At 72.3% G+C, this 57,044-nt stretch carries 53 protein-coding genes and 2 pseudogenes (1 of these 55 running past the window's edge); 16 read left to right on the forward strand and 39 right to left on the reverse strand.

The window, feature by feature from the left end:
• Both Vau01_RS00260 and Vau01_RS00265 read left to right on the forward strand, forming a co-directional pair.
• Positions 1-1,209: pseudogene (locus tag Vau01_RS00260) on the forward strand (hypothetical protein); the annotation flags it as partial.
• Positions 1,196-1,483 (forward strand): hypothetical protein, encoded by a 288-nt coding sequence (locus tag Vau01_RS00265; protein ID WP_203985544.1) that lies wholly within the window; start codon positions 1,196-1,198, stop codon positions 1,481-1,483. The pseudogene Vau01_RS00260 and the gene Vau01_RS00265, both read left to right, overlap by 14 nt.
• 5 nt (positions 1,484-1,488) lie before the next feature.
• Here the strand turns inward: Vau01_RS00265 and Vau01_RS00270 are convergent, their stop codons facing one another.
• From Vau01_RS00270 to Vau01_RS00320, 11 genes are all read right to left on the reverse strand, one after another.
• Positions 1,489-1,977 carry a hypothetical protein gene (locus Vau01_RS00270; RefSeq protein WP_203985547.1) on the reverse strand — a complete coding sequence of 163 codons (489 nt, stop codon included), beginning with the start codon at positions 1,975-1,977 and terminating at the stop codon, positions 1,489-1,491.
• Between the two features lie 8 nt (positions 1,978-1,985).
• The gene (locus Vau01_RS00275) at positions 1,986-2,348 is read right to left on the reverse strand and encodes a response regulator (RefSeq protein WP_203985550.1); all 363 of its coding nucleotides are present in this window, start codon (positions 2,346-2,348) and stop codon (positions 1,986-1,988) included.
• Positions 2,345-2,830 carry a chemotaxis protein CheX gene (locus Vau01_RS00280; RefSeq protein WP_203985553.1) on the reverse strand — a complete coding sequence of 162 codons (486 nt, stop codon included), beginning with the start codon at positions 2,828-2,830 and terminating at the stop codon, positions 2,345-2,347. Before Vau01_RS00280 ends, Vau01_RS00275 begins: the two co-directional genes overlap by 4 nt.
• The gene (locus Vau01_RS00285) at positions 2,827-3,213 is read right to left on the reverse strand and encodes a response regulator (protein WP_203985556.1); all 387 of its coding nucleotides are present in this window, start codon (positions 3,211-3,213) and stop codon (positions 2,827-2,829) included. Before Vau01_RS00285 ends, Vau01_RS00280 begins: the two co-directional genes overlap by 4 nt.
• Before the next feature lie 4 nt (positions 3,214-3,217).
• Complete coding sequence (locus Vau01_RS00290) at positions 3,218-4,081, reverse strand: CheR family methyltransferase (RefSeq protein WP_203985559.1); 864 nt, start codon at positions 4,079-4,081, stop codon at positions 3,218-3,220.
• On the reverse strand, positions 4,078-5,319 hold the full coding sequence (locus Vau01_RS00295) for a protein-glutamate methylesterase/protein-glutamine glutaminase (protein WP_203985562.1): 1,242 nt from the start codon (positions 5,317-5,319) through the stop codon (positions 4,078-4,080). Before Vau01_RS00295 ends, Vau01_RS00290 begins: the two co-directional genes overlap by 4 nt.
• A gap of 115 nt (positions 5,320-5,434) precedes the next feature.
• Positions 5,435-6,364: a hypothetical protein gene (locus Vau01_RS00300; RefSeq protein ID WP_239151181.1), complete on the reverse strand. Its 930-nt coding sequence runs from the start codon at positions 6,362-6,364 to the stop codon at positions 5,435-5,437.
• 156 nt (positions 6,365-6,520) lie between these two features.
• Positions 6,521-6,979: a chemotaxis protein CheW gene (locus Vau01_RS00305; protein WP_203985567.1), complete on the reverse strand. Its 459-nt coding sequence runs from the start codon at positions 6,977-6,979 to the stop codon at positions 6,521-6,523.
• A gap of 6 nt (positions 6,980-6,985) precedes the next feature.
• A complete protein-coding gene (locus tag Vau01_RS00310) occupies positions 6,986-9,559 on the reverse strand; it encodes a chemotaxis protein CheW (RefSeq protein ID WP_203985569.1) in 2,574 nt (857 codons plus the stop codon).
• A 90-nt stretch (positions 9,560-9,649) separates the two neighbouring features.
• Positions 9,650-10,336: a sortase gene (locus tag Vau01_RS00315; RefSeq protein WP_203985572.1), complete on the reverse strand. Its 687-nt coding sequence runs from the start codon at positions 10,334-10,336 to the stop codon at positions 9,650-9,652.
• Positions 10,337-10,393: 57 nt separating this feature from the next.
• Positions 10,394-10,864, reverse strand: a complete 471-nt coding sequence (locus Vau01_RS00320) for a phosphatase domain-containing protein (protein ID WP_203985575.1) — start codon at positions 10,862-10,864, stop codon at positions 10,394-10,396.
• Between the two features lie 94 nt (positions 10,865-10,958).
• On the opposite strand from Vau01_RS00320, the gene Vau01_RS00325 reads away from it, so the two are divergent.
• Complete coding sequence (locus tag Vau01_RS00325) at positions 10,959-11,642, forward strand: phosphoribosyltransferase (RefSeq protein WP_203985578.1); 684 nt, start codon at positions 10,959-10,961, stop codon at positions 11,640-11,642.
• Positions 11,643-11,707: 65 nt separating this feature from the next.
• On the forward strand, positions 11,708-12,454 hold the full coding sequence (locus Vau01_RS00330) for an ATP-binding protein (RefSeq protein ID WP_203985581.1): 747 nt from the start codon (positions 11,708-11,710) through the stop codon (positions 12,452-12,454).
• Between the two features lies 1 nt (position 12,455).
• Here Vau01_RS00330 and Vau01_RS00335 read toward each other — a convergent pair whose 3' ends face one another.
• Positions 12,456-13,958 carry a S8 family serine peptidase gene (locus tag Vau01_RS00335; RefSeq protein ID WP_308440424.1) on the reverse strand — a complete coding sequence of 501 codons (1,503 nt, stop codon included), beginning with the start codon at positions 13,956-13,958 and terminating at the stop codon, positions 12,456-12,458.
• A 49-nt stretch (positions 13,959-14,007) separates the two neighbouring features.
• Positions 14,008-14,769 carry an endonuclease/exonuclease/phosphatase family protein gene (locus Vau01_RS00340; RefSeq protein ID WP_203985587.1) on the reverse strand — a complete coding sequence of 254 codons (762 nt, stop codon included), beginning with the start codon at positions 14,767-14,769 and terminating at the stop codon, positions 14,008-14,010.
• Positions 14,770-14,811: 42 nt separating this feature from the next.
• Between Vau01_RS00340 and Vau01_RS00345 the strand changes: the two genes are divergently transcribed.
• Both Vau01_RS00345 and Vau01_RS00350 read left to right on the forward strand, forming a co-directional pair.
• On the forward strand, positions 14,812-15,195 hold the full coding sequence (locus Vau01_RS00345) for a hypothetical protein (protein ID WP_203985590.1): 384 nt from the start codon (positions 14,812-14,814) through the stop codon (positions 15,193-15,195).
• 5 nt (positions 15,196-15,200) lie between these two features.
• Positions 15,201-15,512, forward strand: coding sequence for a DUF3817 domain-containing protein (locus Vau01_RS00350; RefSeq protein WP_203985594.1), 312 nt, complete (start codon positions 15,201-15,203; stop codon positions 15,510-15,512).
• Here the strand turns inward: Vau01_RS00350 and Vau01_RS65130 are convergent.
• Both Vau01_RS65130 and Vau01_RS00360 read right to left on the reverse strand, forming a co-directional pair.
• Positions 15,509-16,120 (reverse strand): Clp protease N-terminal domain-containing protein, encoded by a 612-nt coding sequence (locus Vau01_RS65130; protein WP_203985597.1) that lies wholly within the window; start codon positions 16,118-16,120, stop codon positions 15,509-15,511. The two genes, Vau01_RS00350 and Vau01_RS65130, sit on opposite strands and share 4 nt — an antisense overlap.
• Positions 16,120-16,335, reverse strand: coding sequence for a helix-turn-helix domain-containing protein (locus Vau01_RS00360; protein ID WP_203985600.1), 216 nt, complete (start codon positions 16,333-16,335; stop codon positions 16,120-16,122). The genes Vau01_RS65130 and Vau01_RS00360 overlap by 1 nt, the downstream gene beginning before the upstream one ends.
• A gap of 89 nt (positions 16,336-16,424) precedes the next feature.
• Here Vau01_RS00360 and Vau01_RS00365 point away from each other — a divergent pair, with 89 nt between their 5' ends.
• Positions 16,425-16,958, forward strand: coding sequence for a hemerythrin domain-containing protein (locus Vau01_RS00365; protein ID WP_203985603.1), 534 nt, complete (start codon positions 16,425-16,427; stop codon positions 16,956-16,958).
• A gap of 4 nt (positions 16,959-16,962) precedes the next feature.
• Here the strand turns inward: Vau01_RS00365 and Vau01_RS00370 are convergent, their stop codons facing one another.
• Entirely contained in the window at positions 16,963-18,165 is a 1,203-nt protein-coding gene (locus Vau01_RS00370; protein ID WP_203985606.1) for a GAF domain-containing sensor histidine kinase, read from the reverse strand.
• A 21-nt stretch (positions 18,166-18,186) separates the two neighbouring features.
• Positions 18,187-20,205 carry a sensor histidine kinase gene (locus Vau01_RS00375; protein ID WP_203985609.1) on the reverse strand — a complete coding sequence of 673 codons (2,019 nt, stop codon included), beginning with the start codon at positions 20,203-20,205 and terminating at the stop codon, positions 18,187-18,189.
• A 131-nt stretch (positions 20,206-20,336) separates the two neighbouring features.
• Between Vau01_RS00375 and Vau01_RS00380 the strand changes: the two genes are divergently transcribed.
• Positions 20,337-21,320: an ATP-dependent DNA ligase gene (locus Vau01_RS00380; RefSeq protein ID WP_239151184.1), complete on the forward strand. Its 984-nt coding sequence runs from the start codon at positions 20,337-20,339 to the stop codon at positions 21,318-21,320.
• On the opposite strand, the gene Vau01_RS00385 is transcribed toward Vau01_RS00380, so the two are convergent.
• The 17 genes from Vau01_RS00385 to Vau01_RS00465 all read right to left on the reverse strand — a co-directional run bounded on the left by Vau01_RS00385 (position 21,313) and on the right by Vau01_RS00465 (position 40,519).
• Positions 21,313-23,145, reverse strand: a complete 1,833-nt coding sequence (locus Vau01_RS00385) for an elongation factor G (protein WP_203985612.1) — start codon at positions 23,143-23,145, stop codon at positions 21,313-21,315. The genes Vau01_RS00380 and Vau01_RS00385 overlap by 8 nt on opposite strands.
• A gap of 150 nt (positions 23,146-23,295) precedes the next feature.
• On the reverse strand, positions 23,296-24,015 hold the full coding sequence (locus Vau01_RS00390) for a YqjF family protein (protein ID WP_203985615.1): 720 nt from the start codon (positions 24,013-24,015) through the stop codon (positions 23,296-23,298).
• 217 nt (positions 24,016-24,232) lie between these two features.
• Entirely contained in the window at positions 24,233-25,180 is a 948-nt protein-coding gene (locus tag Vau01_RS00395) for an ARPP-1 family domain-containing protein (protein WP_203985619.1), read from the reverse strand.
• Positions 25,177-26,592: a vWA domain-containing protein gene (locus tag Vau01_RS00400; RefSeq protein WP_203985621.1), complete on the reverse strand. Its 1,416-nt coding sequence runs from the start codon at positions 26,590-26,592 to the stop codon at positions 25,177-25,179. The genes Vau01_RS00395 and Vau01_RS00400 overlap by 4 nt, the downstream gene beginning before the upstream one ends.
• A gap of 77 nt (positions 26,593-26,669) precedes the next feature.
• The gene (fabG, locus tag Vau01_RS00405; protein WP_203985624.1) at positions 26,670-27,455 is read right to left on the reverse strand and encodes a 3-oxoacyl-ACP reductase FabG; all 786 of its coding nucleotides are present in this window, start codon (positions 27,453-27,455) and stop codon (positions 26,670-26,672) included.
• 75 nt (positions 27,456-27,530) lie between these two features.
• Entirely contained in the window at positions 27,531-28,739 is a 1,209-nt protein-coding gene (locus Vau01_RS00410) for a sugar ABC transporter substrate-binding protein (protein WP_203985627.1), read from the reverse strand.
• Between the two features lie 19 nt (positions 28,740-28,758).
• Positions 28,759-29,340, reverse strand: coding sequence for a GTP-binding protein (locus tag Vau01_RS00415; protein WP_203985630.1), 582 nt, complete (start codon positions 29,338-29,340; stop codon positions 28,759-28,761).
• Positions 29,318-29,830 (reverse strand): DUF742 domain-containing protein, encoded by a 513-nt coding sequence (locus Vau01_RS00420; RefSeq protein WP_203985633.1) that lies wholly within the window; start codon positions 29,828-29,830, stop codon positions 29,318-29,320. The genes Vau01_RS00415 and Vau01_RS00420 overlap by 23 nt, the downstream gene beginning before the upstream one ends.
• A gap of 78 nt (positions 29,831-29,908) precedes the next feature.
• Positions 29,909-30,334: a roadblock/LC7 domain-containing protein gene (locus Vau01_RS00425; RefSeq protein WP_203929734.1), complete on the reverse strand. Its 426-nt coding sequence runs from the start codon at positions 30,332-30,334 to the stop codon at positions 29,909-29,911.
• Entirely contained in the window at positions 30,331-33,858 is a 3,528-nt protein-coding gene (locus Vau01_RS00430) for a sensor histidine kinase (protein WP_203985636.1), read from the reverse strand. Before Vau01_RS00430 ends, Vau01_RS00425 begins: the two co-directional genes overlap by 4 nt.
• A complete protein-coding gene (locus Vau01_RS00435) occupies positions 33,855-35,030 on the reverse strand; it encodes a hypothetical protein (protein WP_203985639.1) in 1,176 nt (391 codons plus the stop codon). Before Vau01_RS00435 ends, Vau01_RS00430 begins: the two co-directional genes overlap by 4 nt.
• Positions 35,031-35,456: 426 nt before the next feature.
• The gene (locus tag Vau01_RS00440; RefSeq protein ID WP_203985642.1) at positions 35,457-36,683 is read right to left on the reverse strand and encodes a sensor histidine kinase; all 1,227 of its coding nucleotides are present in this window, start codon (positions 36,681-36,683) and stop codon (positions 35,457-35,459) included.
• On the reverse strand, positions 36,680-37,375 hold the full coding sequence (locus Vau01_RS00445) for a response regulator transcription factor (RefSeq protein WP_203985645.1): 696 nt from the start codon (positions 37,373-37,375) through the stop codon (positions 36,680-36,682). The genes Vau01_RS00440 and Vau01_RS00445 overlap by 4 nt, the downstream gene beginning before the upstream one ends.
• Before the next feature lie 12 nt (positions 37,376-37,387).
• Positions 37,388-38,368, reverse strand: coding sequence for a VWA domain-containing protein (locus Vau01_RS00450; protein ID WP_203985648.1), 981 nt, complete (start codon positions 38,366-38,368; stop codon positions 37,388-37,390).
• Positions 38,365-39,294 carry a DUF58 domain-containing protein gene (locus tag Vau01_RS00455; RefSeq protein WP_203985652.1) on the reverse strand — a complete coding sequence of 310 codons (930 nt, stop codon included), beginning with the start codon at positions 39,292-39,294 and terminating at the stop codon, positions 38,365-38,367. Before Vau01_RS00455 ends, Vau01_RS00450 begins: the two co-directional genes overlap by 4 nt.
• Positions 39,291-40,316 (reverse strand): AAA family ATPase, encoded by a 1,026-nt coding sequence (locus Vau01_RS00460; protein WP_239151185.1) that lies wholly within the window; start codon positions 40,314-40,316, stop codon positions 39,291-39,293. The genes Vau01_RS00455 and Vau01_RS00460 overlap by 4 nt, the downstream gene beginning before the upstream one ends.
• Positions 40,313-40,519 carry a hypothetical protein gene (locus tag Vau01_RS00465; RefSeq protein WP_203985654.1) on the reverse strand — a complete coding sequence of 69 codons (207 nt, stop codon included), beginning with the start codon at positions 40,517-40,519 and terminating at the stop codon, positions 40,313-40,315. The genes Vau01_RS00460 and Vau01_RS00465 overlap by 4 nt, the downstream gene beginning before the upstream one ends.
• Positions 40,520-40,637: 118 nt before the next feature.
• Here Vau01_RS00465 and Vau01_RS00470 point away from each other — a divergent pair, with 118 nt between their 5' ends.
• On the forward strand, positions 40,638-41,570 hold the full coding sequence (locus tag Vau01_RS00470; protein ID WP_203985657.1) for an acetamidase/formamidase family protein: 933 nt from the start codon (positions 40,638-40,640) through the stop codon (positions 41,568-41,570).
• A 4-nt stretch (positions 41,571-41,574) separates the two neighbouring features.
• Here Vau01_RS00470 and soxR read toward each other — a convergent pair whose 3' ends face one another.
• A complete protein-coding gene (gene soxR, locus Vau01_RS00475) occupies positions 41,575-42,009 on the reverse strand; it encodes a redox-sensitive transcriptional activator SoxR (RefSeq protein ID WP_239151186.1) in 435 nt (144 codons plus the stop codon).
• 25 nt (positions 42,010-42,034) lie between these two features.
• Here soxR and Vau01_RS00480 point away from each other — a divergent pair, with 25 nt between their 5' ends.
• The 4 genes from Vau01_RS00480 to Vau01_RS00495 are packed head-to-tail and all read left to right on the forward strand — an operon-like array spanning position 42,035 to position 45,375.
• A complete protein-coding gene (locus Vau01_RS00480) occupies positions 42,035-42,649 on the forward strand; it encodes a 5-oxoprolinase subunit B family protein (protein ID WP_203985660.1) in 615 nt (204 codons plus the stop codon).
• Positions 42,646-43,503: a 5-oxoprolinase subunit C family protein gene (locus tag Vau01_RS00485; RefSeq protein ID WP_203985663.1), complete on the forward strand. Its 858-nt coding sequence runs from the start codon at positions 42,646-42,648 to the stop codon at positions 43,501-43,503. The genes Vau01_RS00480 and Vau01_RS00485 overlap by 4 nt, the downstream gene beginning before the upstream one ends.
• Positions 43,494-44,252, forward strand: coding sequence for a LamB/YcsF family protein (locus Vau01_RS00490; RefSeq protein WP_203985665.1), 759 nt, complete (start codon positions 43,494-43,496; stop codon positions 44,250-44,252). Before Vau01_RS00485 ends, Vau01_RS00490 begins: the two co-directional genes overlap by 10 nt.
• Before the next feature lie 46 nt (positions 44,253-44,298).
• Entirely contained in the window at positions 44,299-45,375 is a 1,077-nt protein-coding gene (locus tag Vau01_RS00495) for a WD40 repeat domain-containing protein (protein WP_239151191.1), read from the forward strand.
• 23 nt (positions 45,376-45,398) lie between these two features.
• Here the strand turns inward: Vau01_RS00495 and zwf are convergent, their stop codons facing one another.
• Together zwf and Vau01_RS00505 are read right to left on the reverse strand one after the other, a co-directional pair.
• A complete protein-coding gene (zwf, locus tag Vau01_RS00500) occupies positions 45,399-46,880 on the reverse strand; it encodes a glucose-6-phosphate dehydrogenase (RefSeq protein WP_203985671.1) in 1,482 nt (493 codons plus the stop codon).
• Positions 46,877-48,304: a dihydrolipoyl dehydrogenase family protein gene (locus Vau01_RS00505; protein WP_203985674.1), complete on the reverse strand. Its 1,428-nt coding sequence runs from the start codon at positions 48,302-48,304 to the stop codon at positions 46,877-46,879. Before Vau01_RS00505 ends, zwf begins: the two co-directional genes overlap by 4 nt.
• 64 nt (positions 48,305-48,368) lie before the next feature.
• Between Vau01_RS00505 and fdh the strand changes: the two are divergent.
• The 3 genes and pseudogenes from fdh to nrfD form a co-directional block, all read left to right on the forward strand.
• Positions 48,369-51,578: pseudogene (gene fdh / locus Vau01_RS00515) on the forward strand (formate dehydrogenase); the annotation flags it as partial.
• 3 nt (positions 51,579-51,581) lie between these two features.
• The gene (locus Vau01_RS00520; protein WP_203985683.1) at positions 51,582-52,397 is read left to right on the forward strand and encodes a 4Fe-4S dicluster domain-containing protein; all 816 of its coding nucleotides are present in this window, start codon (positions 51,582-51,584) and stop codon (positions 52,395-52,397) included.
• Entirely contained in the window at positions 52,394-53,350 is a 957-nt protein-coding gene (nrfD, locus tag Vau01_RS00525; RefSeq protein ID WP_203985686.1) for an NrfD/PsrC family molybdoenzyme membrane anchor subunit, read from the forward strand. The genes Vau01_RS00520 and nrfD overlap by 4 nt, the downstream gene beginning before the upstream one ends.
• A 1-nt stretch (position 53,351) precedes the next feature.
• On the opposite strand, the gene Vau01_RS00530 is transcribed toward nrfD, so the two are convergent.
• Positions 53,352-54,638, reverse strand: coding sequence for a hypothetical protein (locus tag Vau01_RS00530; RefSeq protein ID WP_203985689.1), 1,287 nt, complete (start codon positions 54,636-54,638; stop codon positions 53,352-53,354).
• A gap of 430 nt (positions 54,639-55,068) precedes the next feature.
• A protein-coding gene (gene metE, locus Vau01_RS00535) for a 5-methyltetrahydropteroyltriglutamate--homocysteine S-methyltransferase (RefSeq protein WP_203985692.1) crosses the window boundary here: on the reverse strand, positions 55,069-57,044 show its 3' portion. Its footprint extends 157 nt past the window's final position; 1,976 of the gene's 2,133 nt are visible here — the last part of the coding sequence; its start codon lies off the right edge, out of view — the gene reads right to left on this strand; the stop codon is at positions 55,069-55,071.

Here is a 57,044-nt window from a genome sequence, read left to right on the forward strand (position 1 = left end):
GCGGCCGCAGGCACGACGCACGGCACCGCGAACGGCACGGCCGCGGGCGCGGCACACGGTGCGGGCGCGGCACACGGCAACGGCACGGCATTCGGCGCGGCCACCGGCAACGCGCACGGCGCGGCACAAGGCAACGGCACGGGGTACGGCGCGGCACAGGGCAACGGCACGGCGCACGGCACGGGCACGGCATTCGGTGCGGCCACCGGCACCGCGCCTGGCTCGGCCAGCGGCACCGCGCACGGTGCGGCTACCGGCGCGGGCGCGGCACACGGCGCGAGCGCGGCACACGGCGCGGCACACGGCACCGGCCTGGCGAACGGGGCGGCAGCGGGTGTGGTGCACGGCGTGGCGAACGGGGCTCCGGCGGGGACCGGTACCCGGGCGGGCGCTTCGAGTGCGGGGGCGGCGCAGTCGGCGTCCACTCAGAATGTGGGGCCGGGCGGGGCGGCGCGCGGGAGCGCCGCGCGCACGACGGCGCCGGCGCGGACCCGGCCGCTGTCGCCGGATCCCCGACGCCCCAACCATTTTTTGTCGTACGGCGACCTCGAAACTATCCCGTCCGAGAGCCCGTTGCCGCAGCGGCTGGCCGACCTGGGCCTGCCGCAGCGGGTGATCGACCGGCTGCCGCTGGGCGAAGCGTATCCGTCGATCGTGCGGGCGCTGCTCGACGAGCCGTCGGCGCCGCCGCTGCCGACCGGGCCCGGCACGATTGTCACGATCATCGGTGAGCTGGCCGGCGCACTGGCCGTCGCCGAGGATATTGCCCGGATTCTGCGTCTGGACGCCGACCGCATCCTGATCGCGAGCGAGTCGCCCCAGGTCGGCCGGCACATGGCCGACCCGGGTGACGCCGGTCGGCAGGCGGCCCGGCTGCGCGGTGGCGACCAGCCGCGGCTGGTGTGCGTCGACGCGCCGGCGCCGACGAGCTGGGTGCAGCAGGTCGTGGTCGCGCTGCGGCCGGACGCGGTGTGGTGCGCGGTCGACGCCACCCGCAAGCCGGCCGACGTGGCCCGGCAGCTGCGGTCGCTGCCGCGGGTCGACGCCCTGGCGGTGCACCAGCTGGAGGCGACGGCCGACCCGGCGAGCCCGCTCGCGCTGGGCGTTCCGGTGGCGTTGCTGGACGGCCAGCCGGCCGGCCCGCACGGATGGGCCGCGCTGCTGAGCCGCCGCCTGTTCGAAGAGGAGTTCGCCGGTGGCGATCGCTAGTCCTGCCGTACTCCTGGTCGCCGCGCTGCTCGCCAGCCCGGCGATCGCGAGCTGCGCGAAGGGCGAGACGCCCATCGGCGACGCGTCGCTGCGTTACCTGATCTGTGTTCCGGTGGCCGCGATCATGCTGGCCATTCTCCGGGCCCTGACCCGCGACTACGGGTCAGGGCCGGAGCCGATCATCGCGCACCTGTTGCGGCGCCGGACGGATCCCCGACCGGACCGGCCGATCGAGGGCGACGCGCCGGTGCAGCCGCGCGAGCCGTCACCGTAGGAACGTCAGTTCTTCGCCAGGGTGACCCAGATCCGGCCGGAGCCGTAGCCCTGCACGTCGACCGTGAGGTCCAGGCGCCGGCCGAACGCCAGCATGTAGCCGATCGCGTCCCCCGGCGGCATCTGGCCCGGCAGGTAGGTCTGGTGCACCTTCACGCGCGGTTCGCCCTCGTGGTTGAGCATCGAGCTCATGATGTTGCAGACCTCGGCGACGTTCTCCGCGATCGTCTCGGAGAGTTCCTTCTCCTCGATGCTCGCCTCGGCGGCGGTCGCGGGCACCAGGCCGAGCGCGGCGCCGGTGTAGGCGGCGAGTCTGATGTCCATCGCGATGATCGCCCGCAGGGTCAGGGAATCGTCGACGTAGAGGCAGCTCAGCGGCTGGGCGTGGAGATCCGGGGCGCGCATGGGATCGGCCGGCCCGACGGTGACGGGCCGACCGAGCAGTTCGTCAAAAAGGTCCTTGACGTTCTTGGGAACGGGCAATTCGCGCGGCATAGTTCATATCATCCCAAAATGGGGCCCAATATTTCCTTAAAACTCTCGGCCGTGAACGGCTTTGTGATGAGGAAAAGGGCGCCGGCGTCCTCGGCCATCTGGCGCATCTCCGGGGTGCCCTCGGTGGTCACGAAGCCGAACGGCATGTTCAGCCCGGCGGCCCGGACGGCCTTCAGCGCCTCCAACCCGTTCATCTCCGGCATGTTCCAGTCGGAGAGCACGAGGTCGGGCTTCTGCGCGGTCGCCGCGTCGAAGAGCTCCTTACCGTTCTCCGCCTCCACCAGTTCGTGGCCGTCGTAGCCGGCCTGGCGCAGCGTGCGCGTGACGATCTGCCGCATCACGCGGCTGTCGTCGGCGATCAGGATCTTCATCGTGACGTCCCCCCTGTTCCTGCATAGGCGTCCGCGCTCTCCAGCACGGCAATGCTCACCGGCTCTTCCATCCAGGTGCCGGTCAGCACCAGCATCTCGGTACCGACGAGTTCTCCCGGCGGCCCGGTGCGCACCGACGGCAGGGACAGCACGGTCGGCTGCGGCATGAGGCTCTTGACGCTGCCGCCGATGATGTTGACCAGCTCGCCGACGGCGTCCATGACGTCGGCGGAGCTCACCTCCTCGAAGTCGATGCCGAGGAGAGCCGCGGTGGCCCGCTGGGCCGCGACCTGCGAGAACGTGACGACGACCTGCCCGTCCCAGGCGCCGGTGACCGACACGGACCCGTGGACGTCGTCGTCCTTGTGCGGGGCCGCGCCGGCCATCAGGGGGTTCTCACCGAGCGGGTCGAGATAGGAGGCCCAGATCATCTCGGTGATCGCCCACAGGTCGGACTCCTGCGGCATCTCGTGTGTCGTCATGCCGAATCCCCATTTCTGACAAGGCCGAGCAGCGCGAGCTTCTCGACGATGGCGTCCGGGGTGAACGGCTTGATCACGTATTCGTGCGCGCCCGCCGCGAGCGCCCGCACGATCTGGCCCTGCTCACTCTCGGTGGTCACCATCATCAGCGTCATCGACTTGTACCTGGGCTCTTTGCGGACCGCCACGATGAACTCGAGCCCGTTCATCTCCGGCATGTTCCAGTCGACCAGCGCCAGTTCGGGCGTGGACTCCAGCTCCGCGAGCCGCTCCAACGCCTCCCTGCCGTTGCCGGCCTGGACGACGTCGAACCCCAACTGGCCGGCGATGCGGGCCAGGATCAGCCGCATCGCACGGGAATCGTCAATCACCATTGCCTGCATAGCGTCACCTCTTTCCTGCCACGCCGAGCGGCGCTGGTGCAGATTTAGCGGCGGCGGAACGCAGGCGGTAGGCCGAGGTGCGTCCGGTCACCACACGGTCGAACTGCTCATCGATACCGATCGTCGTTTCGGCGGAGCCGAGGAACAGCCAGCCGTCCGGCTTCAGCAACGCCCGCACGCGGCCGAGTACGGCCCGCTTGGTCGCGACGTCGAAGTAGATCAGTACGTTGCGGATGAAGATCACATCGAACTGGGGCATCGGGGGGAACGCCGCCGCGAGATTGAGCTTCTTGAAGCTGACGCTGCGGCGCAGCTTCTGCGATACCTGCCAGTGCGCGCCGACCCGCTCGAAGTGGCGCACCAGCGCCGTCGCCGGCAGGCCGCGGTTCACTTCGAGCTGGCTGAACTTTCCCGCCTCGGCCTTGGCGAGCACCTCGGTGGAGATGTCGGTGCCGATGATCTCGTAGCTCCACCCGCCGGGAAGGTTGTCCTCCATCTGCATCGCCAGCGTGTACGCCTCCTGGCCGCTGGAGCAGGCCGCCGACCACAACCGGATCTGACGGGTGGCGCCCCGGTTCGCGATCAGCTCCGGAAGGACCATGTTGGTGATCGCCGCGAACGGTTCGCCGTCGCGGAAGAACGACGTCTCGTTGGTGGTCAGCGCGTCGACGATGCGACGCTGCGTCTCCGGGTCGAGCCTCTGCTGGGCGCGCATCACGAACTCGGACACCGTGGCCGCGCCGCTCTGTCGGGCGAGAGGGGTCAGGCGGGCCTCGACCAGATACTCCTTACCGGGTTCGAGCACGATCGCCGCATCCCGGCGCACGAGCTGGCTGATGTACGCGAACTCGCTCGCGCTGAGTGTCATCGGATCACCTCCATGGACCTGGCGGCGCGTCCCCCGTTGACGCGGGTCAGAACGTGGTTGCTGATGTCGTCGAGAGGCAGGACGACCGATGCCAGGCCGGCATTGGTCACCGCGCCGGGCATCCCCCACACCACAGAGGTCGCCTCGTCCTGGGCCACGATCTCCGCACCCGAACGGGCGAGCTCGGCGCAGCCGTTCCGGCCGTCATGGCCCATTCCGGTGAGGATCACGGCCAGCGTGCTCTTGCCGAACACCCGGTTGACCGAGCGGAAGAGCACGTCGACGGCCGGGCGGCAGAAGTTCTCCGGCGGCCCGGTGTGCAGCTTGGTGCTGATCGTGGTGCCCTGCCGCTGGACCTCGAGGTGGAAGTCGCCCGGCGCGACGTAGACCGTGCCCGCCTCCAGCGGGGTGTCGCTGACCGCCTCCACGACGGTCAGCGGGCAGTTGCGGTCGAGCCGTTCGGCGAACATCTTCGTGAAGACGGGCGGCATGTGCTGCACCACCACCACGGGCACCGGCAGGCTTCCGGGCAGCTTGCTCATCACGCGGGTCAGCGCGTCGGGGCCGCCGGTCGAGCAGCCGATGGCGAGGACGTCGATCTTGCCGGTGCCGCTTCCGCGGGCGGGCGCGGTCGGTGGTCGGGCCGGCCCCGCCGCTGCCGGGCCCGGCGGCGTGCGGCCAACGATTCCGGGACGCGGCGGAGCACCCGCCGGCGTGGCGGGTGTCCGGGGCGGGGCACCGGTCGGTCGGCCCGGGTACGCCGTGGGCGCGCCGGGACGGCCGGGTGGCGGCGGCCCGCCCGGCCGGCCGGGTGGCGGACCCGATGGCCCGACCCGGCGGCTGGTGAGCGCGTGGATCCGCGGAATCAGCTGCTCCCGGACGCTGCGGATCGACTCCGTCACGCTGCCGACGTTCGCCGGCTTGGTCACGTAGTCGCTGGCACCCGCGGAGAGCGCGTCCAGCGTGGCGGCGGCGCCGTTCGCCGTCAGCGTGCTGAACATGATCACCGGCAGCGTCCGGTATTTCTTCCGAAGCTCTCGCAGCGTCGTCAGACCATCCATCACCGGCATCTCGATGTCGAGCGTCACGACGTCCGGTTTAAGTTGGTCGATCTTCTGCAGGGCGACCCGCCCGTTCGGGGCGGTGCCGACCACGTTGATTTTGGAATCATCAGCGAGGGCATCGGTGATCAGGCGACGGACGACCACCGAGTCGTCCACGACCAGCACCGAGATCACGCGCGCGCCTCCAGTGACGGGGACAGCGCGGAGCCGCTGTCAGGTCCCGACCTCTTTATCGGCGCCCGATACCTCCCGCTTGAGAACTATCCGAAGTTGTTTTGTGACTCTGCGTTTAGTCGATCGGGCGGCGCGGCACGACGACCGGCCCGAGCACGGAGACCACCGGGTCGAGCAGGCGGTAGAGCGTCGGCCCGTCGAGCACGTCGCGCACCACCAACGCCTGGACGGCGCCGCTGAGCAGGTTCCACACGCCGCCGGCCCGGTCGGCCACCGGCACGCCGGCCTTCTCGACCGCCTGCACCAGCATCAGCTGCGCGGCCGCGGAGGCGCGGACCCGGCCGGCGACGAACACCGACCACGACGCGGAGTGCACGGCCGCGGCCCAGTCGGCCAGCGCCGGACGGGCCTTGCCGGAGGCGGCCCCGAGCCGGCGGACGACCTGCGGCGACAATGCCGCCACCCGCTCGATCAACGCGTTGACCGCGGTGGCCTGCGGGCCGAGGTCGACCGCCCGCTCGGGCAGCGTCGCCAGCGCGGTGAGCCACGGCGCGGTGAGGTCCCGACGGGTGTTGTCGGGCAGCATCTCCCAGAGGTAGGCGGCCGCGGCGGCGTCGCAGACCACGCCGACGGCGCGGTCGGCCGGCTTGATCTGGGACAGGCCGCCGGGGTGCCGGCGCCAGGTCCAGTCGAAGACGTCGTGACGCACGAGGTGCATCAGGCCGTCGACGGTCCCGATCGGCGCCCGTTCGAGGGTCGCCAACGTGTCGGCCAATTGCTCGGCCGTCTCATTGGGAGCGGCCGGACCGCTGTCGGTCTTGGCCCTCGTGGATGAGCCGCCGGTCTTGGTCGTGACGCGGCGGCGGGTGCGGGCGGCGGCGTCGACGTCGAGCCAGTGGCCGACGCGGCTCCACTCATCAAGCTGGGCGGCAGCGATGACGGGTAGGTCGTCCGCGGTCACCGTGAGGGCGCGCAGCAGCACATCGGCCGCTGCCGCCCCACCGTCGAGGCGGGTCAGGTCGAATCCCAGTACGGGGGCACTCACCAGGCTGTACACAACGCACAGTCTTCAACAACCGGGTTGCAACCGACAATCCACCAAACGGGTCTGCGGCTACTCTCCGCTACCTGCAATCTGGCCGGTCGGATGACAAAGCCGAGATCAAACCCCATGCCACCCCTGCTGAGTGCTTCACACGAACTACGCAGAGTGAAGTTCGCTGAGCTCCGCCCCGGACCCCGTGTCGGTGGCCCGGGCGGTGTCGAGCGCCAGCATCAGCCGGCCGTCGAGCTTGAACGCGCCGTTGATGAGCTCCCGCGTCGGGCCGTGCAGCGTATCCGGCGGCGGCTCGAACGCCTCGTCGTCGAGCCGCACCACCTCGCCGATGCGGTCGACGAGCAGGCTCACCGACTCGTCCTCCTGGCGGACGATCACGTTCATGGCCGGGCCGTCGATGGCGCGCGGCGGCAGGCCGAGCTGCACCCGCAGGTCGACGGCCGCGATCACCTGGCCGCGCAGGTTGAACAGCCCGCCGACCGCCTGCGGCGCCAACGGCACCGGTGTGTACTCGTTGAAGCTGAGCACCTCCTGCACGATGGCCACCGGCACGCCGAAAAGCTGGTCCTCGACCTCGAAGGTCGCGTACTGGCGACTACCCATGTCCCGTCACACCCCCGCCATCTGCTGACCCTGGTAGTCCTCGTAGCCCTGGTACCCGGCGTTGTCGTACTCGCTGTACGCCTCGTCGGGTTCGTTGAACCGCGGGTCCGCCGCGAGAATCGCGCGGCGCACGTCGAGCAGTTCGGTCACCCGCTGCTGGATCACCGCGGAGCCGAGCAGGCCGTCGTCGCCGACCTCGCTGCGGGCCTCCACGACGTCCTCGACGATGTCGAGGATCTTGTCGACGGCGAGCGCGACGCTGCGCCCGCGTTCGGTGTAGACGACCACCGGAACCGTCGCGCCGTCCTCGGCCGGGTACGTGCCGAGCAGGTGCGCCAGCCGGAGCACCGGCAGGATCTGGTCGCGGTACTGCACGACCTCGCGGTTGCCGACCCGCTCGATCCGGTCGACCGAGAACTCCTCCAGCCGCGTCACCATGTCGAGCGGGATCGCCACCCGGCGCTCGCCGACACCGGCGATGAGCAGCCGGTCGACGGTGCTGGTCGCGGCCTTCGACGTCTGGTCCACCTGCTGCTGGGCCTGCTGGACCTTCTCGGCGGCGAGGTGCGAGCGGCGGGCGAGGCTCGCCACGTCGAGGATGAGCGCCACCGTGCCGTCGCCGAGGAGGGTCGCGCCGGCGTAGGCGCCCACGTCCTTGAACCGGGCGCTCAGCGGCTTGACCACCACCTCCTCGGTGTTCAGCACGCGGTCGACCACGAGACCGAACTTCCGGCCCTCGGCGGCCAGCACGGCCACGTAGACGTCGCGGTTGGCGGCGTCGCCGTGGTCGGAGCGGACGCCGAGCATGTGGTCGAGGTGCACCAGCGGCAGCAGCTTGCCGCGCAGCCGGTAGACCGGCGCGCCCATGGCGTGCTCGATGACCCGGCCGCCCTGGCCGTCCAGGTACACCAGTTCGTGGACGGCGACCTGCGGAATCACGTACCGCTGCCGGCCGCACTCGATCGTCAGCGCCTGGATGATCGCGAGCGTCAGCGGGATCGTCAGCCGCCACGTGGTGCCGACGCTGAGGTTGCTCTCGACGTCGACCGCGCCACCGATCCGCTCGATGTTGGTCTTCACGACGTCCATGCCGACGCCGCGGCCGGACACGTTGGTGACCGTCTTCGCGGTGGAGAAGCCCGGCCGGAACACCTGCATCAGGACCTCACGGCGGTCCATCAACGCCACCTGGTCGCGGGTGAGCAGGCCGCGCTGCACCGCCACCTCGGCGATGCGGTCGGGGTCGATGCCCGCGCCGTCGTCGCACACCTCGACGACCACGTGGCCGCCCTCGTGGTAGGCGCGCAGCGTCAGCGTCCCCTCGGGGTCCTTGCCCTTGGCCCGGCGCGCGGACGGCGTCTCGATGCCGTGGTCGACGGCGTTGCGCACGAGGTGGGTCAGCGGGTCCTTGACCGCTTCGAGCAGGCTCCGGTCGAGCTCGGTCTCGCGGCCCTCCATCGCGAGCCGGACCTGCTTGCCCAGCGAGCCGGACAGGTCCCGGACGACCCGCGGCAGCTTCGACCACAGGTTGTCGATGGCCTGCATCCGGGTCTTCATGACCGATTCCTGCAGCTCGCTCGTGATGAGGTTGAGCCGCTGGCCGGTGCGGGTCATGTTCGGGTCGCCGGCGGTGCCGATCGCGCGGATGAGCTGGTTGCGGGTGAGCACGAGCTCACCGACCAGCCGCATCAGGGTGTCGAGCAGGTCGACGTCGACGCGGATCGAGCTGTCGGCGATGCTGCGGCGGGCGTGGCCGTCCGCGTCCCCCTCGCCCCCGCCGGCCGGGGTGGCCTTGGCCGGCGGTTTCGGCGGCGGCAGGGCGCTCGCCGCCTCCTCGATCGCCTCGCCCTTGGCCGCCTCGACCCGCGCCGCCGCGGTGGCCTCCGCGGCCGCCCGCTCGCCCGCGGCCTTCTCGGCGGCGGCTGCCGCCACGGTGGCGGCGTCCTGGGCCGCGGCCTCGGCGACCGTGGTCGCGGCGACCGCCGCGCCGGCGGCCGAGTCGGCCCGGCTCGCGGCGACACCGGCGGCGCCGAGCGCGGCACCGGCGGCCTCCGCGGCGGCGTCGGCGGCCTCACCGGCGGCCACCGCGTCGGCGACCGCGGAACCCGCCACCACCGCGGCCTCGGTCGCCGCCTCGGAGGCGTGCACCGCGAGGGCCGCGGGCTTCGCCGTACCGCCGACCGGATTCTCGATGCAGGCCTGGACGGCGGCGACCACCGTGTCGAGGTTGGCCTCGTTGCCGGACTGGTCGCTGCTGGTGTCCTCGATGATCGACAGCAGATCGCGGACCACGTCGACCATGCGCAGCAGCGCGTCGGTGGTCTCCGGCGTCATCGCCTGCGCGCCGTCGCGCAGGCGGGCCAGCAGCGACTCGCCGACGTGGGTCACCTTCTCCAGGCGGTTGAATGCGAGGAAGCCGCTGGTGCCCTTGATCGTGTGGATGGTGCGGAAGATGCTCGACAGGAGATCTCGCGACCCCGGATCAGCTTCCAGCGCCACCAGATCCCGGTCGAGCTGGTCGAGGTTCTCGTGGCTCTCGACCAGGAACTCCTGAACGATATCGCCCAGTTCGTCCACCATGACTCCCTTCGCCGACATCCCTGATCGGCACGGCTTAGGCGGACTTGAGACTGTTTTGCTCCATTCTGGGCGCCGATCTGCACCCGTCCCCTACCGCTTGGTGGCGGCCTTGAGTTCCCGCGGCGCCGGGCCGGGCTTGGGGTCGGTGCGCGTCAGCTCGGCCTGCTTGATCAGACGGTGGGTGGTGCTGAGCTTCGGCTCGCAGGTGATCAGCGTCAGCACGGTCGGGCCGCCGGGCGCGGGAGCGGCCAGCACGGCCTCGTCCACCGGCTGGACCACCACCGTGCGCACCATGCGGTAGACCAGCCACGACCCGGCCGTCTCCACCACCACCGGGTCACCCACCGCCAGCAGGTCGAGGTTCCAGAAGACGCCCGGGTACCGGTGCCCGGCGAGCGCCGTGTTGCCCGGCCCACCGAGCGGGGCGGTCTCGGCCATGCGGCCCGGGCCCTTGTCGAGCTGCCGTTCGTCGGCGCCCTCGACCACCACCAGGGTCTGGCTGATCGTGGGCAGGTGCAGCCGGGCGATCGGCGTGCCGGTGGCGACCCGCTCGATCCGGCTCACCCGGGTCGACTCCCGCCGGCCGCCGGTCCAGCCGGCGGACCACTGCGCGGAGAGCGTCTTCTCCAACCGCGTCTGCTCGGCCGAGATGTGCCGGATCCTGGCGAACCACTGCCAGGCGACGCCGACCCCGACCACCAGCCCGAGCACCACGAGCACGACGGCGATCCCGCGCAGGAGGCGGGTGGTGTTCACATTCGTCCAGGCCTGGGGCACATGAGCAGAATAGTCATTTCGCCCGTTTAACCCGTTCGACGCGCCCGTCCCAACCCGCTACGTGCGGCCGTCCGTTTCCTGGGCCTCGGCGAGGGCCTCGGCCCGGGGCACCCAGTCGGCGAGGTAGACGGGCCAGCCGCGGCGGGTCAGTTCCGCGGTGACGGCCGGGTCGTCGTCGACCACGACCGCGACCTCGGTGCCGGCGGCCAGGGCGCGGATCTGGTCGGCCTTGAAGTACTTCGCCGGGCGACGGTCGTTCGCCGGGCGCATCAGCAGGCGCTCGACGGGCAGCCCCTGGTCGCGCAGCCAGCGCTCGGTGACGCGACGCAGGTGCTCCGGCCGGCCGGTCAGCCACACCAGGTCGTGCGACGCCGCCCACTCGCGGGCCAGCCCCACGCCCGTCTCCAGCGGCGGATCGGCGGCCGCGGCCGCGAAGAAGCCGGCCCAGTCCTTGGGGTTGCGGGTCAGGTATTTCAGCCGGTGCCGCACGTCGGCGACCACCCCGTCGACGTCGAAGACCGCTAGCACCGTACGAGGATCGCACCCACTGGCGTTGCACCCGAAAAGCTGTACTCTCCGTGTCAGTCCTGTGACGCACAGGTGATACGTGAAGGAGTCCCCGATGGTGCCTGACGAGTCGATGCGCTTCGCCGACCGGGTCGAAGCGGGGGCGGCACTGGCCGGCGAGATCTCCACCTACCTGAAGGAGAACGGCGGCACCGGCCGTCCGCTCGTCCTCGGCATGTCGCGCGGCGGGGTACCGGTCGCCGCCGAGGTGGCCCGCGCCATCGGGGCGGACCTCGACGTGCTCGTCGTCGGCCCCGTCCACTCGCCGTGGAAGCACGAGTTCTCGGTGGGCGCGATCACCGAGACCGGCCCGCTCGTCATCAACCACGACGCGCTGACGCGGTCGAACCTCTCCGCGTGCGACCTCTCCCCCGTCGTGTCGGTCGAACGCGCCGCGCTGGCCGCGCTCGGCGAGATGTACCGGGACGGGCGGGCGCCGATCGACGTCGCCGACCGCACGGTGATCGTGGTCGACGACGGGATGCAGACCGGCGTCCGGGCGCGGGCCGCGCTGCGGGCGCTGCACGCCGGCATGCCGGCGCACCTGGTGTTCGCCACCCCGGTCTGCGCGGCCGAGGCCACCGGCGGGCTCGCCGTCGAGGCCGACGGCGTGGTGCACGTCCGCTGCCCGTGCTGCTTCAGCGCCACCGGGCTCTGGTACCGCGACATCCCCGACCTCACCGACGCCGAGGTCACCGCGATCATGCGCAACGAGCGCACCCTGGCGACCGCGGGCTGACCCCATCCGGGTATCCGGACCTCCGAACGGGCGGCCACACAGGCACACACGGTAAAGTGCGGCCCATGACCCGCCTGACCGCGGACGTCGATGCGGCCGCGCCGGGCGAACCGGTCGCTCTTCGGGTCGTGGGCACCCTCGACGCGCACACCGCGCCGGTGCTGCACGATGCGCTCACCACGCTGCTGAGCACCGAGCCGGAGATCGTCGCGCTCGACTTCACCGCGGTCACGGTCGCCGACGGCGCCGAAGCCAGCCTGGTCACCCTCGCCGACCAGGCCTACGCCTGGCCGGGTGCCACGGTGGTGATCGGCGGCGTGTCGCGGGCGCTCGGCGCGTCGCTGGTGCGGGCCGGCAACCTGCCGAGCTTTCCGACCCTGCGCGACGCCGTCGCCGGTGCGGCGGCGATCCGGGCCCACCAGGCCGAGGCGCCCCGGCTGAAGCTGGGGCTGTCGCCGATCGAGTCGGCCGCCGCCAGCGCCCGCCGCCTGGTCGACAAGGCGTGCGCCCAGTGGGGGCTGCCGGCGCTGCGCGACACCGCCCGGCTGGTGGTCACCGAACTCGTGAGCAACGCCGTGCGGCACGGCACCGTCGCCGCGTCGGCCGCCGTCGAGGTGACGCTGACCCGCGGGGTCGGCGCCGTCTACGTGTCGGTGCGCGACCGCAGCCGGCGGCTGCCGAAGCCGGGCGGGCCGGTGCCGCCGACCGTCGAGGGCGGCCGGGGGCTGCTTGTCGTGGGCATCATGTCGCGCGCCTGGGGCGCCACCCCGACCGTCGACGGCAAGGTCGTCTGGGCGACGCTGTCGACCTGAGTCAGGCCACGGTCAGGGTCCACGAGTCGATGTGACCGGTCGCGGCGCGGGTCGTGTCGCGGACGCGCAGCTTCCAGGTGCCGGTGCGGTCCTTCACCGACAGCGTCACCGGGTAGGTGGCGGAGACGTCGGCGGCCCTGTCGTGGCGGTTCGACGACTTCAGCCGCTTCACGACGCCGTTCGGCGCGATCAGTTCGACCACCAGGTCGCCCCGGCGCGGGTGCGCGATGTGCACCTCGACCGACACCCACGTCGCCCGGCCGGAGCAGCCGGCCAACGCGATCGTGCTCACGACCGTCCCCCGGTCCTTGATCGCGACATCCGCGCCGTCGGTACGGACATCGCACGACGACGGCGCCGTCTGCGCCAGCAGGCCCGGCGCACCGGCCGGGTCGGTGACCACACCCGGCCGGGCGGCCGCGCCGAGCGCCGACGCGACCTGCGCCGGCGTCGCCTCCGGGTGGTCGGCCAGGATGAGCGCGGCGGCGCCGGCCACGTGCGGCGCGGCCATCGACGTGCCGTTCATGCTGCGGCTCGCCGAGTCGTCGGCGATGCCCGCGGAGGTGATGCCGACGCCGGGCGCGAACAGGTCGACGCACGGGCCGGCGTTGGAGAACGGGGCGCGGGCGTCGGTCTGGCCGGTCGCGCCGACCGTGACGGCCGCCGCGACGCCGGCCGGCGAGTAGCCGCACGCGTCGGCGCCGTCGTTGCCGGCGGACACGACATAGGTGACGCCGCTCGCGATCGACGCCGCGACCGCCTCGTTCAGCGGGGCGTAGGTGGTGCCGCTGAAGCTCATGTTCACCACGGCCGGCTTGTGCGCGTTCGCGGTCACCCAGTCGACGGCCGCGATGATCCCGGCGTAGCTGCCGGCGCCGTCGCAGCCCAGCACCCGCAGCGCGACCAGGTTGACGCCCTTGGCCACCCCGTACGAGGTGCCGCCGATGGTGCCGGCGACGTGCGTGCCGTGCCCGGCGCAGTCGTCGGCGTCGGCGTCGTTGTCGACGAAGTCCCAGCCGCTGGTGGCCCGCCCACCGAAGTCGGTGTGCGTCGTGCGGATGCCGCTGTCGATCACGTACGCGGTGACGTTGCCGGCGGTGGTCGGGTACGTGTAGGCGCCGTTGCGGGGCAGGCTCGCCTGGTCGATCCGGTCGAGGCCCCACGACGCGGGGTCGACCTGGGTGCCGGTGGACCGCACCTGCCGGTCCGGCTGCACCGACTCGACGGCCGGGTCGGCCGCGAGGCGCCCGGCCGCGGCGGCGGTCATCCGCGCGGAGAAACCGGGGAGGGCGGTCTGGAACGCCTGCTCCAGCCGGCCGCCGTAGCGCTCGGCGAGCGCCCGCGCCGAGGCCCAGGAGGGCGTCGACCTCAGCACGACGACGTACATGCCGGCCGGGTCGGGGGTGTCGGAGGTGTCGGCCCGTGCCGGCGCGGCGCCGAGAAGCCCGGTCGCGGCAGCCACGACCAGGCCGATCAGAGCCGCTCGAAGACGCATGATGCCCAGACTCGGCCCGGCACAGAGTATTCGCGGTCGCGGTGACGTTGCTACACGGTCACATCACAAGGTCCACGACCAGCGGCCGGTGGTCGGAGACCGGGGACGGCGGCGTCGACACCGCGCCGATCGTCCCCCGGAACGCGGGGTCCACCAGCACGTGGTCCAGTTGGATCTTCGGCGTCGTCGACGGGTAGGTCGGCATCCGGGCGGCCACCCGCCACCCCGTCACCACGCGGGCGATGCCGGCCGGGAGGTTGAGGTCGCCGAGCAGCACGCGCGGCCCGGGCAGCGCCCGGAGCGCGCGCACCGACCGGCGCAGTTGCCGCACGTTCCAGCCGGGCACGAACGACAGGTGCGTGGTCGCGACGGTCACCGGACCGTGCGGGGCGTCGATGACCGCCGCCAGCAGCACCCGCGGCTCGTCGGGCAGCAGCACGACGCGGCCACCGATCGCGATCGGCGACCGCGTCGGCGCGGCCGGCAGGCGGTGGATCAGCCACCGCCGCACCGGGAAGCGGCTGACCATCGCCACGCCGTACTGCGGCTCGCCGTCGGGTGGCGGCGTGCCCGCGGCCCGCCACGCCTCCCCCGGCGTGCCCACGACGGCGGCCACGAACCGGTGGTCGACGGCGCCGAGCGCCTCGGCGGCGAGCGCGGTGAGGTCAAGCCGCCCGCTGCGCGGCTGGTCGAGGTCGACCTCCTGCAGCCCGACCACGTCGGCGTCGAGCGCCGCGACGGCGGCCCGGAACCGGTCGGCGCTCACCAGGCCGTCGTCGAGCGAGCGGCCGTGCAGCACGTTGAACGTCGCGAGGCGCACCCGGTCCACCCTAGGCCGGGCGCCGCTCGCTACGCTCGATACGTGTTCTGGACCCCCGCCTGGCTGGTCCGCCACGTGTTGGCGGCCACCCTCGTGGTGGCGTTCCTCGGGCTCGGCTGGTGGCAGATCGGCCGGGCCGCCAGCGGCAACCTGCTCAGCTACGCCTACGCCGTCGAGTGGCCGGTGTTCGCGGGGTTCGTGATCTTCGTCTGGGTCAAGGAGGTCCGTCGGGAGCGGTCCGCGCATGGTTCTTCGCGCAGTTCTTTCGTGGACGAGCAACCGCCGCCCCTCCGCGCCAACCGCCCGGCCCGGGTGGGTCCCGGGTACGACGACGGCAACGACGAGCAACTGGCCGCCTACAACCGCTACCTGGCCTGGCTGAACGCCAACCCCGACGCCCGGCCGGCCGACTACCGCGAGGTCTGACAAGCATGTCCGCTGCACTCACCCGGTTCCGGGTGGTGGCCTACGTCGTCGGCGTGGTGCTGATCGTTTTCATCCTGGTGGCGATGCCGCTGAAGTACTTCTTCGACTCGCCGGGCTTCGTCGCCGTGATCGCACCGGTGCACGGCTTCCTGTACATGGTCTACCTCGTGGTGACGTTCGACCTCTCGATGCGGGCGAAGTGGCCGCTGAGCCGCACGGTCCTGCTGCTGCTGGCCGGCACCATCCCGGTGCTGAGCTTCGTGGCCGAGCGGTGGGCCACCGCGAAGGTGCGCGAACTGGAGCCGGCGCCCGCTTAGGCGGCCTTCGGCGCCATCCGCTGCTCGACCTCGGCCCGCAGGTCCTTCAGGTCGACGTCGGCCTCGGCCAGGATCTTCGCGGCCAGGCCCTCGCCCTCGCGGATCAGCCCGAGCAGGATGTGCTCCGACCGGATCTCCCGGCGCTTGAGCCGCAGCGCCTCGCGCAGCGACAGTTCGAGCACCTTCTTCGCCCGCGGGGAGAAGGGGATGTGACCGGTGGGCGGGGCACCCTCGTCGTCGCGCTGCGAGCGGCGCAGCCCGAACCGGCGGCGCGGCGGTGGCGCGGGCGGTTGGGCGAACGGTTCCGGGCCGAAGTTCGCCTCCAGGTGGGCCCGCACCTCGTCGAGGTCGATGCCGATCACCTTGAGGGCGGCGGCGTCGGCGGGGCCGAGCATGCCGGGGGCGTTGCCGAGGTGACGGGCGACCGCCGCCTCGACCGCCCGGGCGGTGACGCCGTGGCCGGTCATGACGCCGGCCGTCCCGCCGCCGTTGGCCAGCAGCGAGAGCAGCAGGTGCTCGGTGCCGATCCGCCGGTGGGCCAACCGGCGCGCGGCCTCCTGTGCGCCGACGACCACCTCGCGGGCCTCGCGCGTGAAGCGTTCGAACATCACACCCTCCCCGAGTGCTTCTTGTGTACGGCCTGCTTGCTGACGCCGAGCGCCTCGGCGATCTCCTGCCACGACCAGCCCTTGTTCCGGGCGTTGCGGACCTGGAGCGCCTCCAGCGTCTCGGCGAGCCGGTACAGCGCGACGACGGCCCGCAGCCCGACCGTGGGATCGGCACTGCTGGCGGCCGCCGCGACCGACTGATTCGGCTCTTCCATACCTGTCAACTTACGTTGACCGGGGCCGGTTCGTCAACCCTGGTTGACGCGACGATACCGCGAGCCGCGGACGGGGTAACGGAGGTGGCATGACGGACCTGATCGACGTCCTGGTACAGGACCACCGCCGGGTGGAGACGCTGTTCGTTGAGCTGGAAACGGAACCGGGCGACCCGGGGCACCACCGGGACGTCGTCGACGTGGTCGTCGCCGAACTGGTGGGCCACGCGGTCGCCGAGGAGCTGTACCTCTACCCGACCGTCCGCGACCTCCTCCCCGACGGCGACCCGGTCGCCGACCGCGAACTGCGGCAGCACGCCGACCTCGAACGCACCATGGACGCGCTGGACCCCGCCGAACCCGGGACCGTCGCCGCCCTGATCGCGGCCGCCCGCGACCACATCGCCGAACAGGAACGCGACCTGTTCCCCCGCCTCCGCCGGTCCTGCCCCGCCGACCGCCTGGAGAGCCTGGGCCGCCGCGCCGAGGCGGCGAAGCGGATCGCACCCACCCGCCCCCACCCGCACGCGCCGGTCAACCGCCTGGTCACCCCGGGCACCGGCCTGGTGGACCGGGTGCGGGACGCGATCACCAACCGCCCCACCCAGGTCGACGACCTCTGAGTGATCAGGCCGGCGGGAAGACGACCCGCAGCGCGGTCCCCTCGTCGGGGGTGTCGCACACGGCGACCGTGGCGTGGTGCGCGTCGAGGACGACCTTCAGCGCGGCCAGCCCCGCGTCCTCGCCGGTCGGGGGTGCGGCTCGCAGCGCCCCGTTCACCAGGTGCGGGAACAGCGTCGCCGGGTCGTCGGCCAGGCCCAGCGCCCGCACCTCCAGCGTCGGCGTGGCGGGTCCGCCGGCGACGCGCACCCGGATGCGGCCGGTCGGCGGGGTGAACCTCGCCGCGCTGAACATGAGGTGGGCCAGCGCCTGTGCGAGCCGGCGCGGGTCGGCGGGCACGGGGGCGGGCGGTCCGGCGTCGAGGCGGAGGTGGATGTCGCGGGCCTCGGCGATCGGTCGGACCTCGCGCACCGCCCACTCCACGAGCGTGTTCAGGTCGACGGTGCGCCGCTCGCCGCCCGTCGCCTCACCCGGCGACACATCAGCCGTTGCGGTCGGTTCGGCCATCCGGAGCAGGATGTCGAGCAGGCGCAACAGTTCCGGGGCGTACGCGTGGGCGGCGGCGCCCAGGCGGGCGGCCACCTCGGCGGGGCAGAAGTCGAGGTCGCGCAGCACCTCGACGTTGCGGCGCAGTTCGGTCAGCGGCTGGCGCAGTTCGCCGGCGAGCAGGGGCACCAGGTCGTCGTGCAGGCGTTCGGTCTCGTGGCGGCGCACCGACTCGCGGGCCATCCGGGCCGCGCCGTGCCGCAGTTCGAGCAGCGTCGTCACCTGACGCGCGAGCGCCCGCAACGCGCGCAACTGGCCCAGCCCGAGCCGGCGCGGCACCGCGTCGGCCACGCACAGGGTGCCCAGCGCGATGCCTTCGGCGGTCAGCAGCGGCGCGCCGGCGTAGAACCGGATGCCGGGCTCGCGCCGAACGTCGGGGTGGTCGGCGAACCTCGGGTCGGCCAGCGCGTCGGGCACCACCAGCAGGCCGTGACCGTCGATCGTGTACGCGCACAGCGGTTGGCCGCGCACCGGTGCGCCGAGGTCGACGCCGACACCGGCCTTGGCCGAGTGCTCGTCGCCGTCGAGCACCGACACCACGGCGATCGGCGTCCCGCAGATCACCGCGGTCAGCTCGACCATCGCGTCCAGGTCCGGTTCCGGCCCGCGCGCGAGGAGGTCGAGGTCGCGGACGGCAGAATCCGACAGCGTCGGAACACGCATGAGAGGCCCCCTACAACACGATCATCTGGATGTCAGTTCCCGCACCCGCGCCGGGTCGGCGGGCAGCTCCACCACGAACCGGCTGCCGGTCGGCCGGTTCGGCTCGTACCGGATCGATCCGCCGTTCGCCTCCACGAGTTCGCCGACGATGTACAGCCCGAGCCCGGTGCCCGTGCGGGTCGGCGCGACCCCGCTGCCGGCCCGCGAGAACCGCTCGAACAGGTGCGGCACGAACTCCGGCGGCACGCCCTCGCCCTCGTCGGACACGCAGACCTCCACCAGCGCGTTGTCCAACCGGCCCGCCTGCACGCGGACCTGGCCGCCGCCGTACTTGTGGGCGTTGCTCAACAGGTTCACCAGGATCTGCTGCAGGTGCCGGGCGTCGGCCAGCACGGCGAGCCCCGGCTCCACGTCGACGCGGGTGCGCGTCCGCAGCTCGACGCTGAGCGCGCCGAGGGCCTCGTCGAGCGCGTCCTCCATGGCGATGCCGCTGCGCCGGGCCCGCAGGCCGCCGTGATCGACCTCGGTGAGCGTCAGCACCTCCTCGACCAGCTCCATCATCCGGGTACCGGCCCGGGAGATGCGGCCCACCTCGCGCAGCTTCATCTCGTCGCTCATGGCCTGCCAGCTCTCCAGCAGGACCTCGCAGTAGCCGGTGATCACGCCGAGCGGCTGGCGCACGTCGTGCGAGAGCATCGCGACGAGGTCGGCGGTGCGCTGCTGGGCCGCCTTGAGCGCGTCGTTCGCCCGTTCCAGGGCACCGGCCCGGCTGGTCAGCTCCACCTGGATGCGGCGCTGTTCGGCCGCCCACCGGTGCTTCTCGCTGACGTCGACGGCCTGCGCGGCGAAGTACAGCGGACGCCCGTCGCCGTCCCGGATCAGCGTGGCGGTGAGCGCCACCGGCAGCGCGCGGCTCATCGCGTCGACGAACCGCAGTTCGGCGGTGAACCCGCGCCGGGTACCGGCGACCGCGTCGGCCCGCATCAGGTCGTAGGACGGCAGGTCCTCGGGGTGGACGATGTCGTCGATGGTCTGGCCGGCGAGCGTGTTGCCGCGGTAGCCGAGCAGGTCGCCCAGCGCCGGGTTGACCCGGATCAGGCGCCCGTTCGACGCGCCGACGAGCATCATGCCGACCAGCGACCCGTCGAACAGGCCGCGGAAGCGCTCCTCGCTCTCGCGCAGCTCGGCCCGGTTCCGGGCGCTGCGGGCCCACAGCCGCACACCGAAGAGCCCGAGGACGGCGAGGCCGCCGAGCGTCACCCAGCCGCCGGTCGCGGTGCCGGCGACCGGTTGGTACAGCACCGCGTTGCGGACGGCGGCGACGAGCTTCCACGGGGTACCGACGACGGGGGACGAGTCGAAGTGCCAGGCCTCGCCCCGGTCGTCGTACCGGCCGGCGTCCCCGTCGGCGACCGCCCGCGCCAGCGAGGGGTCGCGCACGGCGAGCGGGTTGATGCCCGTCAGGGTCTGGTTGGCGCCGACGACGTTGCCCGCGGTGTCGACGAGGTAGGTGTGGCTGCCGGCGAGCGCGATGGCGTGGGTCAGGTAGTCGCCGAGCGAGCTCGACCGGATGTCGACGGCGCCGGCGAACACCCGGCGCCCGCCGGCCGTCTCGAACGGGGTGGCGAACGAGACCACCGGCAGCCCCTCGGCCGCCGACGACACCACCCGCGACACGGCCGGTCGGTTGTCGCGCAGGGCCGCCCGCAGGTGCTCGTAGCGGGTGGTGAGGTCGACGCCCATGATGGTCGGATTCGATGGGACCGCGTGGAGCACCTGCCCGTTGCCGTCGAGCAGCACCGCGGCGGTGTAACCGAACGACGCGACGGACTGCGCGAACGCGCGGGGCTCCACGGTGGGGTCCGAGAGGAACTGCATGGCCTGCGTGCGTTCCCGCTCCAGGAGGTCCTCGACGTAGGTCGACACGAAGTCGGAGGCGATCGCGACCCGCAGCCGGAACCGGTGCTCCAACTCGACGTGACCGTTGTTGTCGACCCAGAAGACGCCGGTGGCGACGGCGGACAGGACGAGCGCCCACACGATGAGCGGCCGAGTGGCATACCTCCGTGATATCGCCGTAAATCGCCACATTCTGTCACTATGGCAAGGCGATAGGACCGACGCGGTCCACTCACCGAAGTTCGACCCCCGCCCGACAAGCAGGGGTCCGCATGCTCACGCCGCCCGTCACGCCGATGCTGGCCGCGTCGGTCGACCGGCTACCGGTCGGCGCGAACGCCTACGAGCCCAAGTGGGACGGGTGGCGCGTCCTGGTGTTCCGCGACGCCGACGGGGTCTACCTGCAGTCGCGCACCGGCAAGCCGCTCGCCGGCTACTTCCCCGAGGTCACCCGGCTGGCCCGCACCCTGCCACCGGGCGTCGTGCTCGACGGCGAACTGATCATCTGGGACGCCGCCCGGCAACGGACCAGCTTCGCGCTGCTCCAGCGCCGCGTGGCCACCGGCAGCCCGGTGCGGGAGGCGTACCGGAACCCCGCTCACCTCGTCACCTTCGATCTTCTCGAAAAGGACGGCGCGCAACTTCTCGACCGGCCGCTGCCCGAGCGCCGCGCGGCCCTGCTCGCGACGCTCGCCGACGCTCCGCCGCAGCTCACCGTGTGCCCGCAGACCACCGACCCGGCCGAGGCGCGGGAGTGGCTCGACGCGTGGACCGCACAGGGCGTCGAGGGCCTGGTGATCAAGCCGCTGCGCGGCCGCTACCAGCCCGGGAAGCGCGGCTGGCGCAAGCTGCGCCGGCGGCACACCACCGAGGCCATCATCGCGGGCGTGATCGGCACCCTGCACGAGCCGGAGGTGCTGCTGCTCGCCCGCTACGACGTCGACGGCAGGCTCCGGTACGCCGGCCGCACGAGCCCGTTGCCTCCCGCGGCCCGGAGGGAACTCGCGCCGCTGCTCACGCAGTCGGGCAACCGCCGCGACGGCCGGGTCAACCACCCCTGGCCGAAGCCGCTGCCGGCCGGCTGGACCGGCAGCTTCGACCGGGCCGGGCCGCTGGAGTACCGGCAGGTGGCGCCGGTGATCGTGGCGGAGGTCCGGGTGGACTCGGCGTACGAGCACACCCGGTGGCGGCACGCGGTGCGGTACGAGCGCAGGCGTGCCGACCTGTCGGTGTTCGACGTCCCGCTGATCATGTGACGCGGCTGGGCGGTGGGCCGATCACCGGCTCGTAGCGGACGAACGACGTCTCCAGCGTCCCCTCGCCCCGGGTCAGCGCCGGCAGCGCCATCTGGAGCCGATGCACCGACGCCGCCGGTATCTCACCGGTGATCTCCCGTTCGCCCGTGCCGAGCGGCACCGCCCGCAGCTTGGCCAGGGCCGGCATCATCGCGGGCACCAGGTCTGCCGGACAGTCCAGGTGGAACGCGTGGACCGGTTCGTGGACGCGGGTGCCCGCCCTTTTCACGGCCTCGCGGAGGACGAGCGGGGTGAGGTTGCGGAAGTCGCCCGCCGTGCTCGACATGCTCTTGTCGAACGTGCCGTGCGCGTGGCTCTGGCGCGCCCAGTAGCCCGAGCGGGTCATCGTGACGGTGCAGTCGACGACCTCCCAGCCGTGACGGCCGCCCGTCCGGAGGGTGCGCCGGACGCTCTCCTCGACGGCGACGAAGAACGCGTACGGCATCGAACCCAGTTCGACCCCGAGCCGGAACGTCAGCCCGCTGCCGGGCGGTGCCGGCTCGACCCGCAGCCCGACCGTGGCCAGGAACGGGTTGCCGCCGGTCGCGATCACCTCGACGGCCTCGCCGGTGCCGAGCAGCCGCTCGACGTGGATCGTGGTGCTCTCCCGGAACGTGACGTCGATCCCGTGATCGGCCTCGAGCGTGGCCTGGATGACCTCCTTCTGCACCTCGCCGTAGAGGCTCACCGAGAGCGTGGTGCCGTCCTGACGCAGGTTGATCAGCGGATCCTGCTCGGCGAGCCGGGTGAGCGCCGCGTGCAGGGCACCCGCGTCGCGTTGCCGGGCCGGCTCGACGACCGTCTCCAGCGACGGCGGAACGAACGCGGCTTTCCGGCTCTGCTGGCGATGCGGCCCGGCCGTGCCCACCGCGTCCCCGATTCTGACCCGCGAGAGACCGCGCAGCGTCGCGATGCGGCCGGCCCCGACGGCCGGCCGCGCGACGACCGCGCCGTTCTCGAAGACCTCGATGCCGGTGATCCGGTTGGCATCGTCGAGGCGGTCGCGGACCCGCAGCGTGCCCGCGAACATGCGGACGTAGGCGATGCGCTCGCCGGCCGGGCCACGGTCGATCTTGAAAACGGTGCCGGAGACGGGCGCGTCGGGGTCGGCCTTCGTCGGCGGCAGCAGCGCCGCGATCCCGTCCATGAGCTCGGGGACGCCCGCTCCGGTGATCGCGGAGCCGAAGTACACGGGGCACACGCGGGCCCGGGCGGTCTGTTCCCGGAGCCGTTCCCGGAGATCGCCGGTGGGCCGGTTGTCGACGTACGCGGCGAGCAGGTCGTCGTCGTGGTCGGCGAGGTGGTCGAGCAGCCGCGGGTCGTCCTGTGCCATCGCCGGCGTCATCCGCGCGATCTCTGCCAGCACGCGCTCGGGGTCGGCGTTCCTGCGGTCGAGCTTGTTGACGAAGATCAGGGTCGGTAGGCACAGGCGCTTGAGGGTGCGCATGAGCACGCGGGTCTGCGCCTGCACCCCCTCGACCGCCGACACCACCAGCACGGCGCCGTCGAGCACGCTGAGCGCCCGCTCCACCTCGGCGATGAAGTCCGGGTGGCCGGGGGTGTCGATGAGGTTGACGGTGACGTCGTCGGTGACCGGGAACGAGACGACGGCGGCCTTGATGGTGATGCCGCGCTGGCGTTCCAGGTCCATGGTGTCGGTACGGGTACTGCCCGCGTCGACGCTGCCGACCTCGTCGATGACACCGGCGGTGTAGAGGAGGCGCTCGGTAAGGCTGGTCTTGCCGGCGTCTACGTGGGCGAGGATTCCCAGGTTGAGAAAATGCACCGGGCGTTCATGTCCTTCGGGTAGGCGAAACTTCCCTTCTGCTGCGACATGAACGTGCGTGGCATCTCGACTCCCCTGGTTGACGTCCCGTTCACCGAATCAGCCCGGGCGCGGCCCGGCAACCGAATTAGGCACCGCTGGGAGTCGGGGTCAGCGGGCGATCTCGCGCCAGCCGCCGATGCGGACCGATACGCCGGGCGACGTGTGCACCAGCGGGTCGCCCTCGGGTGCGGGCAGGCCACCGGCGGCGATCACGGTCTCGGACAGGGATTCCACCGTTCCGCCGTACAGCGGCCACGGGCCGTGGGCCGCCAGCGCCTGCACCAGGCGGCCGCGGATCACGGAGAACAGCTGGAACCGGTACGTCAGGAAGTATTCGAGGGCGTTTGGTTCGATCGCGGGGCCGCGGGCCACCACCGCGTCGCAGCGGGCGCCGCGCGGGCCCGGCCACCGGCGCGACGCCCGGTAGCGGAACCGGTCGGGCGTCGCCTCGACCCGCATGCGCGACCACAGGTACGGCAACCGGTACGTGGTGCGCCCCATCAGCACGGCGGGCAGGCGGGTGGCGTCGAGGGAGAAGAACCAGATTCCCTGGGACCCGTCGGGGCCGGTGACGTACGTTCGCACGTTCGTCTCGGGAAAGCGCGACATCCACGGCAGGGCCGGCACCCCGGGGAACCGGACGCCGCTCATCAAGAACGGCACCAGCCCGATCCAGGCGGAGCCGTCGAACTCCTGCACGCTGAGGCCGGGCGGCAGCAGCCGCTGCACGGCGTCGGCCGGGTAGCGCCAGTGCAGGAACGTGAGGTCGAGCCAGCTCTGGTACATGACCGGCCGGTGCACCACGGGCGACTCGGGAACTGTGACCACGACAGAAAGCGTACGACCCCCGGGAGGAGCCGGGGGTCGTACGGGTGCTGTTTCCGTGCTTTCAAAGCTGGGCCGGGACGGGCGACCAGCGCGGCGGCAGGCATTGCAATCGCCTTGATTGGGCAATCATTTCCCGCGTTTGGAATTCGAGGTTCCGCCCACCATGCCCGGTGCAGTTCCCGGCGTGTCTCAAGTAGACAGTGCGAACCGCCTACCGTCAAACGATTTCCTTCGCGAAGAGCGACGCGTAGACCGGACGCTCGTCGGCCAGCACGACCTGACCGGCGACCCGCTCACCGTCCACAGTGCACAGTCGCATGTGGAGGTAGCGGTCCTCCTCGGTGACCGCCGGCGCGGCCCAATTCGCGGCGTCGATCCAGCCGCGCACCTCACCGGCCCGCTCGCGCAGCTCGGCCTCCCGGAGGGCGACCAGCTCATCGAGCGTCGTCACCGCGTACGGCTCCGCCGTCTCCTCGGCCGCCGGCTCGCGGCGCATGGCCGCCGGGCCGTAGGCGAAGCAGACCAGCGCCGGCCACACGTCGGCGAAGAACGCCGGCGACGGTGCGATCTCCGCGCCGACCAGCCGGGAACCGAGGAAGAACAGCGCACCCAGCTGACCCGCCACCAGCTCCAGCCGGCTACGGAACTGCGTGAGCATGTGGCGCTTGCGCGCCAGGATCGACTCCAGGTGGCCCCGGCCCGGCAGACGGTAGCTGCGGTTCAGCGTACGGATCGCCGGCCACAGCTTGGTGTAGTTGGTCTCGCCGCGCAGCGCCAGCGCCGTGGCGCGCAGCTCCAGCGGCAGCGTGAAGAACCACTGGTCGCGCTCGCCGAGGTAGCCGCCGACGGACTCCTGCACGCAGCACGCGTCTTCGAACCGCAGCTCCTGGCCGGCGGCGAGGAACGCCGACCGGCACAGCGCGTGGTTCTGCGCACCGTCCTGCACGTAACCCACGTGCAGCGGCACGATCGCCACGCCGTCGTTGCCCGGGTTGCGCAGGATCACCGTGCCGTAGCCGTCGACCCGCGCGAGCTTCACGCCGTCGCGCGGCGACAGCACGCCCGGGTACGCCGGACCGAACACCGGCACCATGGTGAGCACACCCGCCCGCTGCGGCGCGCCCAGCCGGAACCCGGCGAGGTCGATCATCGCGAGAGCAGTCATGCCGCACCTCCTTCCACAATGGACAGTCGCTCGCGGAGAGCCGCGCGCTGCCACTCGGCCGCACCGGCCGCCTTCGTCTGGAACAGCATCCACAGCACCAGCGACGCGAAGTCGGCCTCGTGCCAGAACGCCCGCTGCGCACACGCCGGAGCCGGCCGGCGCAGCGTCAGGTCGTCGCTGTGGCTGAACGTCGCCGGGCAGCACACGACCGCCGCCTCGACACCCAGCCGCGGCAGGGTCGCCGCCACCCGGGCCAGGTCGCCCGGGTACGTGTTCTCGTATCCGTCGGTGACCACCACAATCAGGTCGGGCCGCTCGCGCGCCGCCGCGATGACGGCGCCGGCCAGGTCGGTGCCGTCGCCGGCGGTCGGCACGGTGGCCAGTGCCGCGCAACGCTCGCCCAGCACCAGTTCCAGCGCGTCGACCTGCGACCGCACCGCCCACTCGCGGTCACCGTAACCACGCATCGACGCCGACCGGTCGACCACCAGGGCCAGCCGGCCCGGGAAGTGCGGCACGACGGCTGCCGCCGCGGCCAGGTACCGCTCCTGTGCCGCGCCGAGTTCGGGCGAGTCGCCGCCACGCAGCCGGTGCACGAGCGTCGCGGCGAGATCGCCGCGGTTGGTCGCGGTGACCACGGCCGGGCGCTCGGCGCCGAGGTCGAGGTCGAGCGGGGTGACGCCCACCGCAGTGTCATCCGCGCCGGCGGGCGCACCCGCGTACACCTCGATGAGCCGCTGGGCCGCGAGCCCCGGGTTCGACGCGAACCGCAGGAACGCCCGATGCGTGTCGGCACCGGCCCTGGGGCCGGCGGCGCCTGGACTGAGGAGCGGAGGGAGCGCAGCGACCATAGCGACGAGGGAAGGCGGCGCCTCAGAGGCCCCAGGGCCCGCGCCCGCGGAGGCGGGCGCATTGGGCAGAGATTCGCCGGTGCGCAGCGCGCGGGCCACGCCACGGGCGGTCGCCTTGCCGATGGCATGCTCCACAATGGACACCGCCATCCGCCGGTGCGCGCGCACGAACGTGGCCGCCTCGGCGTGCTCGACCAGCAACCGCAGCGCGGCCCGCGTGACGTGCTTGTGGTTCGCGCGCCGGTGCCGCAGCGCCAGCAGCACGGTGCCGACGGTGCGCGCCGGCAGGCCGAGCACCAGCACCCGCGTGACCCGCTCGACGGTGCGCCGGGCGGCAGGGCTCAGGCCGGTACGGGACGCGCCGAGGAGCCGCAGGAGGATGCCGGCCCGCTGCTCGTTCGTGGCACCGGGCAGCAGCGCGAGGAGGGCATAGCCCTCGGGATCGAGCGCGTACGCGGCGTCGTGGGTGTCGGCGCCGGCCGGCCCCGTGACCCGGCCGGCACGCGACACGCGCAGCGGCTCACCGGGAGCCGCGAGCTGAGCGATCAGGTCAACATTCATCGTCGTCTCCTTAACGGAAACGACGGTAAGCGACCGGAAACCCTTTGCGGCACCGGTTTTCCGGTGCTAGTGGTAGCTCAGTTCAGGGGACCGCCGGCAACGTAGATGACCTGGCCGCTCACGAAGCCCGACTCCTCACTCGCCAGGAACGAGGCCAGCGCGGCGATGTCTTCCGGCTTGCCGACCCGCCGCACCGGGATGCGCTCGATCGCCGCCTTCTGGAACGTCTCGAAGTCGACGCCCATGCGTTCGGCGGTGGCGGCGGTCATGTCGGTGGCGATGAACCCGGGCGCGATCGAGTTCGCGGTGATGCCGAACTTGCCCAGTTCGATCGCCAGGGTCTTGGTGAAGCCCTGCAGGCCGGCCTTTGCCGCGGAGTAGTTGGCCTGGCCGCGGTTGCCGAGCGCGCTGCTGCTCGACAGGTTGATGATGCGGCCGAACTGCTGGTCGACCATCTGGCTCTGCACGGCGCGGCTCATCAGGAACGCGCCGCGCAGGTGCACGTTCATGACGGTTTCCCAGTCGTCGTCGCTCATCTTGAAGAGCATGTTGTCACGGATGACGCCGGCGTTGTTCACCAGCACCGCCACCGGGCCGAGTTCGTCCTTCACCCGGGCGACGGCCGCCTCGACCTGTGCCCGGTCGCTCACGTCGGCACCCACGGCGATGGCCCGCCCGCCAGCGGAGGTGATCTTCTCGGCGGTCTCCTTGCCGGACTCCTCGGTGAGGTCGAGCACCCCGACCGCGTACCCGTCGGCGGCGAGCCGCACGGCGGTGGCGGCGCCGATGCCCCGGGCCGCGCCGGTGACCAGGGCCACGCGGCCAGAACCGGTGCCGGGCTCACCCGTGAGGTTGTCAGCCAACTCCCCAAGCCTTTCGATAGACGTTTCAGCCAGTTGACCGTAGCTCAACCCGGTTGAGATCGAGGTCTCGTCCGACTACCCGACCCCCCACGCCTTCCGGTACACGTCCTTGTAGTTGACGTTGTGCTGCACCGGCCCGGACGGCGGCAGGTTGTGCTCCCGGTCGATCAGCATGATGCCGACGCCCGGGTACCGCGCCGGCTCGCCGTTCAGCGTGCTGTTGAGGGTGTCGATGGCGGCCCACGCGTGCCAGGGGGTGTCGAAACTCAGCGTGATGTTGAGACCCTGCTTCGCGCGGATCAGGTCGAGGTCCGCCTGCAGCCCTTCGCCGCCGACCACCACGACCTGGTTCTGCATCTTCGCCGCCTGCAACGCCGGCGAGATCGCCTTCTGGATCGCGGTCGAGTTCGGACCCCGGATCGCGGTGACCTCGGGGTGACGCCTCAGCGCGTCGTCGACCATCCCCCGCAGCGCGCCGCTCGCGACGTCGCCGGCGGTGTACTTGATCTCCTCGAGCAACTGGCACGACGTGCACTTCTTGATCTGCGCCACGAACCCGAGGTGCATGTAGTTGAGGATCGTCGAACTCGTCTCCGAGAACGCCAGCACCTTGGCCTTCTGGTTGGTCGCGAGGATCACCGCGTTCGCCGCGAGCACGCCGGCCCCGGCGTTCTGCCTGCCCGGGTCGGTGCGCTTACCGTCGCCGGTGTAGTTCACGAACGTGGTGAACTGCGCCGGGCCGGCCGACCCGGTGACGGTCGGGTCGGTGCAGTCGAACGCGAACAGCGGGATGATCAGCACGCCCTTCGCCTTGGCGTCGGCGAACTCCTGCGAGGCGTAGGCGCAGTCGATGTTGGTGACGATCGCGTGCACGCCGATCCCGGTTGCGTCCCGCACGGCCTGCGGCGCCTTCTTCGGGTCGAGTTCCAGGTCGTAGCGCAGCACGTCCCAGCCGAGGGCGCGGGCCGCCTCCTCGGCGGCGTCGGTGGGGATCTTGGAGCTGGGCGACTGCTGGCCGCGCGAGATGATCGCGATCCGGATGCCCTTCGCGGCGATCCGGAGGGTGGCGTCCGGTGCCTTGTAGGTGCCCTTGAACGCGCTGGTGACCATGGTCTTCGCCTCGGTCACCAGGTCGACCGGCGACGCGGAGGCGCCGGAACCGGCCACGGCGGCGGGCGGATCCGATGCCTCCGGATCGTCGGACCCGCAGGCAGCGGTCAACGCCGAGGTCGAAAGGGAAACGGCCAGCAGCGCGACCAGCGTCCCGCGCAAGCGGAACCTCACAGCAGTTCTCCTATTGGTGCTAGACGCCGGCGGTCGCGCGTTGCAACGCATGCCGGCAGACGGTGAGCAGAGCATCCCGGACGGACGGGCGGGACCGGGCGTCGAACGTGATCAGCGGGGTGTCGTTGTTCGCGGCGAGCGCCCAACGCACGTCCTCGATGTTGTGCTTCAGCCGGCCGTAGAACATGTTGATGGCCACCACGAACGGGATGCCGGCCTGTTCGAAATAGTCGACGGCCGGGTAGCAGTCGTCGAGCCGGCGGGTGTCGACGATCACCAGCGCGCCCAGGGCGCCGAGGCAGATGTCGTGCCACATGAACCCGAACCGGTCCTGCCCGGGCGTGCCGAACAGGTACAGCTTCAGGCCCTCGTCGAGCCGGATCGTGCCGAAGTCGATCGCGACCGTGGTCGTGGTCTTCTCGGGCACCTCGCCGGTGCGGTCGATCTGCGCGGCCACGTCGGTCATCGCGGCTTCGGTGGTGAGCGGCGGAGAATCCGAGATGACGCCCACAGCGGTGGTCTTTCCCACGCCGAACCCACCGGCGATCACAATCTTGATCGGCGTGGGCGCGATCGGCTCAGGATATTGCGGATAGCCCACGGATCACCCTCTCGATCATGGCCGGATCCTTGGCGATCGAGTGCTGCGGACGCAGCACCCGCAGATGGCCGGCGGCGGCGAGGTCGGCCACGAGCACCCGCACCACCTGCAGGTGCAGGCGCAGCAGCGCCCCGAGTTCGGCCACCGACACCGGTGCGCGGGCGGCCGTGACGACGTCGCGATGCTCGAACCGCACCGCCTGCGGCAGCGCCAGAGCGTCGCCGATCGCCACGACCTGCGCCTCGATGGCGAGCGTCGGGTCGACCGGCGCGGTGCGCCCACCGGTGAGCTGGTAGGGCCGCAGCGGCGACGCGTCGAGCGGTTCGTCGTCGAGCGAATCGCCGATCGGATAGTCGTCCGACAGGTCGGAGACGACCTCGCCGTCGAGCACGGGCCCGCCGAACGGGCCGGGCGGCACGGACGGAAGCGGGCCCGCTGTGGGCTCCGCGCCACGCATGTACGGCCGTAGCCGGTCCGAGGGTCCGGTCATCGCCACCTACTCATACCGTGCCGCCTAAAAATCGGGCGAAAAGACTGCGGTATGAGCGCCTCCGCTGCGCTACGGCACTCATACCGCCGCCACGGAGTTCTTCAATTCATCGATCAACTGCGGGGTGAGCACCCGTCCGGCCCGGTTGGCGAACACGGCCATCTCGTACGCGATCGTGCCGAGGTCGGCCCGGCGCGACGCGAGCACACCGAGTGCCGAGCCGGCCGAGATCGTCGCCACGAGCAGGTAGCCGTGTTCGAAGTCGATGATGACCTTGTTGGTGTAGCCCATCTGGTACAGCCGGGACGCGCCACCGGCCAGGCTGGTGATGGCGGAGGTGATGGCCGCGAACCGCTCGGCGTCGTCGCGGTTGCTGGTGGTGGCCATCGCGATGAGCAGGCCGTCGGACGAAACCGCGATCGCGTCGGAGACCCCGGCGGTCTCGGCGGCGAACCGGTCCAACAACCAGTTGAAACTACGTGCTTCCGGCGAGGCGATGGTCATCGTCGCTCCACATTCTGCGGTTCAGCCCCGTTAGGTACACCGCTGTCGTACTGATAGCTGGGTGGTGGTTGTTCGAACGGCCCCAGGTTGGGGCCACGGTCCGGTGCACCGTTGCCGACGTCGGCCGCGGCGTCCCCGCGAGCGAATCCGGCGACGAGAGCGTTGAGTTGAAGCTGTTCGGCCTGCGGGTCCCGGTCGATCGGGGCCTGCGTGCGGCCCGACAACGGCGGTGTTCCGGCCGGTGCCCGCTGCACCCCGCCCGGCCCGCGCAGTTCGCTGGCCAGGTGGCTGCCGGGCACCCGCCGGGTGAGGCCTCCCTCGTCGGGCTGTGCGGCCGCGGCAACCGTGGGCACCGACTGGGTGTCGTCGCCCGCCCATCCGTTCCGCGTTTGGCCCGGCACCCGCCGCGGTGGTAGCGGGTATCGCGCCGCGTCCTCCAATGTCGGCCCGGCGTCCGCCGGGCCGGGGCTCGCATCGGTTGCGGACCCGTTCGACGGCCCCGAACTGACCGGAGCCGAACTGACCGGCACCGAACTGACCGGTGCGCCACTGACCGGCATCCCGCTCACCGGCGCGCCGCTGACCGGAACGCCACTGACGGGCGCGCCACTCACCGGAGCACCGCTCACCGGCGCACCACTCACGGGCGCACCGCTGACAGGCGCGCCACTTACCGGAGCGCCGCTCACGGGCGCACCGCTCACCGGAGCGCCGCTCACCGGCCGGGTCGCATCTCCCGTCGCGGGGTCGACCGGGGCCGGGTCGATCCGCTCGGTCGAATGCGGCACCCGCGGCGCCGGAACAGCGGTCGAGAGCGGCCACTGCGGTGGCGCCTGCTGCGGTCCGGGCGCCGGGGCCGGCTCGGTCACCTCGGACGGTCGCATCGCACCCGGGACACTCGCCACCCCGCGGGCGAAGCCCTGGCTGAACGCGTCGGCCTCGGCTTTGGCCGTGGCCGGGTCGACCGGGTTCGGGTCGCGGGGCTCGGCCGGAGCGAGTCCGCTGGGCAGGTTTCGACCCGGCACCCGCCGGCTCAGCCCACCCCGCTCCTCGACGGGCGGCGCCGCATCGGACTGCGCCGCATCGGCGGGAGAACCGCCGTCCGGCCCGGCGGACGTCGCGTCGGCCGGCGTGGCGTTCGGCGGCATCGGTGGCCGGCCCGACGGCATCGGGACCGCGGGCACCGGTGGCTCGCCCGGCAACTGCGGCCGGTCGCGCAACGATCCCGGCCGGATCGGCGGGGCCTGCGGTCCGGTGGGCCCGGCGAGCGCGCCGGCGGACCCGGCGGGCGCACCGGCCACGGGTTCGGTCGGGATCGCGGGTCGGGTCGCGGCCAGCGGAACGATCGGCCCCGACGCCACCGAGGGTGGTACCAGCGGTGCCGGTACCCCGCCCGCGGGCGGGATACGGCCGGCGCGGGGCATATCCAGGGCCGCCAGGGGCACCGTGTCGTGGCCGCGGGCGACCTGGCGCGGGGCGATCTCGCCGGCGACCGGGGCGCCGGCCGCGATCGCGGGCTTCCCTCCGCCCGGCAGGATCGGGTCGCCGAACCAGTCGAAGTGCTCGATGCCGGCGACCTGCATCGCGGTCACCGTGCGCTCCGACACCGGAACGATCTGTCCGCCCGTGCGCGCCGACTGGCGCAGGCCGCGGGGCTGGGGTGCCGGCGCGATGACGCCCACCGGCGCGGTGAGCAGGCGGGCCGGCAGGTCGATGTGGGCGACGATGCCCTGCGGCTGGTTCGCCTGCAGGGTCACGGTGAGGCTGTGCCGGCGGGCGATCCGGCCCACCACGAACAGGCCGAGCACCCGGGTGGGCGCGATCTCCAGCCGTTCGCGGTCGACCAGCCGCTGGTTCTCGGCCGCGAGCTGCTCGACCGACATGCCGATGCCGACGTCGGCGATCGAGATCCGGCAGCCCTCGCCGAGGACCGACACCGACACGGTGACCGGGCCGGGCGGCGGCGAGTACGACACGGCGTTGTCGAGCAGCTCGGCCACCAGCAGGATCAGGTCGGAGACGACGCGCGGCACGGCCGCCACGTCGATCGCGTCCTCCAGCCGCACGCGGGTGAACTGCTCGATCTCGGCGGCGGCGGCGCGCACGACGTCGGCCAGCCGCATCGGGCCGGTGGCCGGGTCGTCGGCGGCGCCCGACACCACGAGCAGCGCCGAGGCGCTCCGGCGCAGGCGGGTGGCGACGTGGTCGAGGCGGTAGAGCCGTTCCAGCAGCTGCGGGTCCTGCTGCTGGCGTTCGAGCACGTCGATGAGGTTCAGCTGCCGGTCGGCCAGGTTACGGGTGCGCCGGGCGACGGTGGCGAACATCGCCGAGACGTTGCGCCGGGTGGTCACCTGGCGGGCGAGCAGCGCGGCCGCGCCCTCCTGCACCTGGTTGAACGCGGCCGCGAGGTCGGCCACGTCACCGGGACCGGTGGTGGGCACCGCCCGCAGCGCCGGGGTCGACTCGGACTGGTTCTCGACGTCGCTGACCCGCTCCAGTTCCCGTCCGGTGGCCGCGGCCACCGCGATCGCGGCCGCGTTGAGTTGCGCCAGCGGCACCGCGATCGAGCGGGCGCCGGCGGCGGCCAGCGCGGCGACGACCAGCAGCAGGAGCAGCGCGAGCAGCCCCACCACGATCGCCTCGGTGCGCGCGTCGGCGGCGTCGGCGGCGGCCTCGTCGGTGATCTCACGGGCGATACGGTCACCGACGAGCCGGCGCAGCGTCGTGTAGGTCTCGACGGCGGAGGCGATGCTGCTGACGGCCGCGTTCAGCTCGCCGAACGAGCTGGTGCCGGCGAGGGTGCGCACGCGCTCGGAGGCCTGACTGTTCTCGGCGAGGGTCAGCAGGTTGCGCTGGTTCGCGCTGGCCAGCGTGCCGAAGCGGTCGGTGTAGAGCTCGAGCGCCGTCTCCGCATCGTTCTGCAGCGCCTGGCCCGGTACCGGCTCGGTGACCCGCACCAGCACCGCGGTGCCCAGGCGGGCCGCCTGTTCGTTGGCCCGCAGCAGCTCGTCGAGCGCCGCCGCCGGCGGCAGTGAGGCGTCGGTACCGGCCGCGGTGGCCGGCGGGACGGCGTCGATGATCTCCGCGATGGCGTCGCTGAAGACGGTGTGCGCCACCAGGCTCAGCACGCTGCGTTCGAGCGCGCGGGTCCGCAGCGTGCCGAGCAGCTCGATCACGCTCGCCACGGCGGGGCGCAGGCGCGGATCCGCGTCGGTGCGTACCTCGTCGATCGCGTCGTTGACCGCCTGGCTCTGCCGCACCACGGGCCCGCTGTCGGCCTCGTCGAGAGCCAGGTACAGCAGCGTCAGCAGGCGCTCGCGCTGCAACTCCTCCAGCAGCACGCCGACGGTGCGGCGGGTCTCGGCCTCCTCGGCGATCGACGCCTGCGCCTGCGCGCGGTCGGCGCGGTCGACGACGACCGGCACGGCGAGACCCACCACCGCGGCCAGCGGGACGAGCACCAGCAGGGCCAGCCTCTGCGAGACCCGCAGCCGGCCGAGCCGCCGGCGGAGCCGGTAGATCACCGGGCACCTGCCGGTGATCTCCCGGAGCCGCCGATTCCGGTGCCGACGACCGCGGTGACGGCGGGGTCGGTGCCGGGCCCGCCGTACAACCCGCCGCCGGGCAGGACGCTGTGCTGGCCGGGCGGATCATTGCCGAACGTCGCGCTCAACGAGGCGCCCAACGTCGCCGGCCGGCCCGACTCGTCCGGGTCGTCCGGCGCGGCGTGCGCCGGGCTGCGGCGGCGCGGCGGCCGCTGGCGGCGGGTGAGGATCAGCAGCGCGACCGCGGCGCCCACCGCCACCAGCAGGCCGACGACCACGACGACGAGGATCTGGAGCCGCCGATCGGCGAGGTCGTCGAGCCGGGCCACCAGCAGCCGGTCGAGTTCGGCCCAGATGGTCTGGCCGAGCCGCTGCGACGAGTCACGCACGCCGACGGACGCCGCCGTGAGGTTGTCGGGCAGCGGCGGCATGGTGGCCACCGCCACCGACGGTGCGAGCTGATCGGTGGCGGCACCGAACTGGTCGAGCGGGGAGAGCAGCGCGCTGCCGACCTGTCCGCTCCGGCTGGCGTCGGCCACGTTGCTCAGCCCGGCGGCGACCGCTCCGGCGTTGGTCGCGATGCGGTCGCGCAGGATGGCGGCGCGCGGGTCCTCGGCGCGCAGGCCCGGCGTCATGTGGCCGAGGTCGGCGAGCTGGCCGGCGGCCTGCACGATCTCCGGCAGCCGCACCAGGCCGGCGTCGACGAGGTACGACGAGTCGACCTCGGAGTCGACGATCAGCCGGGACGTGTCACCGACGCGGCGGATCAGGGCCACGGTGAGGTCGACCGCCTGCCCCCAGCGCTGGTACGCCTCCAGGCCGGGCGAGCCGGGCCGCTGGACGAGTTCCTTGATCGAGTCGCGCAGGGTGGGCCACCGCGACCGGCTGTTCAGCTCGGCGCCGTGCCGGAGCTCCACCAGCTCGACGGCCGCGAGCGCGCTCTCGATCGACGGGTTGTCGACCTGCTCGCCGCGCACGGCGGCGCTCTGGCCGGCGGCCAGCGTGTCGAGCAGCCGGGTCAACGGCCGCAGGTACGCCACACCCCGCCGCTCGGACTCGATCCGGGCCCGTCCGTCACTGTTCTCCGCCGACGCCCAGGCGGCGACCGTGGCCATCGGTACCAAAACGGCTACCGCCAGCAGTGCCGCCATGACCACCCGAACCCAGCCAACGCTGGCCCGGCGTTCCGCGACCGCCAATGTCGCCTCCCGCTCAACGGGCAAACGCTCTCTCCACCACTTCGACGAAGATCCTTCCGGACCCACGCAGCAAGCAGGGGACGAGCCGCTTCCCTCCCCGGTTTTCCGACCGTCCGTGAATCTACGTCGAACGGTGCAGGTCCGGTCAACACCAGAAGGCATACATCGACCGATCAGCCGTCATATGGCCACCGAACATCGCATGCCGTCGCAGTGCGACTACTCGATCTCCGGCGCCACGACCCCTCCGCGGGGGTCATGCCGCGGTCTGCGAAATTTCGTCCCGTCGGGTAGGCGACCGCCGATTGCCTAGCGCGCTCGTAGGCCATACTCTTGTATTCCGAGGCCGGCACTTTCCCCCGTGAGTGCCGGCCTCCCTTATGCCCTGACTAGGGGATTTACCTCGGTCGGTGCCGGGCCGTCGGCCCGGTCGGCGCCGTCGGCCGGAAGCCAGAGGACGAAGGTGCTGCCGGCACCCACCGTCGAGTGCACCGCGGCGCGGCCGCCGTGCGACTCCACGATCTGCCGCACGATCGCCAACCCGAGCCCGGTCCGCCGCTCGGCCGTCCGGTTCGGTCCCGCCTCCCGGCGCCAGAACCGGTCGAACACCTTGTCCCGGTCGCCGGCGTCGATGCCCGGTCCGCGGTCCGCGACCGCGATCCACAACCATCCGTCGATGCTCCCGGCGCCGACGGTGACGACGGAGTCGACGGGCGCGAGGCGGGTCGCGTTGGAGAGCAGGTTCGCCACCGCCCGGCGCAGCGCGTCGTGGTCACCCGACGCGATCAGCCCGTCGCCCAGCGCATACTCGATCGACACGCCCCGCTCCCCCGCGACGGCCCCGAACTCCTCGCCGGCCTCGCGCGCCACCTCGGCCAGGTCGACCGCCGCATCGTCGAACCCCTCGGCCTCCCGGCGGGCGGTGGCCAGCAGGTCCTCCACGAGCCGCGACATCCGCACGGTCGCCCGGTCGATCACCGCGACCGCCCGGTCGCGCTCCTCGGCACCGGTACCGGGGACGGCGAGCGTCGCGTCGAGGTTCGCCCGGATGATCGCCAGCGGGGTCCGTAGCTCGTGCGAGGCGTCGTCGATCAGCTGCCGTTGGGCCGCGAACGCGGAGTCGAGCCGGTCGAGCATCGAGTCGATCGTGTCGGCGAGGTCGCGCAGCTCGTCGCGGTAGCCGCCGAGGTGGATCCGGCGGGACAGGTCGGTCGCCTGGATCTCGCGGGCGGTGCGGGCCATCCGGCCCACCGGACGCAGCGCCCGGCCCGACAGCACCCAGCCGATGCCGAGGCTGGCCAGGAACAGGCCGCCGAGGGCCAGCCCGGAGTAGTTACGCAGCGTCTGCAGCGTGCGGAAGTTGACCGCCGACTCGACCTCCTCGACGGCGGCCATGTCGACGGTCTCGACGGTCCGCTCCCGGCCGTCGTAGCCGCGCTTGCGCAGCTCGACCTCGTAGCTCTTCGTGATCGGCTTCGGGTCGGTGCTCCGCTCGACGGCCACGTACGTCACCGCCAGCGCGGAACCGGCGAGCGCGAACAGCAGGAGCGAGTACAGGACGGTCAGCCGGAACCGGATCGACTGGGTGAACCGGGGCAACTTCATGGGTCCTCCCGCAACCGGTACCCGCGACCGACCACGGTCTCGATCAGCGGCCCGCCGTCGACACGCGGGCCGAGTTTGCGGCGCAAGGTGCCGACCGTGACCCGCACGGTCTCGGTGAACGGGTCGGCGTTCTCGTCCCAGACGTGCTCCAGCAGTTCCTCGGCCGGGACCACGTGTCCGGGCCGGGTCATCAGGTACTCCAGCACGCCGAACTCCTTCGGGGTGAGGCGCAACGGCGTGCCCGTCCGCGACGCGCTGTGCCGGGCGGCGTCCAGTTGCAGCTCACCGACGGTGAGCACGGAACCGGTGGCCCCGGTGTCGCGGCGGAGCAGGGCCCGCACCCGGGCCAGCAGCTCGGCGAGCGCGAACGGCTTCACCAGGTAGTCGTCGGCGCCCTCGTCGAGGCCCCGCACCCGGTCCTTCAGGGCACCACGGGCGGTGAGCATCAGCAGCCGCAGGCCCGGGCCGCCGGCGACCTCGACCTCGCCCCGGCGCAGCGCCCGGCAGATCGTGAACCCGTCGGCGTCGGGCAGGTTGATGTCGAGCAGCATCAGGTCGTAGGCGTGCACGGCGAGCCGCTCGTAGGCGTCGGCGGCGTCACCGGCGACGTCCACGGCGTAGCCGGCGCGCTCCAACCCGAGTCGGAGCGCGCCGGCCAGATCTTCCTCGTCCTCCACCAGGAGCAGGCGCATGGTCCTTCGAACCTATGGCAATCTGGCGAACCACAGCAGGGACGTGGCCGCCGCGGCCATCGCGAACATCAGGCCGACCCCGATGAACCGGGCCGACACGTCCTGCTTCTGCGTGACGTAGCCGACGTCGGAGCCGATGTCCTCGTAGACGGCCCGCAACTCGTCGCTGCTGCCCGCCTCGTGGTAGGCGCCGCCGGTCGCCTCGGCGACCTGCTCCAGCGTCTCCCCGTCGACCGGCACCCGGATGGTGCGGCCACTCACGTCGACCGTCCCGTCAGCGGTGCCGAACGCGATCGTGTCGACCGGCACCTGCGCCGTGGCCGCCTCCGCCGACACCTCCGCCGGATCGCGCCCGGACGTGTTGGCGCCGTCGGAGAGCACCACCACCCGCGCCGGCGGCGGATCGGCCTCGGCGCCGGCGGCTTCGGCGTCGAACGAGGCGTCGAACGACCGGATCGCCTGCAGCGCCGTGTCGATCGCGGTACCGATCGCCGTGCCCTGCGCACCGGAGTAGCCGTCGGAGATCCGCTCGATGCCGGCCGCCAGCACGTCGCGGTCGGTGGTCGGCGCCACCTGCAGCGTCGCGCCGCCGGCGAACGTCACCAGGCCGACGTTGAACTCCGCCGGCAGCCCGCGCACGAACTCGCGGGCGGCGTCCTCGGCCGCCTGCAACCGGCTCGGGTCGACGTCGTCGGCCCGCATCGACGTCGAGGCGTCCACCGCGACGATCACCGTGGCCCGCTCGCGGGGTACCTGCACGTCGTCGGCCGGCCGGGCGAAGCCGGCTACCAGCGGCACCAGCATGGCCAGGAACAGGCCCGCCGGCAGGTGCCGGCGCCAGCCCGGTCGCTTCGGCGCGACCTTGTCGAGCAGCGCCAGGTTCGTGAAGCGGACGGTGTACCGGCTGCGCCGCCGCTGCGCGAACACGTACGCGATGGCGAGCGCCGCCACGCCAAGGAGCAGCCACAGCCGGGCCGGTGACTCGAAACTCATGCCGCACCACCGGGCCGGTGGGCCGCCCGGGCGAGACGGCGCTGGGCGTACACGTGCCGCACCAGGTCGAGGACCCAGTCGCGGTCGGTGCGCAGGCGCAGGTGCGCGGCACCGGCCCGGCGGATGGCCGCCGCCGTGGCCAGTCGTTGCTCCTCCGCCGCGGCCGCGTAGCGTTCGCGCACCTTGCGCGTGGTCGCGACCTCGCGCTTGCGGCCGGTTTCCGGGTCGACGAGCGTGAGCAGGCCGACGTCGGGAAGCTCCAGCTCGCGGGGGTCCAGTACCTCCACGGCCAGCACCTGGTGGCGCGCAGCCAACCGGCGTAACGGTTGTACCCAGTCGGCGCTCTCACCGTCATCCAAAAAATCACTGACGATGACGACCAGGCCGCGCCGCGCCGCGAGCCTGGCCATGGATTCAATCGCGTCTTTCAGTTCGGGGGCCGGGCCTTCCGGCTGGCGCGGCAGGTCGACGAGCGACCGCAGCATCCCGAGCAGATGGATCCGACCGGTGCGGGCCGGATAGCGCCGGAGCCGGTCGCGGCCCGCGACGAACCCGCCGATCCGGTTGCCGTGGCCGGCGGTGAGGAAGCCCACCGCCGCGACCGCCGACACCGCGAGGTCCCGCTTCTCCTGATCGGCCGTGCCGAAGTCCATGCTGGCCGTGCCGTCGACGAGCACCCAGGTGGTGAGCTCGCGGTCGGCGTCGACCGTGCGGACGTGCGGCACCGTCGTTCGCGCGGTGACGGCCCAGTCCATGCGGCGGACCTCGTCCTCGCCGGGCCGGTACTCGCGGCTGCCGGCCGGTTCGCTGCCCGGGCCGGGCAGGAGACCGAGGTGCTGACCCTGGAGGAGGCCGTCGAGCCTCCTGGTGATGACCAGTTCCAGCCTTCTCAGCTTCTGCTGCGGTGCGAGTTGGTGGACGCTCATGCGGCCAACTGCTTCGGCTCGCCGGTTGCCATCGCCCCCAGGCCCGGGCCGCCGGTGACCGACGTGATGCGCGGCGGCGGCACGACCTCCAGCAGGCGCCGCGTGAGCTGCTCGGCGGTGACGCCGTCGGCGACCGCCTCGAAGCTCAGCACCAGCCGGTGGCTCAGGACGTCGACCGCGAGTTCGTGCACGTCCTCGGGCAGCACGTACTCGCGGCCGCGGATCAGGGCCAGGGCCCGGGCCGCCGCCGTGAGCCCGAGCGTGGCCCGCGGGCTGGCGCCGTAGGCCAGGTTCGGGGCGACGTCCGGCGCGCCGAACCGCTGCGGTTGGCGGGTGGCGAGCACCAGCCGGACGACGTACTCGGCGATCGCGTGGTGCACGAAGACGTCCCTGGCCTGGTCCTGGAGGCTCAGCAGCGTTTCCGGATCGAGGACCGGCTTCGCCGTCGGCCGGCCCGTGCCGAGGCGGTAGAGGATCGCCAGTTCCTCGCCGTCGGTCGGGTAGTCGACGACGATCTTCATGAGGAAGCGGTCGCGCTGGGCCTCGGGAAGCTGGTAGACGCCCTCCGACTCGATCGGGTTCTGGGTCGCCAGCACCAGGAACGGCTTCGGCAGTTCGTAGGTGCGCCCGCCGATCGACACCTGACGCTCGGCCATCACCTCCAGCAGCGCCGACTGCACCTTCGCCGGTGCGCGGTTGATCTCGTCGGCGAGGACGAGGTTGTGCATCACCGGGCCCAGTTCGACGTCGAAGGTCTCCTTCGAGGCCCGGTAGATCCGGGTGCCGACGATGTCGGACGGCACCAGGTCGGGCGTGAACTGGATCCGGGCGAACGTGCCGCCGACGGCCGTCGCGAGGGTGTGCGCGGCCAACGTCTTGGCCACGCCGGGCACGCCTTCGAGGAGGCAGTGACCGTCGGCGACGAGCGCGGTGAGCAGGCGCTCGACCATCCGGTCCTGCCCGACGATCACCCGCCGCACCTGGAACATCGCCTGTTCCAGCAGCTTCGCCGGCTCCGTCACAGGTTCTCTCCGGTTCCGGTTTCAGTGTTGCCGTTGTTGTTCTCGCCCTTGTCCGGGCAGTCGCCGCGGGTCTGCTCGCCGCCCTGATCCACCACCCGGACGATCTGCTCGCCGGTGCCGGAGTCCGGGTCGCCGGCCGCGTAGGCGACGCCGCCCACCGCGAGCGCCGCGCCGATCGCGCCGGCCGCCACGACTCCTGCCATCACTGATTTCCGCACTGGGTCCACCCCTTCGTTGGTCTGGACCCATGCCACCAGCGGGCGCCGAAAGCAATCCGAAAACATTGGCCTCCGGAAGCCTTTCCTGGCAACGTTCGCAGGCATGGCGCTGTTGGAACTGGACCCGGACGACCGCACGCTGCACGGTTTCTTCTCCCCCGGCCGCGAGCCCGTGCTCACGATCGACCCCGGCGACACCGTGCGGTACCGCACCCTCGACTCGGGCTGGTCGGCCGGCCAGTACCGGCACGACGTGCCGTTCCCCGACCGACCCCGGGTGCCGCAGCACCAGCCGTCGTACGGGCACGCGCTCGTCGGGCCCGTGTACGTGCGCGGCGCCACGCCGGGCACCACGCTGGCGGTGCGGATCGACGCCGTGGAGCCCGGCGGGTGGGGCTACTGCGTCGGCGGTGGCTGGCCGAGCGTGTTCAACGAGCGGTACGGGCTGACCGGCGAGGGGATCGTGCACACCTGGACGCTGGCCGACGGCATCGGCCGCAACCAGCACGGGCACACGGTGACGCTGCGGCCGTTCATGGGGGTGATGGGGCTGCCGCCGGCGGAGCCCGGTGACCACTCGACGATCCCGCCCCGGTTCTGCGGCGGCAACCTCGACTGCAAGGAACTGGTGGTCGGCAGCACGCTCTACCTGCCGGTGACCGTGCCCGGTGCGCTGTTCTCGGTGGGCGACGGGCACGCCGCCCAGGGCGACGGCGAGGTGAGCGGCACCGCGATCGAGTGTCCGATGGACCGGGTCGAGCTGACCTTCGACGTCCGCGACGACCTCCCGTTGACGGCGCCGTTCGCGGAGACGCCGGCCGGCCTCGTGACCATGGGCCTCGGCGCCACCCTCGACGACGCGACATATATGGCGCTCGATGGGATGTTCACCCAGCTGTCCAGGCTGTACGGGGTGTCCCGGCCCGACGCGCTGGCACTGGCGAGCGTGGCGGTCGACGTACGGGTCACCCAGATCGTCAACCAGGTGGTCGGCGCCCACGCTGTGCTGCCGCCGGGAACCCTGAGAACCGGATGACGACCTAGAGGCGCGGGGCGCCCGGGCCGGACGTGGCCAGTTCGTCGTCGGGGTTGGCGAGGGCGCAGCGGTCCAGCGACAGGCATCCGCAGCCGATGCAGTCGTCGAGGTTGTCGCGGAGGCGTTGAAGGCGTTCGATCCGGTCGTTCAGGGCTGCCCGCCACGTCGCCGACAGGGTGGCCCAGTCGCCGCGGGTGGGTACCCGGCCGTCGGGCAGGGCGGCCAGGGCGGCCGCGATGTCCTTCAGCGGCATGCCGACGCGCTGGGCGGCGCGCACGAACGCCACCCGGCGCAGCGTGTCGCGGCTGTACCGGCGCTGGTTGCCGGCCGTGCGGCGGCTGTGGATCAACCCACGTTGCTCGTAGAAGTGCAGCGTCGACACGGCGGCGCCGGAACGGGCGGACAGTTGTCCGACGGTCAGCTCGGCGGACTGGGGCACCAGGCCAGCCTATTAGGCTGCCTGCGTGAGAGCAGCGCGCGTGGTGGGACGGACGGCCGTGCTGCTCGAGGTCGGCGGGCACGACGAGGTCGCCGCCTGGTACGCCGAGCTCGTCAGGCAGCGCGCCGAAGGGCGGATCAGCGCCGTCGACATCGTGCCGGCGGCCCGCACCGTGCTCATCGACGGCGTGCCGGATCCGCACAAAATGCTGGAAAGCCTTCAAAACGCACCCGATCCGGCAACATCGCGCCGGGACAAGGGCGCGCTGATCACCGTGCCCACCGTCTACGACGGCCTCGACCTCGCCGACATCGCCGAGCGCTGGAACACCACCCCGGCCGGCGTCGTCGAACGGCATCAGGAAATCGAGTTCGAGGTGGCGTTCTGCGGGTTCGCGCCGGGCTTCGCGTACCTCACCGGCCTGCCGCCCGAGCTGCGCGTGCCGCGACTGGGCGAGCCCCGCGTCAGCGTCCCGCGCGGGTCGGTGGCGCTCGCCGACGAGTATGCCGCGGTCTACCCGGCCGCGTCGCCGGGCGGCTGGCGGTTGCTCGGCCGCACCGACCTCGTCCTATTCGATCTTGACCGGGATCCGCCCAGCCTGTTCCAACCGGGCACCCGCGTGCGGTTCGAGGCGAAATGATCACGGTGCTCCGGGCGGGCGCGCTGACGACGGTCCAGGATCAGGGCCGCGCCGGCCACGCACACCTCGGCGTCCCCACCGCCGGCGCGCTCGACGGCCCCGCGCTGCGCCTGGCCAACCGCCTCGTCGGCAACGACCGGGCCGCGGCCGGCCTCGAGATCACCGTCTCCGGCTGCCGGCTGCGCGTCCACCGGACCACGATCGTCGCGGTCACCGGCGCGCCCACCACAAAGATCACAGTGGACGCCCGCAGCGTCGACGCCGGTGTCCCGGTGCCCGTGCCGGCGGGTGCGGTGCTCGACATCGGTCCGGCGACCGCCGGCGTGCGCACCTACCTGGCCGTGGCCGGCGGGATCGACGTGCCGCCGGTGCTCGGCTCCCGGTCGACCGACACGCTGTCCGGGCTCGGACCGGCACCGCTGCGCGACGGCGACACGCTGCGGGTCGGTGCGCCCACCGGCCCGGCCGCGCCGGTCTGGTTCACGCCGGCAGCCGACCGCGAGCCGCGGCTGCGCGTCGCCCTCGGCCCCCGCGACGACTGGTTCACCGCCGACGCGATCGGCACCCTGACCACGGCCACCTGGACCGTCTCGACCAGGTCCAACCGGGTCGCCGCCCGCCTGGAAGGCCCGAAACTCACCCGCGCCAACCCCGACGAACTACCCAGCGAGGGCATCGTCCTCGGCGCGGTGCAGGTGCCCGCCGGCGGCGAGCCGCTGGTGTTCCTCGCCGACCACCCCACCACCGGCGGCTATCCGGTGATCGGGGTCGTGCACCCCGACGACCTGCCCCTGCTCGCCCAGTGCCGGCCGGGGGCCACCATCACGTTCACGCAGGGGAAACCATGGACCTGAACGCCGACCTGGCCGAGGGCTTCGGCCGCTGGCACCTCACCGAGGACGCGGCCCTGCTCGACTTCGTCACCAGCGCCAACGTCGCCTGCGGCTTCCACGCCGGCGACCCGCTGACCATGCGCTCGGTGTGCGCGCTCGCCGCCGCCAAGGGGGTGAGCGTCGGCGCCCAGGTGGGGTACCGCGACCTCGCCGGCTTCGGCCGCCGGTACATCGCCTACGAGCCCGCCGAGCTGGCCGCCGACGTGCTGTACCAGCTCGCCGCGCTCGACGGCATCGCCCGCACCGCCGGCACCCGGGTGCGCTACGTCAAGCCGCACGGCGCGCTGTACCACGCGGCCGCGCAGGACCCCGGGCAGGCCGGCGCGGTCGCCGAGGCGGTGGCCGCGTACGACACCGGCCTCGCCGTGCTCACCCTCCCCGGCTCGCGCCTGATGGACGCCGCCACGCAGAAGGGGCTCAGGTGCGTCCCGGAAGCTTTTCTCGACCGGGCCTACACCGCGACCGGCGGCCTCGTTCCGCGCGGACAGCCCGGTGCCGTCATCCACGACGCGGCCGAGGTCACCGCGCGGGCCGTGCGGATGGCCGGCGAGGGCACCGTGGTCGCCGCCGACGGCAGCGTGGTGCGGGTCGCGGCGGAGTCGTTCTGCCTGCACGGCGACACGCCCGCCGCGGTCGACGTCGGTCGGCGGGTGCGGGCGGCGCTGGAGGAGGCCGGGATCACCGTCGAACCGTTCGTGACCGTAGGCTGAGAGCAATCAACTTCCATCGGTTTCTGGGGTGTGCGGCGTGAAGGCCATGCTTCGGGACGACTCCGCCGAGCGGGCGGCCGAGCCGCCGCCACCGGCGCCGTCGGCCGACAACCGCGCGTCGTTCATGATCGCCGCGATCGCGGTGCTGGCGATGCTGGCGGTCACCGGGGTGGTGCTGGCCGTCCGCTCGGTCGGCGACGCCGACGACTCCCGTGCCGCCCGCGGCTACCAGGGCGAGATCGACGCGACCGAGTCGTTCCGGGCGGTGGCGTTCGACCCCGACGGCACCTGGCTGTTCGCGGCGACCGGTTCGTCGGTCGAGGTCCGGCATCCGGTCACGCACCGGCGCGACGGCGCGGTGTTCGCGGTCGGCGCCCCGGTCTCGGCGATGGCGATCAGCCCCGACGGGCGCCGGCTGGTCACCGTCAGCGACGACAATGCGATCCGGGTGTGGGACGTCGCGACCCGGCAGCCGGTCGGTGAGCCGCTGGTCGCCGACGGCCTGCGCCGGGCGTTCTCGATCGCGATCAGCTCCGACGGCACGCTGCTGGCCGCCGCCGGCGACGGCGGAACCGCGCTGTGGAACCTGGCCGGCCGGGAGTTCGTCGGTCTGCTGGCCGGCATCAACGGGTCGCACTCGTCGGTGGCGTTCAGCCCGGACGGGTCACGGATCGCCACCGGTGACACCGGCGGCGGCACGGTGACGCTGTGGAACACCAAGACCCGGCAGCCCGACGGTGAGGCGCTGGTGGCCCACGACCCGGGCGCCCCGATCAACGCGCTGGCCTTCGACCACAGCGGCACGCTGCTGGCCGACGGGAGCGGCGACTTCATTGCCAACGTCTGGAACCTGGTGACCCGCGAGCACACCCAGTTCACCGGCAACGAGCTGCAGCCGATCCACTCGGTGATCCTCAGCGACGACGGCCGCACGTTGATCACGGCCAGCCTCAACGCGGTGCGGATCTACGACGTCCCGGGCGTCGCCCAGGTGGGACAGGTCTTCGTCAAGGACGGCTCGGACGACTGCTGGGACGTCGCGCTGAGCCCGAACGGCGACACGCTGGCGGTGATCCGCGACCACCGGATCCAGTTCTGGAGCCTGGCGGCCGCCCGCAAGTAGCCCTGCGGGCGGCCCCGGCGCTCTCAGCCGTTATGCCAGGCGCGCCCGTCGCGTTCGAGGAGCTGGTCGCCCTCGGTCGGGCCCCAGCTGGCCGCCTCGTAGAACGGGATCCGGCCCTCGCTCTCCTGCCAGTGGGCGACGATCGGGTCGACGATCCGCCAGCTGTGCTCGACCTCGTCGGACCGGATGAACAGCGTCGGGTCGCCGATCATCGCGTCGAGCAGGAGCCGCTCGTACGCCTCCGGCGACTCCTCCTTGAACGTCTCCTGGTACGAGAACTCCATCGACGCCGATCGCACCTGGAACGAGTGCCCCGGCACCTTCGCGCCGAACCGCAGCGTGATGCCCTCGTCGGGCTGGATGCGCAGGATCAGCGCGTCGGGCTTGAGCTCGCTCACCTGGTCGGCCCGGATGGGCAGGTGCGGCGGACGCTGGAACTGCAGCACCACCTCGGTGAGCCGCCGCGGCAGGCGCTTGCCGGTGCGCACGTAGAACGGCACGCCCGCCCAGCGCCAGTTGTCGACGTCGAGGCGCAGCGCCGCGTACGTCTCGGTCTTCGACCGCGGGTTGACGCCGACCTCCTCGCGGTAGCCCGGCATCAGCTCGTCGGCCGTGCCGCCGCGGCTGTACTGGCCGCGCACCGCGATGCGGTCGATGTCGCGGGTGGTGGGCAGCCTGATCGACTGCAGCAGCTTCACCTTCTCGTTGCGCACGTTCTCCGGCGAGAACGACGCCGGCGGCTCCATCAGCGCCAGCGCGAGCACCTGCAGCACGTGGTTCTGCAGGATGTCGCGGGTGGCGCCGGCGTGCTCGTAGAAGCTGCCCCGGGTGCCGACGCCGAGCGTCTCGGCGACCGTGATCTGCACGTGGTCGACCCACGTGCGATCCCAGATCGGCTGGAAGATCGCGTTGGCGAACCGCAGCGCCAGCACGTTCTGCACCGTGTCCTTGCCGAGGTAGTGGTCGATGCGGAACACCTGCGACTCGTCGAACCCGGCGTGCACCGTGTCGTCGAGCGCCTTGGCGCTGGCCAGGTCGTGGCCGTACGGCTTCTCGATGACGACGCGGGAGAAGCCGTCGGGCGTGGCGCCCCGGTTCAGCCCGGCCGCGGTGAGCCCGCGCACCACCGGCTCGAACGCCTGCGCGGGCGTCGACAGGTAGAACACCCGGCTCCCGCCGGTGCCGTGCTGCTGGTCGATCTCGTCGAGCAGCGTCTTGAGCCGCGCGTAGGTGTCGGGGTCGTCGTAGCCGCCGGCGAGGTAGCGGAACCGCTCCAGCAGGCCGTTGTCGGGCCCGTTGGAGAGCTTGGCGCGGAACTCGTCGTCGCTCATCGGGCTGCGGGCCACACCGACGACGGCGAACTCCTTGGCCAGCCGCCTGTGGTGGCTCAGTTGCTTGAGCGCCGGCACCAACTTCCGGGCGGTCAGGTCACCGGACGCGCCGAAGATCACCAGCGTGGCCGGCGGTGCGCGTCGGTCGTCGGCTTCCACCGGCAGGTCGTTCATTGAGATTCCTCCCCACGGGCTTCGAGCAGGCGAAGCCAGATCTCGCTCACCGTCGGGTACGACGGGACGGCGTGCCACAGCGTCGAGACCGGAACCTTCCCGACCACGGCGATGGTGGCCGCGTGCACCAGTTCAGCAACATCGGGCCCGACGAAGGTGGCCCCGACGAGAACGTCCGACGTCCGGTCGATGACCAGGCCGGCACGTCCCTTGTAACCGTCGCGGTGCAGCGAGGCACCGGCGACGTTGCCCAGGTCGTACTCGACGGTCTCCACGTCGATGCCGCGCGACCGGGCCGCCGCCTCGGTGAGGCCGACGGAGGCCACCTGCGGGTCGCTGAACGCGACCTGCGGCACCATGTCGTGGTCGGCGATGTCGCGGTAGCGGGGACCGTCGAGGGGACGCCCCTCGGCGCGCGCCGCGATCACGGTGCCGGCGATCCGGGCCTGGTACTTGCCCATGTGCGTGAGCAGCGCCCGCCCGGTGACGTCGCCGACCGCGTAGAGCCATTCGTGCCCGGGGACGGTCAGATGGTCGTCGACCTCGACGAAGCCGTTGCGCAGCGGCAGCCCCAGCGCGTCCAGGCCGAGATTGTCCGTGGCCGGGACCCGCCCGGCCGCGACGACCACCTCGGCCACCACGAGCGTCTCGCCGCTCGCCACCAGGTCGACCGGGCCGCCGTGGACGCGCCCCTCGCCGGTGTCGGCCGGCGACTTGCGGCTGACCCGCTCCACGTCGACGCCGAACCGCACGTCGATGCCCAGTTCCGCGAACCGCTCGGCGACCAGCGCGCTCGCGAACGGCTCGCTGCGCGCCAGCAGCGCCTTGCCGCGCACGAGCATGGTGACCTCGGCGCCGAGGGCCCGCAGCCACACCGCCGCCTCGCAGGCCACCACGCCCCCACCGATCACGGCCACCTTCGACGGCACCTCGTGCAGGTTGGTCGCGTCGCGCGAGGTCCACGGCAGCGCCTCGCGCAGGCCGGGCACCGGCGGGATCTGCGCCGTGGTGCCGGTGGCCAGCACGACCGCGTGGTTCGCGGTGATGACGCGCTCGCCGACGGTGACTTCCTTGATGCCGGTGATGCGCGCGCGGCCCCGGACGACGTCGATGCCGACGGACCGGGCCCATTCGACCTGGGAACTGTCGTCGTGGTCGTGGGTGAACTGGTCGCGGCGCTTGAGCACGCCGGCCACGTCGAGCGTCGCCCCGCGCACTCCGGCGAGCGCACCCGCCGCGTCGACCACTTCGACCGATCGCAGCAACGCCTTGCTCGGCATGCACGCCCAGTACGAGCACTCGCCACCGACCAGTTCCTTCTCCACGATGGCGGCGGTGCGACCGCTGCCCTGGATCGCGTAACTCGCCGCGTTCTCGCCTGGCGGACCGCCACCGACGACGATGACATCCCACTGATCGCTCACGTAAGCACGCTACCGTGCCGGCTCGCCGTGCCGAGCGCCCCGAACGTGGTTAGGCTCTCAGATCGTGGGTGTTCGTCGGCTGTTGAACCTGTGGCCGGTGTACCGGCAGGCCACCGGCACCGACCCGCTGGGCCGCGGGGCTGCGGCGAAGTCGCCGCGCTCGGAGGCGCTGCACGCCCGCACAGGTGACGCCGATCACGTTGCCCGTTCCGTCTGCCCGTACTGCGCGGTGGGCTGCGGCCAGCGGGTGTTCGTGCGCGACGGCGAGGTGACCCAGATCGAGGGCGACCCCGACTCGCCGATCTCCCGCGGCCGGCTGTGCCCGAAGGGCTCGGCCAGCAAGAGCCTGGTGACCTCGCCCGACCGGCTCCGGACGGTCAAATACCGGCGACCGTTCGGCACCGAATGGGAGGACCTCGACCTCGACACGGCGATGGAGATGATCGCCGACCGGGTCGTCCAGGCCCGTGCCGAGACCTGGGAGACGCACTTCGACGGGAAGCGGGTCAACCGCACCCTCGGCATCTCCAGCCTCGGCGGGGCCACGCTCGACAACGAAGAGAACTACCTGATCAAGAAGCTGTTCACCGCTCTGGGCGCGATCCAGATCGAGAACCAGGCCCGTATTTGACACTCCGCGACGGTTCCCGGTCTGGGAACCAGCTTCGGTCGCGGTGGCGCGACCGGTTTCCAGCAGGATCTGGCGAACGCCGACTGCATCATCATCCAGGGCTCGAACATGGCCGAGGCCCATCCGGTGGGCTTCCAGTGGGTGATCGAGGCCAAGAACCGTGGGGCGACGGTCATCCACGTCGATCCCCGGTTCACGCGGACCTCGGCCCTGGCGCACAAGTTCGTCGCCGTGCGGGCGGGGTCGGACATCGCGTTCCTGGGCGGCATCGTCAACTACATCCTGTCGAACGAGCTCGACTTCCGTGAGTACGTGCTCGCCTACACCAACGCGGCCACGATCCTGCGGGCGGACTTCGCCGACACCGAGGACCTCGGCGGCCTGTTCTCCGGGTACGACGAGGAGACGCGCACGTACGACCCGTCGTCGTGGCAGTACCAGGGCCAGGAGGACACCGGCGCGGACGACTCGGGCGACGCGCACAGCGACCGCGAGACGGCGTCGGCGATGGAGCACGAGTCGCACGGTCCGCCGGTCCCCTCGGGCACCGAACGCGACGAGACGCTGCAGCACCCGCGCTGCGTCTACCAGGTGCTGAAGCGGCACTTCGCCCGCTACACGCCGGAGGTCGTCGAGCAGGTGTGCGGGGTACCGCCGGCCGACTTCCGCGCGGTGTGCGAGGCGTGGACGCAGAACTCCGGCCGTGACCGCACCACCGCCCTGGTCTATTCGGTCGGCTGGACGCAGCACACCGTCGGCGTCCAGTACATCCGCACCGGGGCGATCATCCAGTTGCTGCTGGGCAACATGGGCCGCCCGGGCGGCGGCATCATGGCGCTGCGCGGGCACGCGAGCATCCAGGGCTCCACCGACATCCCGACGCTGTTCAACCTGCTGCCCGGCTATCTGCCGATGCCCAACGCCGCCCAGCACACCTCGCTGACCGGGTGGATCGACGGCATGCGGCAACCCGGCCAGAAGGGGTTCTGGGCCAACGCCGGGGCGTTCGCGACGTCACTCCTGAAGGCCTACTTCGGCGACGCTGCCACCGCGTCCAATGATTTCTGTTTTGATCATCTGCCCCGCATCACCGGCGACCATGGCACCTACCAGCAGGTGCTGAACATGATCGACGGCAAGGTCAAGGGCTACTTCCTGCTCGGCCAGAACCCGGCGGTCGGATCGGCGCACGGCAAGGCGCAGCGCCTCGGCATGGCCAACCTCGACTGGCTCGTGGTGCGCGACCTCTACGAGATCGAGAGCGCCAACTTCTGGCGCAGCGGCCCGGAGATCGAGACCGGGGAGATCTCGCCGGCGACCTGCCGGACCGAGGTGTTCCTGATGCCGGCGGCATCGCACGTCGAGAAGGAGGGGACGTTCACCCAGACGCAGCGGATGCTGCAGTGGCGGGAGAAGGCGCTCGACCCGCCGGGCGACTGCCGGTCGGAGTTGTGGTTCTTCTACCACCTGGGGCTCAAGATCCGGTCGCGGCTGGCGTCGTCCACGCTTGATCGCGACCGCCCGGTTCTCGACCTGGCCTGGGAGTACCCGGTGCACGGTTCGTGGGATGAACCGAGCGCTTCGGCTGTCTTGAAGGAGATCAACGGGTACGAGGTTTCCTCCGGGCGGCTTCTGTCCGGTTTCGCGGAGTACAAGGACGACGGGTCGACGGTCGGCGGCTGCTGGATCTACTCGGGCGTGTACGCCGACGGGGTCAACCAGGCCGCGCGGCGCAGACCCGGCAGCGAACAGAGCTGGGTGGCGCCCGAGTGGGGCTGGGTGTGGCCGATGAACCGGCGCATCCTCTACAACCGCGCGTCGGCGGATCCTTCCGGCCGGCCGTGGAGCGAACGCAAGGCCTACGTGTGGTGGGATGCCGAAGCGGGCGAGTGGACCGGTCACGACGTCCCCGATTTTCCGAAGGGTCTCGCGCCCGGCTACCGGCCGCCGCCCGACGCCAGCGGCACGGAGGCGCTCGCCGGTGACGACCCGTTCATCATGCAGGGAGACGGGAAGGGCTGGCTGTACGTGCCCGCCGGGCTGATCGACGGACCCATGCCGACGCACTACGAGCCGGTCGAGTCGCCGGTGAGCAACCCGCTGTACAAGCAGCAGGCCAACCCGACCCGCAAGGCGTACCCGCGCGAGGAGAACCCCGACAACCCGAGCGCGCCGGACCGCCACCACGAGGTGTTCCCGTTCGTCTTCACGACGAGCCGGCTCACCGAGCACCACACCGCCGGCGGGATGAGCCGCACGCTGGCGTACCTGTCGGAGTTGCAGCCGGCGATGTTCGTGGAGGTCTCGCGCTCGTTGGCTTCTTTGCGCGGGCTCTCCCACATGGACTGGGCGCATATCGTGACGGCGCGGTCGGTGGTCGAGGCCCGGGTGCACGTCACGGATCGGCTTCGGCCATTGCGGGTGGACGGACGTGAGCTGCACCAGCTCTGGCTGCCGTACCACTGGGGCAGCAGCGGCCTGGTGACCGGCGACTCGACGAACGACCTGATCGGGATCAACCTGGACCCGAACGTGCTGATCCAGGAGAGCAAGGTGGGCACGTGCGACATCCGGCCCGGCCGTCGCCCGGTGGGGCCGGACCTGCTTTCCTTTGTCGAGGAGTACCGGCGACGGGCGGGGATCTAGATGGTTGCCTACGATCCGGCTACGGCGTCGGGCTACGTCGACGCGCCGCCGCGGATGGGGTTCTTCACCGACACGAGCGTCTGCATCGGGTGCAAGGCGTGCGAGGTCGCCTGCAAGGAGTGGAACGCCGTTCCGGCCGACGGGTTCAACCTGCTCGGTCTCTCGTACGACAACACCGGGCGGCTCGACGCGAACTCGTGGCGGCACGTGGCGTTCATCGAGCAGCCTCCCGCTCCCGGCGGCGGCGACGATCCGCGCTGGCTGATGATGTCGAACGTCTGCAAGCACTGCACCCACGCCGCCTGCCTCGACGTCTGCCCGACCGGGTCGCTGTTCCGCACCGAGTTCGGCACGGTGGTGGTGCAGGAGGACATCTGCAACGGTTGCGGCTACTGCATCCCGGCCTGCCCGTACGGCGTCATCGACCAGCGCAAGGACGACGGCCGGGCCTGGAAGTGCACGATGTGCTACGACCGGCTCGGCGACGGGCTGACGCCCGCCTGCGCGAAGGCGTGCCCCACCGAGTCGATCCAGTACGGGGAGCTGTCCGAGCTCCGCTCGCGGGCCGCTTCCCGCGTTGATGCCCTGCACGAGGCCGGCGTCCCGGCCGCCCGGCTGTACGGCCACGACCCCGATGACGGCGTGGGCGGCGACGGCGCGTTCTTCCTGCTGCTCGACGAGCCCGAGGTGTACGGTCTGCCACCGGACCCGGTGGTCACCACCCGCGACCTGCCGACGATGTGGAAGAGCGCCGGCTGGGCCGCGCTGGCGATGGCGGCCTCCGTCGCGGTGTCGTTCCTCGGGAGGAAGCGATGAGTTCCTATTACGGGCGGCCGATCGTCAGGGCACCCGTGTGGAAGCACGACATACCGGCCTACCTCTTCACCGGCGGCCTCGCGGCCGGATCGGCGCTGCTGGCCGCCGGCGCCGACCTCACCGGACGCCCGGTCACCCGCCGCGCCGGCCGGCTGACGGCGTTGGCCGCGCTGGGCGCGAGCACGTACTTCCTCGTGAACGACCTGGGCCGCCCGGAACGGTTCCACCACATGCTCCGGGTGGCGAAGCCGACCTCACCGATGTCGATGGGCACCTGGGTCCTCAGCGCCTTCGGCGGCCTGGCCGGCACGGCGGCTGTCGCCGACCTCGGTTCGCGGTCGCCTGGCGGCGGTGGTTCGCGGTCGGCTGGTGGCGTCGGTTCGCGGTCGCCTGGTGGCCGCGGTTCGCGGTCGCTTCGTGGCATCGCGCGCGGTGCCGGGCTCGGCGCGGCGGCCGTGGCACCGGCGCTGGCCACCTACACCGGCGTGCTGCTCGCCAACACGGCCATGCCGTCGTGGCACGTGGCGCACCGGGAACTGCCGGTGGTGTTCGCCGGGAGCGCGTTGGCCAGCGGCGCCGGGGTCGGGCTGGTCGCCGCCGCGGTGACGCCCGGTGCGCTCGCCGAAGCCACGCCGGCCCGACGGCTGGCGGTCGCCGGTGCGGCGCTGGAGCTGTTCGGCGCCCACCGCGCGGAGACCCGGCACGGCCTGCTCAGCGAGCCCTTCGCCACCGGCCGGGCCGGCCGGCTGTTGCGGGCCGGCCGCACCCTGACCGCGATCGGGGTCGCCGGCGCCCTGTTCGGCCGCCGCGGCCGGGTGGCGACGGCCGCGTCCGGCGTCGCGCTGCTGGCCGCGTCCCTGGCGACGCGGTTCGGCATCTACGAGGCCGGGGTGGCGTCGGCCGCCGACCCGAAGTACACGGTCGAACCCCAGCGCCAGCGCCTCGGCCGCTAGCTTAGCGGGCGGCGCGTCCGCAGATCTTGCGGTCGTAGCCGGTGGCCGTGCGGGCGGTGTTGCCCGCCGTGCACTTGCCCGACCCGTCGGCGAAGGCCTCGAACCGCCACAACGACGCCCGCGACCCGCACTCCGCCCGCAGCGGCGGCAGTCCGCGGTTCTCGAGGCTGAGGTCGACGCAGTCGCCGGGCTTGGGCATCCCACCCTTGTCGCCGGGGCCGAGGCACAGGACCGTACCCGTCTTGCCCGGCAAGGGGACGCGGCTGAGCGTCCCCTCGGCGGTGCAGCCGGCCGCGTCGGCGGCCGTGGCCAGCACCTTCGCCCAGTAGTCGGTGGCGCAGGCGCCCTCGTCGACCTGGTCGTTGGCGCCCCGCTGGTTGCCGCTGCTCAGCACCACGACGCAGTCACCGGTCACCACCTTGCCGGCGCCACCGCCGGCGTCGCCGGGATGCGGACCCTTCACCAGCCGCGCGCACACGATCTGCCCGGCACCGGCCACGATCCCCTGGATGAGGTAGGCCTCGTCGGTGTTGTCGGGGCAGCCGTCGTCGGCCGGAGTCGCCGCACCGGCATTGACCTTGACCCCCAACGCCGCGATCTTCGACAGCGCCTGCGGATCGTCACAGTCGACCGGTGCGAACTGCCGCTGCGCCTCCAGCACCCGCTTCTTCTCCGGGTCGGTGCTCGGTGCGATCGTGGTCGGGCCGCTGGTCTGCTTCACGCAGGAGCCGACCTCCCACGCCGCCGCCTTCGGTGCCCCGTCCTCCCGGAACGTCGAGAAGAGCAGCCACCCACCGACCCCGACCGCCGCCACCACCACGACAGCGGCGACGACGATGGCGATCAGCTTGCCCTTGCCGGGGCGCCGCCCCGGCGGCCGCGGAAACTGCCCGCTGGTCGACCCGTAGCCGGGCTGCCCCGGTCGCGGCGGCTGCCCCGGTGGCCCGAACGGGCCGCCACCCGGCGCGCTCTGGCCACCCCCGAACCCCGGCTGCCCCCCGGGCTGCCCCGGCGGCGCGTATCCCGGCTGGCCCGGCGCGGCGTATCCGGGCTGGCCCGGCGGGGCGTATCCCGGCTGGCCCGGCGGCCCGAATCCCGGCGAGCCGGCCTGCCCCGGGGCGAATCCCGCCCCTGCGCCGGACCCGAACCCCTGCCCCCCGTGCCCGAACCCGCCCTGGCCGAAGCCGGCCCGGCCGTGCCCGAACCCGGGATCGTCGTCGCCCCCACCGGACGGTGCGGGCGCCGCCGGTGCGGGCTGCGCTCCCCCGGTGACCGAGGAGGGCCACAAAATCGCACCGCCGCCACTGACAGGGGCAGCCCCGCCCCCGGACGCGGGAGCCGCAGAGCCGGCCGCAGCACCGCCGGCCGCGCCGGTAGGCCGGGGTGCACCGCCCCCCGCACCGCCGCCGGGCGCGGATGTGCCACCCGACCGGGCCGCGCCGGGCGGATTGCCGCGGTCGGGCCCTTGCTCGGCAGCGGGTGGACCGCCGCCGGCTCCCGGCCAGAGCACGGGGCGCTCGTCTCCTGTGGGCTGCTCAGACACGATTCCTACCCCCGTGGCGTCGACAACCCGACACACTTTATCGACCCGCTTCCACCCCCCTCGCACCCGAGCCACCCCCGTCGATCTTGGGCCCGCTTCGCGGATCTTGGACTCCTTGAGGGGTTATGGCACCTCGGGCAGTCCAAGATCCGGAAACGTACGAACGGAGCAAGGGTCAGGGTGCCGCGCGGTTGCGGTGGGCGGCCTCCACGAGGTTCGACAGGGCGGCCTCGACCTGCTCGTACGTGCGGGTCTTCAACCCGCAGTCGGGGTTGGCCCAGACCCGGTCGCGGGGCAGCACGGCCAGCGCGTCGGCCAGCGCCGCCGACACCTCGTCGACCGAGGGGATCCGTGGGGAGTGGATGTCGTACACGCCCGGGCCCAGGCCACGGTCGAACGCGGCCACCGAGGGCAGGATCCGCCCGTGGGAGCGGGCCGACTCGATCGTGGTCACGTCGGCGTCCAGGCCGTCGATGGCGGCGACGATCTGGTCGGCGTCGGAGTAGCACAGGTGGGTGTGCACCTGGACGCCGTCGGGTGCCGAGGAGGTCGCGCGGCGGTAGGCCTCGACCGCCCACGACAGGTACTCGGCCTGCGACGAGTGCCGCAGCGGCAGCAGTTCCCGCAGCGCCGGTTCGTCGACCTGGATGATCGGCACGCCGGCCGCGGACAGGTCGGCGACCTCCGCGGCGACGGCGTCGGCCACCTGCGTCACCACGTCGCGCAACGGTAGGTCGGTTCGCACGAACGACCAGGCCACGATCGTCACCGGGCCGGTCAGCATGCCCTTCACCGGCCGGTCGGTCAGCGACCGGGCGAAGGCGGTCCAGCGCAGGGTGATCGGGGCGGCGCGGCGCACGTCGCCGTGCAGGATCGGCGGACGCGTGCACCGCGAACCGTACGACTGCACCCAACCGTGCCGCGTCACCGCGAACCCGTCGAGGTGTTCCGCGAAGTACTGCACCATGTCGTTGCGCTCGGGTTCGCCGTGCACGAGCACGTCCAGGCCGAGCCGTTCCTGCAAGCGGATCACCCGCTCGATCTCGGCCTCGATCCGCTTCTCGTACTCCGAAACGCCCAGATCGCCGGCGGCCAGCGAGGAACGCGCGGCACGCAACTCGCCGGTCTGCGGGAACGACCCGATCGTGGTCGTCGGCAGCGGCGGCAGCCCGAGCCGCTCCTGCGCCGCCCGCCGCGCGGCATAGGGCCCGCGCCGAACGGCGGGCGCGCTCACGCGGTCCACAACAGAACCACCGCGAGCCGAGACCGGCCCCGTGGCCTCGCCCGACGCGAAGGCCGCGGCCAGGTCGACGACCTCCGCGACCTTCTGGTCGGCGAACGCGAGCCGGGCGCGCAACGCGTCGTCGAGGTCGGGCTCAAGATCAAGATCATAGGGGACGTGCATGAGCGAACTCGACGTACCGACCGCGACCGAGGCGCCCAGGTCGCGGACGGCGTACAGCGTGGCCAGCGCCGCACCGCGGTCGGTGCGCCAGACATCGCGTCCGGACACCACGCCCGCCACGATGATCTTGTCGGTCAACGGCAGGGTGGGCACGGCGCCGTGCACGAGATCGAGCGCGATCGCTTCCACGGGCGACGCGACCAGGGCGGGGAGCACCGGATCGGCGTCACCGAAGTAGGTGGCCACGAGGAGCTTCGGCCGGTCGGCCACGGCGCCCAGCCGGTCGTACGCGGCGAACGGAACGTCGGTGACGAACGCGGGCTCGTCGAACTGCACCCATTCGACCCGCTCGGCGGCGAGCAGGCTCAGCAGTTTCTCGTACTCGTCGAGCACCTCGGGCAGGCGGGCCGGGTCGGCGCCGGCCAGGTGCAGGAACGTCACCGGGCCGACGAACACCGGGCGGGTCTCGTGGCCGAGCGCGCGGGCCTCGGCGATCTCGGCGAGCGGCTTCGTGGCGTCGAGCCGCAGGTTCCGGCCCAGCTCCGGGACGATGTAGTGGTAGTTCGTGTTGAACCACTTCGTCATGCGCAGCGGCGGGGTCTTTGCCGTGCCGCGGGCCATCGCGAAGTACGGGTCGGGCTGGTCGCGGTAGCGGTCCGGCACGGCGCCGAGCAGCACGGCCGTGTCGAGCACGTGGTCGTACTCGGAGAACGTGTTCGACGGCAGGCCACCGAGGCCCTTGCCGG

Origin of the sequence: Virgisporangium aurantiacum, from assembly GCF_016863635.1 — a bacterium.
Taxonomy (GTDB): domain Bacteria; phylum Actinomycetota; class Actinomycetes; order Mycobacteriales; family Micromonosporaceae; genus Virgisporangium; species Virgisporangium aurantiacum.

Excerpts from the sequence above, each read along its gene's own strand:
- Vau01_RS00310 (WP_203985569.1), bottom strand. The coding sequence starts at position 9,559 with ATGGTGGACGAACTGGGCGATATCGTTCAGGAGTTCCTGGTCGAGAGC.
- Vau01_RS00330 (WP_203985581.1), top strand. The coding sequence starts at position 11,708 with ATGACCCGCCTGACCGCGGACGTCGATGCGGCCGCGCCGGGCGAACCG.
- Vau01_RS00370 (WP_203985606.1), bottom strand. The coding sequence starts at position 18,165 with ATGCGTGTTCCGACGCTGTCGGATTCTGCCGTCCGCGACCTCGACCTC.
- Vau01_RS00440 (WP_203985642.1), bottom strand. The coding sequence starts at position 36,683 with ATGAAGTTGCCCCGGTTCACCCAGTCGATCCGGTTCCGGCTGACCGTC.
- Vau01_RS00290 (WP_203985559.1), bottom strand. The coding sequence starts at position 4,081 with ATGACACTCAGCGCGAGCGAGTTCGCGTACATCAGCCAGCTCGTGCGC.
- Vau01_RS00490 (WP_203985665.1), top strand. The coding sequence starts at position 43,494 with ATGGACCTGAACGCCGACCTGGCCGAGGGCTTCGGCCGCTGGCACCTC.
- Vau01_RS00285 (WP_203985556.1), bottom strand. The coding sequence starts at position 3,213 with ATGCAGGCAATGGTGATTGACGATTCCCGTGCGATGCGGCTGATCCTG.
- Vau01_RS00485 (WP_203985663.1), top strand. The coding sequence starts at position 42,646 with ATGATCACGGTGCTCCGGGCGGGCGCGCTGACGACGGTCCAGGATCAG.
- Vau01_RS00520 (WP_203985683.1), top strand. The coding sequence starts at position 51,582 with ATGGTTGCCTACGATCCGGCTACGGCGTCGGGCTACGTCGACGCGCCG.
- Vau01_RS00270 (WP_203985547.1), bottom strand. The coding sequence starts at position 1,977 with ATGCCGCGCGAATTGCCCGTTCCCAAGAACGTCAAGGACCTTTTTGAC.
- Vau01_RS00435 (WP_203985639.1), bottom strand. The coding sequence starts at position 35,030 with ATGGCGGCACTGCTGGCGGTAGCCGTTTTGGTACCGATGGCCACGGTC.
- Vau01_RS00400 (WP_203985621.1), bottom strand. The coding sequence starts at position 26,592 with ATGAATGTTGACCTGATCGCTCAGCTCGCGGCTCCCGGTGAGCCGCTG.
- Vau01_RS00425 (WP_203929734.1), bottom strand. The coding sequence starts at position 30,334 with ATGACCATCGCCTCGCCGGAAGCACGTAGTTTCAACTGGTTGTTGGAC.
- Vau01_RS00470 (WP_203985657.1), top strand. The coding sequence starts at position 40,638 with ATGGCGCTGTTGGAACTGGACCCGGACGACCGCACGCTGCACGGTTTC.
- zwf (WP_203985671.1), bottom strand. The coding sequence starts at position 46,880 with ATGAACGACCTGCCGGTGGAAGCCGACGACCGACGCGCACCGCCGGCC.
- Vau01_RS00395 (WP_203985619.1), bottom strand. The coding sequence starts at position 25,180 with ATGACTGCTCTCGCGATGATCGACCTCGCCGGGTTCCGGCTGGGCGCG.
- Vau01_RS00280 (WP_203985553.1), bottom strand. The coding sequence starts at position 2,830 with ATGACGACACACGAGATGCCGCAGGAGTCCGACCTGTGGGCGATCACC.
- Vau01_RS00380 (WP_239151184.1), top strand. The coding sequence starts at position 20,337 with ATGCTCACGCCGCCCGTCACGCCGATGCTGGCCGCGTCGGTCGACCGG.
- Vau01_RS00420 (WP_203985633.1), bottom strand. The coding sequence starts at position 29,830 with ATGACCGGACCCTCGGACCGGCTACGGCCGTACATGCGTGGCGCGGAG.
- Vau01_RS00465 (WP_203985654.1), bottom strand. The coding sequence starts at position 40,519 with ATGGCAGGAGTCGTGGCGGCCGGCGCGATCGGCGCGGCGCTCGCGGTG.
- Vau01_RS00450 (WP_203985648.1), bottom strand. The coding sequence starts at position 38,368 with ATGAGTTTCGAGTCACCGGCCCGGCTGTGGCTGCTCCTTGGCGTGGCG.
- Vau01_RS65130 (WP_203985597.1), bottom strand. The coding sequence starts at position 16,120 with ATGTTCGAACGCTTCACGCGCGAGGCCCGCGAGGTGGTCGTCGGCGCA.
- Vau01_RS00445 (WP_203985645.1), bottom strand. The coding sequence starts at position 37,375 with ATGCGCCTGCTCCTGGTGGAGGACGAGGAAGATCTGGCCGGCGCGCTC.
- Vau01_RS00275 (WP_203985550.1), bottom strand. The coding sequence starts at position 2,348 with ATGAAGATCCTGATCGCCGACGACAGCCGCGTGATGCGGCAGATCGTC.
- Vau01_RS00360 (WP_203985600.1), bottom strand. The coding sequence starts at position 16,335 with ATGGAAGAGCCGAATCAGTCGGTCGCGGCGGCCGCCAGCAGTGCCGAT.
- Vau01_RS00495 (WP_239151191.1), top strand. The coding sequence starts at position 44,299 with ATGCTTCGGGACGACTCCGCCGAGCGGGCGGCCGAGCCGCCGCCACCG.
- Vau01_RS00350 (WP_203985594.1), top strand. The coding sequence starts at position 15,201 with ATGTCCGCTGCACTCACCCGGTTCCGGGTGGTGGCCTACGTCGTCGGC.
- nrfD (WP_203985686.1), top strand. The coding sequence starts at position 52,394 with ATGAGTTCCTATTACGGGCGGCCGATCGTCAGGGCACCCGTGTGGAAG.
- Vau01_RS00325 (WP_203985578.1), top strand. The coding sequence starts at position 10,959 with ATGGTGCCTGACGAGTCGATGCGCTTCGCCGACCGGGTCGAAGCGGGG.
- Vau01_RS00305 (WP_203985567.1), bottom strand. The coding sequence starts at position 6,979 with ATGGGTAGTCGCCAGTACGCGACCTTCGAGGTCGAGGACCAGCTTTTC.
- Vau01_RS00365 (WP_203985603.1), top strand. The coding sequence starts at position 16,425 with ATGACGGACCTGATCGACGTCCTGGTACAGGACCACCGCCGGGTGGAG.
- Vau01_RS00455 (WP_203985652.1), bottom strand. The coding sequence starts at position 39,294 with ATGAGCGTCCACCAACTCGCACCGCAGCAGAAGCTGAGAAGGCTGGAA.